Origin of the sequence: Hymenobacter convexus, from assembly GCF_030580955.1 — a bacterium.
In the GTDB taxonomy this organism is placed as follows: domain Bacteria; phylum Bacteroidota; class Bacteroidia; order Cytophagales; family Hymenobacteraceae; genus Hymenobacter.
Genome location: NZ_JAUQON010000003.1, coordinates 456234 through 513904, shown reverse-complemented (window position 1 = coordinate 513904; position 57671 = coordinate 456234). Strand labels below are relative to the sequence as shown.

Sequence of the window (57671 nt, the reverse complement as noted above, 5' to 3'; positions counted from 1 at the left end):
GGTGGCACGGGTTTGGGTGCCGTAGCCCACCACCACCACTTCTTCCAGCGCGGCATTGTCGTCTTCGAGGGCCACTTCCAGCGTGGTGCGGCCATTCACCGCCACTTCCTGGCTCTTAAAGCCAATAAAGCTGAAAATCAGCGTTTCATTGCCGGTGGGCAGGTTGAAGTGAAAGGAACCGTCCGGGCCCGAACTGGTGCCCGTCTTGGTGCCCTTGATGAGCACCGTCACGCCCGGCAGCGGGTTGCCTTTGGCGTCCTTCACAATGCCCGTGAAGCCCACCTTAACGCCTTTCGATGACTTGGGCGCCTTGGGGTTGACGGGCGGGCCGGCCACGGCGGCCAGGGCCGGATTAGCGGCTAGCAGCGTGCCGCCCATCAGGAGCGCGCAGGCTAGCCGCGGGGCCACTGCCGAGAGCGGCAATGATTTGGGTAATGAGTGGGCCATAACAGTTTGGTGGGTTAAACTGAGAAAAAGGGTGTATTGAATATTATTGATTGCCAGCTGCTTTGCGGGCCGCGATGCGGGCCTGCCAGTCTTTGCCGGCCTGGTTCATGTCGATGCCGGCGGCCGAGAGGTAGTTGTTGATGCGGCCCTTGTACTTGCCAAACCAGGCGTGCTTCTGCTCCGAGGTGCCGCCGTCCATGGCGTGCTCGCGGGCCTCCGTGAGCCAGGCCAGCATCTGGGTGCGCTGCTCGGGCGTGAGGTTGGGCAGCATGTCGTTGTAGGCCGTCATCGTGATGGGCAGCACGCCGTAGGTCATGCCGTCCTTCACCTGGTCGATTTGGGCGGGCGTGAGGCGGCGGCTCAGCTTGCGCAGGTACTGCGGGTGCAGCTTGTCGAGGGCGGCGGTGGTTTCGGTTTCCAGTTTAGCCAGCTCGGCCTTGGTGGCGTCGGTCTGGGGCTGGGCTTTGAGGGCGGCCTTGCGCGTTTTCTGCTGCTCGTAGATGTCGTTGAGGGCGCGGTATTGGTCGGCAATGAGGTCGCGCACCTGCACCGAGTCCTTCGCCTTCAATCCGTCAATCTTGCCCACAATTTTGGCGGCCCGCTCCGTAATGGTCCGCGTGTAGGCGGCTTCTTTGGTTTCGGCTGGCGCGGCCGCCTGGGCCGAGGCCTGAGAGAGGGCAGTTGTGGAGAGAAGACCTAGCAAAAACAGGCCTCGCAATGATTTATTCATGTTTCACGGATAGTGCTAGAATAGTAGCAAGTTATCCGTGTTTTTGAGGCCAGTACTGTAACTTTTAACTAACTTATTGTACGATATTATCATGAGTATGAAGTTTTGATTAAGCCCATTGAATTACGGGCTATAAAACCCGCTCAGCTTATTGCAAATGCGGTTTATGAGGCCCGACCCCGATACATAGCCAGTACCTTAAAAGTGCCCAAATGGCCGGAAAATGCCACGCAATCGTTCCCGGCCTTTTAGTGCGATATTGTATAATCGAAGTCCAAAGCGGCTTAAGCTTCCGGCAAATGCGCTACACTATATAGCATTTCGGGCGCTTCAGCCGGCGCTATCACTGGCCGCTTGCGCCAGTAGTTGGCCAGAATGGAGCCCGAAATATTCATCCACGGGCTGAACACGGCGGCGGGCAGCCCCACGGTGCCCAGCTTGCCCATGCTGCCGGCCAGGCCCGAGGCCATGCCGCCGTTCTGCAGCCCTACTTCGAAGGCCACCGTGCGGGCCGAGTTTACATCGAGCCCAAACAGCCGGCTGAGCCAATAACCGAAAAAATACCCCGCCGCATTGTGCAGCACCGACGCCAGAAACAGCAGGAAGCCCACCCGTAGCAGGTTGTCGTGGCCCGCCGCCGTGGTCACGGCCGTGAAATAGATGATGCCGCCCATCGATAAGTAAGGCATCACTCCATCGATTTTGGGCAAGTTTTTAGCCAATTGATGATAAAGCACGCCCACAACCACGGCCGCTACCAGGAAACTGAAAATTTCCAGCGTCTGCCCGGCTTCGGGGCTCGGCAGGCGTTGCGCCAAGGCCGCCCACAGCCCCAGCGGCAGCGCCGCCAGCCACAGCACGCCCGCGCCGGCCACCAGGCCCACCGTGCGCCGGCCCCGCGCCGGGGCGGTTTTGAGGTAGTCATGCAGCAGGGCGGCCATGATAGGCACCAGCACAATTTTGATGATTTCCATCATCATGCTCACAAATTTTACTTCAATGAGCGTGCCGGCCAGCAGCTTCAGTAATAAGGGAGTGAGAAAGGGGGCCGCCAGCGTAGCCATGGCCGTGATGACCACCGATAGCACCATGTTGGCGCGCGCCAGGTACACCATCACGTTCGAGGCCAGCCCGCTGGAGCAGGAGCCGATGAGGACGATGCCGGCCGCAATTTCGGGCTCGAAGTGAAACACTTTGGTGAGCAGCAGGCCCATGAGCGGCATCACCGAAAAGTGGCACAGCAGGCCAATAACCACGCCCTTGCCAGTGCTGGCCAGCCCGGAGAAGTCCCGGATGCTCATCTGAATGCCCATGCCGAACATCACCAGCTGCACTACCACCAGTATCAGCCACTTGTGGCGCAGGTCCACGCCGCCCCACTGCTTGAAAGCATCCGGATAGACCATGCCGGCCACCACGGCCACCACAATCCAGGCCGTATATTGGTAGCTGCGCAAGGCCGGCACCGCTTTCAGGCCCAGGGCCACGGCCACGGCGGCGGCTACTGCCGCCGGCTGCCACAGTGCCGCTTGGTGTTGGCTGATGCCAATTACCAACGCAACAACCGCCAGGCCGGCCAGCACCAGACAAAGCTGAAAAAGTCGATTCATCGCGGGGATATGACGAAAGTGAGGAGTGGCGAAAGCGGTAGTGAGCTATACCAGTTCGGTGGCTAAATGCTGAATGGCAATGCCGGGGCTGGCCAGAATAGGCACCACGCGGTCGGCCGGCGCCAGCGCATCAACTACCCGCGCCATGGAGGCCTGGGCCAGCACCACGACATCCACTTTGGCAACCAGTTCCTTGAGGGCGGCGGCCACAATGGCATCGTGCCTGGCGCCGTTGCCGTTCATCAGGGCCTCAAAGGCGCCCTCGCAAAGCACGGAGGTTAGCTCAATGGCTTTGCCGGCGCGGGCGGCGCGGCGCTGCACCAGGTCGGCGGTGGGGCCGAGGGTGGTGGGCAGCGTGGCGATGACGCCGATGCGCCGGCCGATTTGTACGGCCTGGTCAGCCATGGGCTGGTCGACGCGCAGTACGGGCACGCTGCTCAGGCCCGCCGCCTGCTCCACCGCCGCGCCGATGGACGAGCAGGTGACCAGCACATAGTCGGCCCCGCCGGCTTCGGCCGAATTCACGTAGCCGACCACGCGCCGGGCCACGGCGGGCGTCAGCTCGCCCTCGCGGGTTATGGTTTTTACCAAGCTGTCATCGACAATGTTGAATACCTGCACGCCGGGCAGGTGCTCAGCGCACAGCTGCTGGAACACAGGCACCATAATGGCGGAAGTGTGAATAAGGGCGAGGGTTTTGGGTAGCATGATGAGTTGGGTGGGGTATAGAATTGATGAAACGGTCATGTTGAGCTTGTCAAAGCGTCTCTACCGCTTCGTTGAAATCGGATGAAGTACTGCTGCACCGAGATGCTTCGACGGCGCTCAGCAGGACGTTCAATTATCGTTCAGGTCGGCATCCGCCCTTCAAGCAGCACGCCGAAATACTCCGGCGCGCCTACCTGGCCGCCTTTGAAATTGACCTCAACCCCGTGTAGCGGCGAGCCCGGCGCGGCGGCGCGGCACAGCGGTGCGCCGGGGTAAAAAGGCGCTATCATTTCCACCGCTTCGATGCCCATGGCGCGGGCGGCGTAGCTGGAGGTGTCGCCGCCGGCCACCACCACGCGGCGGATGCCGGTTTGCCCCACGGCTTCGCGGGCAAGCAGGCCCAGGGCGGTACCCAGGGTTTCGGCGGGTAAGCTTTGGGTAGGGGCCTGGCCTGCACCGTTGGTGTGCACGATGACGCTGCGGCCTGCGCGCAGGAAACCAACGACATGCTGCTGATGGGAGGCTACCGCTTCTGGCGTGTTGGTGCCCGCTGCCAGCGCTTCGGCATTCAGTACTACCTCTGCAAACCCGTTGGCTTGCGCCCAGGCAATTTGCCCGGCCGTGACGGGCGAGCAGCTGCCCGACACCACCAGCAACGGGGCTGCGCGACCGGGGCCAAGCCACGCCACCGTCGGGGTTAGAACACCGTTTTGCTGCCAAAACTGGCCCAGCGCCATTTCGATGCCCGAAGAGCCCACCGAAAATAGCGGCGCTGTTGCCGTGGCAAAGTCATCGATAGCCGCCCCGATGCCCAGCAGCTGGTCCGGATAAAGTGCATCGAATAACATGATTTCGGCACCGCTGCTTGCCTGCCCGGCCAGCGCCGCCCGTATTTCAGCCAGCGGGCGGGTGATTTGCAGGATGTCGAGCAGGCCGGTTTGGAGGCTGGTCTGGCGGGCCAGATGCCGGCGCAGGTCGCTTTCGTCGGCCGGAGTAGTGGGATGCTGGCTCATCGACGGGTGCCGGTCGAGGCGGAAAATGCCGCCGTCGCTGCCGATGCCCAGCCGCGCGAATAAGTTGCCGAAGGCGCAGTAGCGGCCCAGCGGCGGCGCGGCTACCAGCAGCGGCACAAAGGCGCCTGGAAATACCCGACGCCCGGTTTCAATGGCCCGCCCAATGCTGCCGATGGTGGGCGAAGAATCGAACGTGGAGCACACTTTATAATGAACATGACGCGGCCCCAGCGCCCGCAGGGCGGCGAAGGCGGGTTCCAAAACCGCTTGCATGGCATCCGGCGGCATGGCGCGGGTGAGGCCGGCCACGCCAATGGCATCCAGGCCGGGGTAGGCGGCGAGCTGGGCGGCCGTGGGCGGCGCGATGAACAAGGCTGTGCGCGCCCCGGCCCGGCTCAGGAACTCCAGCGCATCGGTGCTCCCGGTGAAGTCGTCGCCGTAATAGGCAAGGAGTAATGGCCTGCTCATTGGCCCCCGAACTTTTGAACGGCCGCCGCGAATTCCGGATGCAGCGCAGCCGTTTCGGCCAGGCTGCGGCCGTCCACGGCGCCCTGCCAGGCTTGCTGCAGTGCCTGCACGCCGGCCGCCGGCCCCATGGGGTGCGCCAGGATGCCGCCGCCGGCCATGTAAAGCAAATCGGTGGTGCGGGTGCGGCGGTAGGTTTCGAACGCCTGCCCGCCCCACTGGCCCGATGACACCACTGGCAGTACCGAGTAGCCGCCCAGCAGCGGCGCCTGGCACGCTTCGATGGATGCCACCACGCTGTCGTCGGACTCCCAGAACTTGTTCTGAATGCCGTTGACGTGCAGTTGGTCGACGCCCGCCAGGCGCCACAGCTTCTGGTAGGCTCGGAAATCGATTCCTAATAAAGGATGGCGGGTGAGCATGCCCCAGCCGTTGCGGTGGCCGTGGATAGCCAGCGCCCGCTGGTCGCAGATTTTGCGGGTGCCCGCCAGGCCCACACTGTTGATGCTCACCATGGCGCAGGTGCCCCCGGCGCGCACCACGTACTCGTAGCGGCGCAGCATCTCGTCCATTTCCCCGCTGAGGTTGAAGGCGTACATCACCTTTTTGCCCGTGCGGTCGGCGTGGCGGTTGATGACGGCCATCACGGCATCGACGCGGGCCTCGAAGGGCGAATTGGCGGCGGCCATTTGCAGCTCGTCGTCCTTCACGAAGTCGATGCCGGCTTCGGCCAGCGTGCCCACCAGGCTCGCGGTTTGCTCCGGCGTGAGGCCGATGCTGGGCTTGATGATGGTGCCAATAAGCGGCCGGCCTTGCACGCCGGCCAGCGCGCGGCAGCCCGCCACGCCAAACGCCGGCCCGGCGAAGTGCTGGGCATACGAAGCCGGTACGTTAATGTCCATCAGCTTCAGCCCCGTAAACTGCCGGATTTCGTACAGATTTCCTTGCAGCGTAGACACCAGCAGCGGCAGGTTGTACCCAAAATTCTCTACCGACCACGACACCCGCACCCGCGCCCGATGGTACAGCCCGCTGCTGCTCGTGGCGCCCGGAATGGCCGGCTCCCGCACCGGCTCCAGCGCCTCCACCGATTCTACGCGGGCGGCAAAGCGCTGCTTGAGTTCAGCCGTTTCGCCCGGCACGGCCACAAAGGTGCCCGACGACTGCTCGCCCGCCAGCACGGCCGCCGCGTCTTCGGGACGAAAGGGGGTTTCGATATAGTAGGTAGCGGTGATGCGTTCCATCAGGTGTAGCGCGGACTTTTAGTCCGCGAGTAGTTGGCTAAAAGTGAATTCGCGGACTGAAAGTCCGCGCTACATCAGCTCTGAAAAACCGACTTCAGATAGGCCGTGTTGGCCCCGAAATTCTTCTTCACGTTGCGCGGGTCGGCGGCGTCGCGCGAGCGTTCGATGACCAGCCAGCCTTCCCAGCCCATGTCGGCCAGGGTCTGCTTCACCTTGTTCATGTCGAGGCGGGTATTGTTTTGCAGCCACACGCCGTCCTCGTCGGTGGCGTGCATCTGGCAGATGCGCTTGCGGCCCAGAATGCGCAGCTCCTCGTTCAGGTCGCGGCCTTCCTTGAGCGGGTTCGAGAAGTTGAAGTAAATCTGGATGTTTTTCGAGCCGATTTCATTCAGCAGCGCCACTTCGCCCTTGGCATCCAGGGCGGTTTCGATGCCGACGACCACGCCCGCTTTCTTCGCCATTTCGCCCACCACTTTCAGCCGCTCTACAATGGCGGGGCGTAGTTCGGGGTTCTTTTTCAAATCGCCCTGTGTGCCCAGTGGCAGGAAAGCCACTTTCACGTTCAGCGCCTTCATCGTGTCGAGGCAGTCCTGAATCATGCGCTGGTAGGTGGGGCGCGTGGCGAAGGACTGGGCGTAAAAACCCGTCATTGCCAGCGAGCAGATTTCGAGATTCAACTCCTTGGCCTTATCGATGAACTGCTGGCGGATTTCGGGCTTGGCGAGCTGGTTGTCGAAGGTTTCGCGCTGGCCCAGGCCGCCCATATCGATTTCCACGCCGTCGGCCCCGATGTCTTTGGTGAGCTGCAGGGCGCCCAGCTTCTGGCGCTTTAGAATCATCAAATCCACCACCGCGACTTTGTATCTCAGCTTCTTTTTGGTGGGCGCAAAGGCGTTGGCCCAATTCGGCAGGAGCAGGCCGCCGGCGAGGAACGAGCCGGCTTTCAGGAAATCTCGGCGAGAAAGGGCAGCAGCTTTCATTTTGATGCGGAAGAGTCAGGCTTATCAGTCCGAAAGGGGCGGGCCGGCAGTCCGGCCTCCGAAAACAAGTTGGGTTGCGCCACCTCGTCCCAGCCGAAGCGCACGGCGGTGGGGTGCGCCACGCCCGGGGCCGATACCAGCACCTGCCGGCCCTCAATGCGCGCCTGCGCGGGCACAAACACGCCATCGGGCCCAGCAATGGTAAAGTCGGTCAGTGCTTTGCCATCTTTGCTAACCAGCGGCGCGGCCGAAGCAATAGAAATGGCCGCCACCGCGCCCTTCACTTTCATGCTACGAAACACCGGCCCCTCGGCCACCACGCCGGGCGTATGGTAAGTATTTGCCAGCGCCAGCAGGGCCAGCCGTCGCCCAATTTCCCACTTGAAGCCGGGGTGAATGCCGCCCTCAGTGTTAGCCAAGTCGGTGGTTTCAATCATGGCCGTGTGCGGCACCTGCAGCGCCGCCGCCTGCGCCTCGCGGAACAGCGGCAGGGTCTCCCGCGTCAGGACCACCTTGTCGTGGGTATCGGAGTACTTGAACGGGGCCAGCGACACGTAATAGAACGGCAGGTTGGCTTCGCCCCAGGCCGCGCGCCAACTGCCGATGAGCGTGCGCATTTTCTGGGTGTACGTCGTCGTTTCGGCCAGAAAGCAGTTGCTCTCGCCCTGGTACCAGAGGAAGCCGCGCACCGCCAGCGGCACCAGCGGCTTCACCATTGGCTCCCAAAACTTGCCCGGTTCGCCGTCCACTTTTTTATTGGCAAAAACAGAGTCTTTGGCAAAAGCCTCCGTTGAAATCCAGGGTTCGATGCGGCTGCCGGGCACCGATGTGGCTACCATCCCCACCGGCACGTTGAGGCGCTTGTTCAGCTCTTTGGCGAAGAAATACGCGGCGGCCGAGAACGAGCGCAGGGCCGAATCCTGGGCCACGGCCCAGTCGCGGTGCAGCGAGTCGGGCCGGGCCAGCGTCTTGCGGTTGACCAGGAAAATGCGGATGGCGGGGTTGTGGGCCACGTTCAGCTCGTCCACCGGGTTGGGGCCGGGCATGTCGGGGCGGGTCACCTTGCTGTTTTTACGCATGGTGTATTCCATGTTCGACTGGCCCGAGCACACCCAAACTTCCCCCACTAGAATATTGCGCAGCCGAATGGTGTTGCTGCCGGAGATTACCAGCTCCGCCGGTGTGGCCGAGGCCGTGAGTGGCTTGAGCGTCACCTGCCACTTGCCCGACGCATCGGCTTTCGTGCCGGGGTGCTGCCCGGCAAACTGCACGGTCACGGCCTCGCCCGGCGCGGCCGTGCCCCAGATGGGCAGCGGCTTCTCGCGCTGCAGCACCATGTTGTGGCCCAGAATGCGCGGTAGTGTGATGGTAGCGTGGGCGGGGATAGACAGGAAAAGCGCCAGCACGATGTAGAGACGCGACCCTTCGCGTCTTGATATTAGCGCCGTTCGAATAGCATCGTTCAGCGCCGAGACGCGAAGGGTCGCGTTTCTACATGGTTCTATGTGCTTCTTCATTTCTTCGCCAGCCATATGACTTCCGTGCCCGGCGCCGTGCTATTCAACGTGACGGATTTTCCGCCCTTCACCGTCTCTTTCGAATCAGTCAGCGCGCCGGTTTTTGGATTGATGTGGCGCACGGCAAACGTGCCGCTCATGCCCGATAAATCCACCTGCACCGGCGACTTGCCATCCCGGTACAGCAGCAGGCCGGTTTTGCCGTCGCTCATGGCCCACTGGTCGGTGGGCTTGCCGGGCAGTTCCACCGGCTTCATGTCCGAAATGGCCGAGGCAAACCCTGCATCGGCCACGCGGGGCAGGCTGGCCATGGAGCCGCCCGCCAGCAGCACTGCCCAGCCGAAAGCATCGTAGCCATCAGCCGAATAGAGCACGGCTTTGTCGGGGAATTGCTGGCGGTACTCGCGCACGGCCCGGTACACCTGCTCGAACGAGCTGCGCTTGGGCGGCGTGAGGCGGGCGTGCTGGCGCGGGGCCAGGTTCTGGCCGCCGGCCGGGGCATAGGTTTTGCCGTCGAACTGGTAGTGCCAGTAGTTGATGTCGATGACGTCGACCACCTTGGCCCGCGCCGCGTCGGCCAGAATGGCGTCCTGCACGTCTTTGGTGGTGCTCAGGGCGATGGTGGGGTGCTGGCCGGTTTCGGTTTCCCACTCCTTGATGGTGTCGAGCCAGAACTGCACGAAAGTGAGCGGCCCGGTGAATTCGGCGCCAATGAGGTGAATGACGCCGGTCTGGCCCTTGAAATTGGCGAGGCACTGGCGGATGTAGGCGCGGTGCAGTGGCCGGCGCACCGCATCGGTCACGTCGTAAAACTGCTCGGCCATGAAGATGCGCTTGTCGCCGGCGTAGGGCGCGGGCTCCGGGAAGCCGGTGTTGTTCACGTTGTTGACCGGGCGCCAGGGGAAGTCGGCGTAGTGCGCGCCGGCCTCGATGATGTTGTGCTGGAAATAATGCTGGTTGAGCAGCACGAGGCCTTTTTGGTCGGCCAGGTCGGCGAACTGGTTCAGGCGGCTCCAGTACCAGGCGTTGTACTTGGTGAGGTCGTAGCGGCTGAGGCCGTCCCAGGCCAAATCCTTGCCGCTACGGGCAAAGGGCAACTCGTAGAACGGCGCCCACACCTCGCCATCCATGCGGCGGATGCGCTCGTGGTCGTCGCGCCGGCGCTCGTACCACAAGCCGTAGTTGTGGTGCAGGGCCACCACGTTTTGGGCCCGCATCGAGTCCGTCATTTCCTGCAAGTCATCGGTCAGCCCGCGGCCAATCTGGCCCGGCACGAAGCGCGTGATGTGCGGTTTCGGGTTGAGCAAGCCGTAGGGGCGGGCGCTGCCGTTCCACCACGGCACCTCCTGGCGGCGCCCCTGCACGAGGGCGTTGCCGCGCATCAGTACGCCCTGCTTCACCTCCAGCGGGGCTGCGTAGGTGGGTGCCGGGGCCGTTTTCACCTTCAGTTTATCAATGGAAGGCGCTGTATTTTGAATCGAAATCGGCTGGCGCGTCGGCGCGGCTTTCACCAACTCAAGCACGGTAGGAGCGGGGTTAACCGAAAGCCGCGTCAGTTCCTGCGCCACGGCCACTTTGGGGCTGCTGCTGGCCTCGGTGGGCACGGGCAGGATGATGGCGCGGGCCTTCGCCGCGTCGCCCAGCCGCTCCTGCAACTGCGCGTAGTAGAGGCTGCGCGGGTTGATGTTCTCGTTGGACTGGTCCCAGTAGCCATTGCCAGCAAACTGCGCCCAGGTGCCGAAGGCCCAGTTCTGGGCTGTGGGCGGCTGGTAGCAGTCGACGCGGGCGGCCGTGCACTGCCAGAACACACTGTTGGCCACGGCCCAGCCGGCGCCTTGCCCGTCCTGCTCGCGGTTGCCGAAGCGCAGGGCCTGGCCGTATTCCTTGATGATGTCGAACAGCACGCCCGAGGCCCAGCTATCGACGCCGCCGCTGAAACTCAGGGCCTGCTCCGCGTCGCACTGCACGAAGGCATTGGGGCCGGCGGCGCAGTAGCCCAGGGCGAAATCGTGGTAGCCATTCTCGGCGTACAGCCGCTGAAACAGCGTTTGCGAGCCCAGGGTGTAAAACGTGTTACGCCTTTCGTTGCCGATTTCCGACACTGGCTCGGTCGAAATACAGTCCTCTACTGTCAGACGCCGCGCCGTGGCCTGAGCTAAAACTGCCGAACCGGCGAAGTGCCGAAACGTCACCTGCCGCACCCAGGCATCCTGCACGTTTTCAAGCTCCACGGCCACCCAGCGGTGGTTTTCGTCTTTCGGATTGGCCGCGTCGAAGCTGGATTCCAGTCGCAGATTTTCCACCCCAGCCTGCGCAATCAGGCCCGGCCAAGTGTAGCGGACCACGGTGCCGCCGCCGTAGGCTTGGTCGAGGGCAGTGGTAAGAGGCGCGTCCAGCGTGATGCCGTTGGCATCTACTGCTACCACCTGGCGGTCCCAGGCGAGGTCGCGCTGGCCGGGTTTCCAGCCCAGCGCGGAGAGGCCGCCGCCGAAGGTTTCCATACCCAGCCGGTGCACCCAGGCGGCCGTGCTGGGACGCCGCACCTGCACCCGGTCGCCCACTTTGAAAGCGCTGGCGTTGGCCAACTTGAGCGTGCGAGAATTTACCGGCACGTACTTGTCGGTGACGGCCACGGCGGTTTCAAACTTGCGGTCGTTGCGCCCGCCGATGGTCAGCAGGTGGTCGCGGGTCACGCCCGTGCCGATGACGACGGTGCCGCCGTCGCCCATGCCACTGCCGCGCAGCACCACGCCCGAAGCGCGAATAAACAGCCGGCCGGCCACCTCGTAAATCCCCTTTTCCAGCAGTACTGCTCCACGCAGCCCGTCCTTGCCCATCGGCAAACCGGCCACATAATCCAGCGCCGACTGGATGCGCGCCGTGGCATCGCCGGCCTTTACCGGCACCGTCACTTTGATGGTGGCGGTGGGAATGGCTGCCTCGCCCGCCCGGTAACCAGCATACGAAAAATCCGGCACCCGATTGCCCAGCGAATCCGGCGTATAGCTCAGCTTGCCGTCCTTGTACTCGATGGGCGAGGGCGGCGGCAGCGGCTTGGCGGGCTTCTGCGCGGCCGCTGGCAGCGTGGCAAGTAAGGCGAGAAAAAGGGTGGGTTTGCGCACAGCTGGAAAGTAGCAAGAGAAAATGCAGCGCGGACCTTGCAATCCGCGCTACTGAATTACATCCGCGACAGGGCGGTGCCCATTTCCACGCCGCCGGTGGGCTTCACGTCTTTCACGTCGACTAGGCCGTTGAGGTAGTTCTCGATGTTGGCGTAGCCGTTTTTGGCGATGGCGCCGCCATCAGCCGCATTTTTGGGGTCGAGGCCGTTCTTCTTTTCGTAGTCGTCGGGCATGCCGTCTTTGTCGGCGTCGGCGTAGGGCTTGCCGGCGTAGGTGGGGTAGCCGCCCACCTGCGACGGGTCGGTGATGATGCCCTGCTTGTAGGAATCGATGGGCAGGCGGCGGTGCTTAAACTGCGTTTCGGGCAGCTTCACGCCCTCTTTGTAGTCGATTTTGCCGGTGCGCACCTGAGTGGTCACGCGCACATCCACCGGGTCGCGCTTGGGCAGCGTGGCGCCGGCGTGGTCGAGCACATAGGCGTAAGCTTTGTCGGCGGGCAAGATGGAGAGCTGGGGCATGGGCAGCGGCGTCGTCACCTTCATATCGGCCGTGTAGGGGCCGGCGTTGGGCAGCTCTTCCACTTGCACGCCGCCGTCCCAGTTGTCCTTGGTCACGTTGGGGAAGCCCTCCACGATGTTGCCGGCCACGTAGGCGCGGCCGTACACCTGGTATTTTAGCTTGCTGCGGCCCGACTCGGGCTTCAGAATGCGGTGGCCGATGGGGGTGTCCTTGGGCGTGGAGGGGCCGGGCTTGTAGTAGTTGTTCACGATGTTGTAGAGGGCGCGGTAATCGCCGCCGTCGGTGGAGCGGTGCACCCAGTTGAACATCACGTTGTTCACGAAGTTGAACACCCCGTTCCAGCCAATCGACGGGTTGCGGCCCGCGTTGTCGGCCCACAGGTTGCGCATAAACGAGCAGTTTTCGCCGCCCAGCGTGCTACCGAAGGCGTGGTTCCAGGTGTCGAGCGCCTCCGAGAAAATGGAGTTCTGAATGGTGATGTTCACCGTGCCCAGCTTCTGCTCGGCAATGCCGGTGCTGTCGTTGTACATGTGGCGGTACATCGACATGTTCTCGTCCAGGCCCCACGAGGCCGACACGTGGTCAATCATGATGTTGCCCACCGGGTTGCCGCCGATGGCATCGTCGCGCCGGCCCACGTTGGTTTCGCCCCGGCGGAAGCGCATGAAGCGAATCAGCACGTCGTGCGTGTTCAGCCACACCGATTCGCCGGCCACGCACACGCCGTCGCCGGGCGCGCTCTGGCCCTCGATGGTGATGTAGGGCGCCCGGATGATGAGCGGGCTTTTGATGCGGATAATGCCGGCCACGTTGAAAACCACAATGCGGGCCCCGCCCTGCTCGCAGGCCTCGCGCAGGGTGCCGGGGCCCCGGTCTTCGAGGCTCGTCACCACAATCACCCGGCCGCCGCGCCCGCCAAAGGTGTGCGCCCCGCCGCCCTCGGCCCCCGGAAACGCCAGCAGCGGCGACTGCGGCAAGTCAATCGGCCGGGCGGCCCACGGAATGTAGGGCTTGCCCTGAGCAGCCTCCTTTTTGATGATAGGGTAAGCCTTGTTCCAGGCAATGTCGGACTGCCGCCGCTCGGTGGCCATCAACTCGTCGCTGGCTTTCTGCACATCCGGGGGGATGGAGGGGTACTGGGCGTGGGCCGCGTGGTGCGAGGCGAACAAGAGGCCGAAGGCATAAAGGGAAGCAACCGATTTTTTCATGGGCGGGGAAGGGGAGTTTGGATGAAGCGAAATAACAGGACAAAAACCCCGGCCACCTATATCATTTTCTCGACCCTGTGTAGGATGTTATCATTCCCCTCAAGCTGCTTTCTTGTCAAGTCAGTTTAGCTGAGTAAATGCTCACCTTGCCGGCATTTATGGGCCTCCTGTCTTCCTGCTGCCGAAGAAGTACCTATGCAAGTAGCTACCAGTTGAATGCCGGGAAAGAAGCCTCAGATGGCAACTAGCGACGCCTGCCGCAGCACGCAGCAATGAAGCTACGGCTGCGCTAACTGCGGTTGGTAACGCCTCACCAGTCGATGGAATGCCTCTGCTGGAATGCGCCCCGGCAGCTACTTTATCGATTGTGAAAAGACGGGTTTTGCGATGGCAACATGCTACAACACGCGGAGAAGATGATACACAGAACAGAGTCATCCCGTCAATAATTTTGACCTGATGCCATCTGTCAATTTCTTCTCCCTATTAAGCGGAATACCAACGCGCCGGACCGGTTGGAATCAGCTGTTCTGCGCCGGCTGGTTGCTGGTGGGTTTACTGCTGAGTGCTGCTGAAACCACGAATGCTGCACCCGTTTCCAAGTGTCTGGCCGCGTTGGATTCGCATCCATCTGAACGGCGTAGAGACGCGTCCCAACGGCACGTAGCCGCAACAAGGTCCCGCACCATTCTGCTGCCCAAAAACGCCCATTCCCGCCTGCAATACGGTGCCGGCCGGCTGGCCACTGCGCTTCGTAATGCTGGCTACCAGGTGCAGGTTCAGCAGGCCGATAAGCTGCCGAAAGTCCAGGGCCTGATTGTAGTAGGACAGGCCGTCGATGTGCTGGTGCAGCAAGCCGCCAGTGCTTTCCACGCCACTTCCGACAAGGCGCCGGGCAAGGAGGGCTTCGCCATTACTTCGGCTAAAGACGACGCGCTACTCATCAGCGGAGCAGACAATTCCGGCGCCCTCTACGGCTGCCTGGAACTGGCCGAGCAAGTCAAAACCCAAGGCAAGCTCAGCGACAACCTGCACCTCACCGACCAGCCCGAAATGGTACTGCGCGGCACCTGCATCGGCGTGCAAAAGCCGACTTACCTGCCGGGCCGCAATGTGTACGAATACCCTTACACGCCCGAAACATTCCCGTGGTTTTACGATAAGGCGCTGTGGGTGAAGTACCTCGACATGATGGTCGACAACCGGTACAACTCACTCTACCTCTGGAATGGCCACCCGTTTGCCTCGCTGGTGCGGCTAAAGGAATACCCGTTTGCGGTGGAAGTGGACGATGCCACGTTCCGGAAAAACGAGGAGATGTACCGCTTCCTGACCGAGGAGGCCGACAAGCGCGGGATTTGGGTGATTCAGATGTTCTACAACATCATTGTATCCAAGCCCTTTGCTGAGCATTACAACATCAAGACCCAGGACCGCGCCCGGCCCATCGTGCCGCTCATTGCCGACTACACGCGCAAATCCATCGCCGCCTTCGTGGAGAAATACCCCAACGTGGGCCTGATGGTGGCGCTGGGCGAAGCCATGGAAGGCGCCGGCCAGGACGACGTGGACTGGTTCACGAAAACCATCATTCCCGGCGTGCTCGATGGCCTGAAAGCCACCGGCACCACCGAGCTGCCGCCCATCGTCCTCCGCGCCCACGACACCGACGCGCCCCGCGTCATCACCGCCGCGCTGCCGCTCTACAAAAACCTCTACACCGAAGCCAAGTTCAACGGCGAAGCACTGACAACCTACACGCCGCGCGGCTCCTGGGCGGCGCTGCACCGCCAGCTGAGCGGTATGAATTCGGTGCACATCGAAAACGTGCACATCCTCGCCAACTTGGAGCCGTTCCGCTATGGCTCGGCCGATTTTATTCAGAAATCAGTGCTGGCCATGCACAATACCTATGGCGCCAACGGCTTGCACCTCTACCCGGAGTCTTCGTACTGGGATTGGCCCTACACGGCAGATAACGTGGCCGGCCGCCAGCTGCAAGTCGACCGCGACTGGCTGTGGTATGCCGAGTGGGCCCGCTACGCCTGGCGCGCCAACCGCCCCCGCCCGGCGGAAGTCACGCACTGGAGCCAGAAACTGGCTGCGCAATTTGGCTGCGATGCGCAGGCCGGCCAGCAGATTCTGGAAGCCTATGAGCAGGCCGGCGAAATCGAGCCCAAGTTGCTGCGCCGCTACGGCATCACCGACGGCAACCGCCAGACGCTGACGCTGGGCATGCTGATGAACCAATTAATTGACCCCAAGCGCTACGGCTTGTTTACGCTGTTGTATGAATCGGAATCGCCGGAGGGCGAGATGATTATCGAGTATGCCGAGAAGGAAGCGAAAGGGGAGAAGCACATCGGCGAAACGCCGCCACAGGTGGCTAATGAGGTGGTGGAGCACGGCAAAAAAGCCGTGGCGGCCATCGAGCGCGCCGCGCCGGCTATCCGGCAAAATCAGGCTGAGTTTGCCCGCGTCAAAAATGACATGTACTGCCAGGCTGCGCTGGCGAATTTCTACGCCGAAAAGGCACGGGCGGCCTTGCAGGTGCTGCGCTACAAATACTCGCACAACGTGCAGGACCTTACGGCTGCCGTGCCCTTGCTGCAAAGCAGCGTGGCATACTGGCAAAAACTCGTCGACCTCACTAAAGACAGCTACCTCTACGCCAACAGCATGCAAACCGCCCAGCGCAAAATCCCGATGCGCGGCGTGGACGGCACCTACAAAACCTGGGCGGAAATGCTGCCGGTGTACCAAAAGGAGCTGGCCGATTTTCAACACAACATCGACTCGCTGAAAACGGCCAAAACCGGTGTTGCCACCAAGAAAATTGACGTGCTGCGCAACGCTCCGGTGACGGTGCGCAACAAAAAAGTCAAGCCGCTTTGGGTGGCATTGGGCGAGCCGGTTTTTACCGATACAGCTGCCGCAATCACCGCTTTCGCGCCCGAGTTGGCTGGGTTGGAAGGTATCCAATTCAGCAAGGCGCAGCAGGTGGCGCAGGGCACTGAAATCCGGTTTTCTACCCCAAAGCCGGTGCAAGTGCTGGTCGGGTTTTTCAACCAGAAAAGCCCGCGCTACCTGCCCATTCCCACCCTGGAAATCGACGCCAGCGCCAACGACTACGGCCAGGCCGAAAGCAAGATTTTGAACGCGCTGGCCATTCCCGGAATGCCGCCCGTGAATGTGCATGCCTACTCCTTTAAACCCGGCACGCACACGCTGAACCTGGCCCGCGGCGCCTGCCTGATTCTGGGATTTGTGGATGCCAGCCAGCCGGTGCCGACTTACAACGCCGGGCTGGGTAGCGCAGTGGCGCCGGGCCGGGAAATCGATTGGCTGTTTGAATAGATATGTAGCGCGGACTTTGTAATCCGCGTCGCTAACAACCTGACTTAACGCGGACTACAAAGTCCGTGTTACTTTGCCTGCTATGAAACCCACCCACCTGCTCCTTTCCCTCGGCCTGCTCAGCGCCGCTTCGGCCGCCGCCCAGCAGCCCGTTCTCACGCCGGAGCACCTGCGCGCCAGCGTGGCGCGCTTCAACGCGCTGGACAAGGAGGATGTCATCAACCTTGTGCCCAACGCCCAGGCGGCCGACTGGCTGGCCCGCGAGGTGCCGCTATTCGAATGCCCGGATTCGGCCATTCAGGAAACGTATTACTACCGCTGGTGGACCTTTCGCAAGCACCTCAAGCAGACGCCTGATGGCTATGTGTTCACGGAGTTCATCACGCCGATGAAGCACGCCGGGCCCTACAACACCATCAGCAGCGCGCTGGGCCACCACCTCAACGAAGGCCGCTGGCTGCACGACCCGCAGTACATCGACCAATACACGCGCTTCTGGCTGACGGCTAAGCAGCCCCAGGTGAACGCCAAGCTCCACAGCTTTAGTAGCTGGCTGCCCGATGCGGTGTACAGCCTGTATGAGGTAAATAACAACCAGGCTTTCGTGCAGGAGCTGCTTCCCGCGCTCAATACCGACTACCGGCAGTGGGAAAAGGAACGGATGCTGCCCAGCGGCCTATTCTGGCAGTACGACGTGAAGGATGCGATGGAGGAATCCATCAGCGGCGGACGCAAGGAAAAGAACGTACGGCCCACCATCAACAGCTACATGTATGGCAACGCCAAAGCGCTGGCCGCCATGGCCAAGCTGACCAAAAACGACAGCCTGCAACGCAAGTACGCCGCCAAAGCCAAGCAGCTCCGCGCCGACGTGCAAAAGACGCTCTGGGACCCGAAGGCCAGCTTCTTCAAAGTGCAGTACGAGAAGGGTGGCCTCTGTGAAGCGCGGGAGGAACTGGGCTACATTCCCTGGTATTTCAACCTGCCCGCCGACAAACCGGAGTACGCCAAACAGTGGGCGCAACTCACCGACGAAGGTGGTTTCCGGGCGCCCTGGGGCCTCACCACGGCCGAAAGACGGGCGCCGGGCTTCCGCACCCACGGCTCGGGCCACGGCTGCGAGTGGGACGGCGCAGTGTGGCCCTACGCCACCACCCAAACGCTGAAGGGCCTCGCCAACCTGCTCACCGACTACAGGCACCACGACGGCATGAGTGCCCAGATTTATTACGACGAGCTGCGCAAATACGCCCTCTCGCATCAGAAAAACGGTGTGCCCTACCTCGGTGAATACCAGGACGAAAAGACCGGCGAATGGCTGAAAGGCGACAACCCCCGCAGCAGCTACTACAACCACTCCGGCTTCGCCGATTTGGTGATAACCGGCTTGGTCGGCCTGAAGCCGCGCCCGGATAACGTGGTGGATGTTTTCCCGCTGGTGCCCGCCGGGCAATGGGACTGGTTTGCCCTCGACCAGGTGCGCTACCACGGCCGGACGATTTCGGTCATTTGGGACAAAACCGGCCGGAAATACGGCCGGGGCCAGGGCCTGCGCATTTTCGCGGACGGCAAGGAAATCGGCCACGCCAGCGAGTTGAAGCGGGTGACGGCCAAGCTGCCCGGATAATTGGTAGAAAAAAGGTCGTCATGCTGAGCGCAGCCGAAGCATCTCTACCGCGAGAGCAAATAAGTTACTTACTCGGTAGAGATGCTTCGGCTGCGCTCAGCATGACAGCCCTGCACATTACATATGAAACATTTCCTCCCTGCCTTTTTCCTGCTCCTGACCGTTTCGGTCGCCCGCGCCCAGGACGCTTACAACGTGCTGAAATACGGCGCCAAAAACGATAGCACGAAGCTCTCCACCGCCGCCATTGCCAAGGCCATTGACGCGGCCAGCAAGGCGGGCGGCGGCACGGTGTACTTTCCGGCGGGCCGCTACCGTACGGGCCCCATCCGTCTCAAAAGCAACATTACCATCGAGATAGGCGCCGGGGCCATCCTCTACTTCAGCGACAATTTTGACGACTACCTGCCTATGGTGCCCTCGCGCTACGAAGGCATCGACGTAACCAGCTTTTCGCCGCTGTTCTACGCTTATAAGGCGGAGAATATCACCATCAAGGGCCGGGGCATCATTGATGGGCAGGGCAAAAAATGGTGGGACTACGCCGAGGGGCAGTCGCGCAAAAGCCAGGACTCGAAGTGGCAGCAGGAATTCAAGCGACTCAACGCCAACATCCTAAAGCCCGACGAGCAGGGCGGCGTAATTGACCGGGCATTTCTGCGGCCGCCGTTCATTCAGCCCATGTTTTGCAAGAATGTGCTGATTGAAGGCATCACCATTCGCAACTCGCCCTTCTGGACGGTGAACCCGGAATTTTGTGAGAACGTGACCGTGACAGGCGTCACCATCAATAACCCCAAGTCGCCGAACACCGACGGTATCAACCCCGAATCGTGCCGCTACGTGCACATCTCGAACTGCCACATCAGCGTGGGCGACGACTGCATCACCATCAAATCGGGCAAGGATGCGGCCGGGCGCAAAATGAACGTGCCGGCCGAAAACTACACCATCACCAACTGCACCATGCTCAGCGGGCACGGCGGCGTGGTGATTGGGAGCGAGATGTCGGGCGGGGTGAAGAAAATCACGATTTCGAACTGCATTTTCGACGGCACCGACCGGGGCATTCGCATCAAAACCGCCCGGGGCCGGGGCGGCGTGGTGGAGGATATTCGCGTCGATAACCTCGTGATGAAGAACATCCGTGAGCAGATGATTGTGCTCGATATGCAGTACGCCAAGTCCACGCCCGAGCCGGTTTCAGAGCGCACGCCGCGCTTTCGCAACATCCATTTCAGCAACATCACCGCCGAGGGCAACCAGGCCGGCCTGCTGAACGGCCTGAGCGAGATGCCCATCGAAAACGTGACGTTCAGCAACTGCAACTTCGACGCGAAACAGGGCTTTACGGTGCGGGAGGCGCGCAACATCGCCTTCCACAACGTGCAGGTGAACACCACCATCGGCCCGAGCGTGCGCGCCGAAAGCGTGCAGCTGCTCCGGCTCGACGGCATCGGCAGCGCCACGCCGCTGGCCGGCACGCCGCAGCTGGAATTGACCAACGTGGAAGATGCCTTCGTGTACAACGCCTTCCCGGCGGCTGGCACCGAAACCTACCTCAAGCTGAAAGGCGCCAAAACGCGCAGCATCGTGCTGCAGAACAATAATTTCAAGTACGTGAAAGCGCCCGTGTCGCAGGATGAAGCGGTGACGGAGCGCGTGGTTGGGCCTTGATGCTGTAGCGTGGACTCTACGAGTCCGCGCTTGCCCGGGCTTCGCCGCGTTTTCCGTTCCGCACCTGCGCGGACTCGCAGAGTCCACGCTACAATTTTACCTATGCCCCGCTTCCTTCTGTTTCTTTTCGCCTGGCTACTCATCGCCCCGGCCGCTGCGCAGCAGCCGCTGAAGCTTTGGTACGCCCAGCCCGCCGCGAAGTGGACCGACGCGCTGCCCATCGGCAACGGCCGGCTGGGCGGCATGGTGTACGGCGGGGTGGGGCAGGAGCACATTCAGTTCAACGAAGCCACGCTCTGGACCGGCCAGCCGCGGCCCTACGCCCGGCCCGGCGCCGCCCAGTACCTGCCCGAGATTCGCCGGCTGCTGGCCGAGGGCAAGCAGGCCGAAGCCGAGCAGCTGGCCGAGCAGCACTTCATGGGCCTCAAGGACCACGAGGAAACTTACACGGCCGACAAAGCCGCCTGGCTACAAAAGCTGCGCGCTCTGAGCGTGGCGCAGGCCCTAGCCCAGCCGGGCTGGAAACCTTTGGCCATCCCGACGCCCAATGGCTGGGAAAGCGCCGGCCTGGAAGGGCTGGATGGCGCGGTCTGGTTTAAAACCAGCTTCAACTTGCCCGCCGCCTGGGCCGGCCAAGACCTCACCCTGAGCTTGGGCCGCATCCGCGACGTGGACGTGACCTACGTGAACGGCCAGCAAATAGGGACCGACGAGGGCATCAGCAAAAAGCGGCGTTACCGGGTGCCGGCCGCCGCGCTTCGGCCGGGCCGCAACGAAGTAGTGGTGCAGGTTATCAACTACTTCGACAAAGGCGGGCTGATTGGGGTGAAGGAAAAGCAGCCGGTGTTCGTGGCCTACCCCGAGGGGGCAACCCCCGAAACCGGCGTGGCGCTGAACCCCAACTGGCAATACTGGGTGCAGGACGCCAACCCGCCGCTGGCCCCGAGCTACCAGGCATCGTACCAGCCGTTTGGGGATTTGCTGCTGGATTTTCCGCAGGCGGAACCGGCCACCTATTACCGTCGGGAGCTTGATATCCGTCAGGCCGTGGCCAGGATGGAGTACCGACAGGGCGACGACGGGTTCGGGCGCGACTACTTTATCAGCGCCCCGCATCAGGCCCTGGTAGGTCGTTTGGTAAGTGTAAAACCCGGCATGGTGAATTTTGTAGCCCATTTTGGCAGCGCCCACGCCAACCGAAAAACCTACCGGGTGGACGACCACACGCTGGCGTTGGTGGTGCAGGTGCGCGACGGCGTGCTGCGCGGCGTGAGCTACCTGCGGGTGGCCGCCAAAAAAGGTCGCGTGACCGTGACCGATGAGGAAATTCGGGTGGAAGGGGCCAATGAAGTGACGCTGTATATGACGGCGGCTACCAATTTTAGGAACTATCAGGACGTATCGGGGCACCCCGAGCAGCTGGCGAAACAACAGCTTGACCAGGTTTCAAAAAGTAGCTACAAGGACCTTGAGGCCGAACACATGCGCGACTATCAGCGACTGTTCAATGCCTTCGACATAGACCTAGGCTACACTGCCAATTCGCAGTGGCCCACCGACCAGCGCATCCAGCAGTTCAGCCCCGTCGCCGACCCGGCGCTGCTGGCGCTGTACCTGCAGTTTGGGCGGTATCTGCTGATTTCCTCGTCGCGCGCCGGCGGGCCGCCGGCCAATTTGCAGGGCCTCTGGAACGAGTCGCTGACGCCCTCCTGGGGCAGCAAGTTCACCACCAACATCAACCTGGAAATGAACTACTGGCCCGCCGAAATCCTGAACCTGTCGGCCTGCACCGCGCCGCTGTTCAGCTTCGTCGACCAGCTGGCCCAAATGGGACAGGCCACCGCCAAAACGAACTACAACGCCCCCGGCTGGGTGCTGCACCACAACACCGATATCTGGGCCGGCACCGCGCCCATCAACGCCGCCAACCATGGCATCTGGGTGACGGGCGCGGCCTGGCTGTGCCAGCCCATCTGGGAGCACTACCAATTCACCCAGGACCGGAAATTCCTGAGCCAGCAGTATCCGGTGATGAAAGCGGCGGCTCAGTTCTACTCCAATTTCCTGACCCAGGACCCGCGCACCGGCTGGCTCATCAGCACGCCGTCGAACTCGCCGGAGCACGGCGGGCTGGTGGCCGGCCCCAGCATGGACCACCAGATTATTCGGGAGCTGTTTCGCACCACCAGCGCTGCTGCTAAGGTGCTGGGCATTGATGCCGATTTGCAGCGGGAGCTAACCGAGAAAGCCCGCCAGCTGGCCCCAAATCAAGTTGGTAAGCACGGCCAACTGCAGGAGTGGCTCGAAGACAAAGACGACCCCGCCGATACCCACCGCCACGTTTCGCACCTGTGGGCCGTGTTTCCGGGCTCCGAAATCAGCCCCGCGGAACCTAAATTTCTGCAAGCTGCCCGAACCTCGCTCACCCAGCGCGGCGACGAAGGCACCGGCTGGAGCCTGGCCTGGAAAGTCAACCTCTGGGCCCGTTTCCGCGACGGCGACCACGCCCTGCGCATTCTCGAAAAGCTGCTCTCGCCCGCCGAAAACGGCACCGCCGCCGAGCAGGGCGGCGTCTACCACAACCTCTTCGACGCCCACCCGCCCTTCCAGATTGACGGCAACTTCGGCGGCGCGGCCGGCATGGGCGAAATGCTGCTGCAAAGCCAAACCGGCACCCTGGATTTATTGCCCGCACTGCCCACGGCCTGGCCCACCGGCAGCGTGCGCGGCCTGCGCGCCCGCGGCGGCTTCGTGGTGGACATGAAGTGGACGAAGGGCAAACTGCAGGAGGTCGAAATCAAGTCGGAAGCCGGGCAGGAGTGCGCGGTGAAGTACGCAGGAAAAGAGGTGCGGCTGGCGACGAAGCAGGGAGAGATTTATAGGTTGAATGGGGAGTTGGCCATCACCAAAAAATAAAAAGAACGTCCTGCTGAGCGCAGTCGAAGCATGACGTTCTCATTGCTACTGAAAATACCTTATGTTCAAACGGATTTTCCTCTTCTTTCTGCTCCTTGGTGAATCCCTGAGTTCCGTCCGCGGCCAGTCTGGCCCGCGCACCATCATCCCCCTCCTCGACAACTGGCGCACCACTGCCGACGACCACAGCCAGCAGGCCTACCCCAACTTTGAGCAGCTCGATTTCAATGACCAAACCTGGCAAACCGTAGCCGTGCCCCACAACTGGGACGCCTACGAGGGCTACCGCCGCCAGCGCCACGGCAACCGCCACGGCTACGCCTGGTACCGCAAAACCTTCACGGCGCCCGCTGCCGCAAAAGACGCCCGCTACTTCTTGTTTTTCGAAGGCGTGGGCTCGTATGCAACGGTCTGGCTGAACGGCCAAAAAGTGGGCTACCACGGCGGTGGCCGCACTACCTTCACCCTTGACATCACCGCTGTCATCAAGCCTGCCGGGCAGGCCAATGTGCTGGCAGTGCGCGCCGACCACCCGGCCAACATCCAGGATTTGCCCTGGGTGTGCGGCGGCTGCTCCGAGGAGCGCGGCTTCTCGGAAGGCTCGCAGCCGATGGGGATTTTCCGGCCGGTGGCGCTGGTCGTCACCAGCCCGGTGCGGGTGGAGCCCTTTGGTGTCCACATCTGGGCCGATTCCACGGTGTCTAATCAAGCTGCGCGGCTGAACGTCGAAACCGAAGTAAAAAACTACGGCGACAAGGCACAGGCGCTCACCATCAGCAGCCAATTGCTGGACCGGCAGGGGAGGAGCGTGGCCGAAGTCAGCGCGAAGCATAAGCTGGCAGCAGGCGCGGTAACTCAGTTGCGGCAGCAGCTACCGGTGCTGAAGCAGCCGCACCTGTGGTCGTTGGCTGACCCGTATTTGTATCGGCTGGTTACGAAAATCAGCGCCAAAGGCAAGCTGCTGGATGAGCAGGAAACGCACTACGGCATCCGTTGGGTGAGCTGGCCGATTGGCCGGGCCGCCGTGGCCGGGCAAAAGCAGTTTCTGCTGAATGGCCAGCCGGTTTTCATCAACGGCATTGCCGAATACGAGCACCTGCTGGGCCAAAGCCATGCCTTTGGCGATGCGCAAATCCGCACGCGGGTGCAGATGGTGAAGGCCGCCGGCTTCAATGCTTTTCGCGATGCCCACCAGCCGCACAATCTGCGCTACCAAGCCAGTTGGGATTCGCTGGGCCTGCTGTGGTGGCCGCAGCTGGCCGCGCACGTCTGGTACGACACGCCGGCTTTCCGCCAGAACTTCAAGACCTTGCTCACCGACTGGGTGAAGGAGCGCCGCAACAGTCCGTCGGTGGTGCTCTGGGGCCTCGAAAACGAAAGCACGCTGCCCGCCGACTTCGCCCGCGAGTGCAGCGCCCTCATCCGCCAGCTCGACCCCACGGCTTCACGCGAACGCAAAATCACGACCTGCAACGGCGGCCAGGGCACCGACTGGGACGTGCCCCAGAACTGGACCGGCACCTACGGCGGCGACCCCAACCAGTACGGCGCCGACGTGGCCCGCCAGGTCCTAATCGGCGAGTACGGCGCCTGGCGCACCCTCGACCTGCATCAGGAAGGCCCGCCCGCCTTCAACAGCGGCCCGTTCAGCGAGGACCGTTTTGCCCAACTGATGGAGCTAAAAGTGCGCCTCGCCGAAGCGGCCAAGGACCAGACGGCCGGCCACTTCTTCTGGCTGCTGACCTCGCACGATAACCCCGGCCGGGTGCAGGGCGGCGAAGGCCAGCGCGAGCTCGACCGCATCGGCCCCGTCAACTACAAGGGCCTGCTCACGCCCTGGGAAGAGCCCACCGACGCGTTCTACATGTTCCGGGCCAACTACGCGCCCAAAACAACCGAGCCGATGGTCTACCTCGCCTCCCACACCTGGCCCGACCGCTGGCTCACGCCCGGCCGCCGGGATAGCATTACCGTTTATTCTAACTGCGATGAAGTGGAGCTGTTCAACGATGTGAACGCCGCCTCACTGGGCCGCAAAAGCCGAACTGGTGGCATCGGCACGCATTTTCAGTGGGATGGAGTCGATATAAAATACAACGTGCTCTACGCCGTAGGCTACGTCGCGGGCAAGGTCGTGGCGACAGATTACATCGTGCTGCACCACTTGCCCAAAGCGCCCAATTTTAACAAGTTCCTGGCCGATGCGCAACCCATCACCCAGCCGCAGCCGGGCCTCAACTACCTCTACCGCGTGAACTGCGGCGGCCCAGCTTATATGGACCAGCAGGGCAGCACCTGGCAGGCCGACCAGCCCCGCACCGACCCCAAAACCTGGGGCTCGGAGTCGTGGACGCAGGACTTCCCCGGCCTCGCGCCCTTCTTCGCCAGCCAGCGCCGCACCCACGACCCCATCCGAGGCACCCGTGATTGGCCGTTGTTCCAGACCTTCCGCTACGGCCGCGAGAAGCTGCGTTACGTCTTCCCCGTGCCCAATGGTGAGTACACGGTGGAACTGTATTTCGTGGAGCCCTGGCTCGGCACCGGCGGCGGGCTGGATTGCACCGGCTGGCGCTTGTTCAATGTCGCCATCAACCAGCAAACCGTCCTCCAAAACCTGGATGTATGGAAAGAAGCCGGCCACGACCAAGCTCTGAAAAAGACTGTGCAGGCCCGCGTCAGCAACGGCCAGCTCGTCATCTCCTTCCCCCGCGTTGCTTCCGGCCAAGCCCTTATTTCTGCCATTGCCATTGCCACCGCCAATGCCAAGGCACTGCCCGCACCCGCGCAACAGTCTGTTATCAGTGGGTTGAAAATCAATGGTAAAACGCAGGCCGCGCAGTGGTCGGCCCAAACCTGGCTGGATACGGGTGTTCAGAGCTTCAGCGACTCGCCCGCCACTTTTAGCGCCCTGCCCTCTGCCCTGTATGGGGCCGAATGGCTGCGTGGGCCGGGCAAGTCCGGCGCTGCCGGTGGCACATTCGGCGTCACCACCTTGGCCGACGTGTACGTGGCCCTCGACACGCGCCAGGCAACCCGCCCCGCCTGGCTCAAAGATTACGAGGACACCAAAACGACCCTCGAAACCGACGGCATTACCACCCCCGCTTTCCGCCTGTACCGCAAGCGCTTCTCTGCCAATACCACGGTCGCCTTCGGCCCCAATCCTTCCTCTTACATCGTGGCCGTGAACCGTGCCAGTACCATCGAGCCTGCCTACGACCTCAAGCCTACCACCGGCTACAAGCCGGCCACCGCCCGCCTTATCGGCCCCGGCCTGGCGAAGGAAACGATAAACACCAAGGAAAGCATCACCTTCAAAGAGCCCGCTGGCAATGCCGTCGAGTGGACCATTCAGACAGGGGTGGCCGATACCTACTCGCTCACCTTTCGCTACGCCAACCAAGGTTCCCAGCCGCTCTCCGCTCTGTTCACCCTGGCCCTGGCCGATGGCACCGTCCTCAAGACCGAAACCGTGGACCTGGTGCCCTCCAAGCCCGGCAAATGGAACTACCTCACCACCTCCACCGGCGGCATGATAAACGCGGGCAGCTACCGCGTGAAGCTTGCTGGCACCGCAGCCGCTGGGCTGAGCGTGTCGGGGCTTGATGTGCAGTAGGGAAAATTATAAGAGCAAGAATGGATGTCAAGGCTCGGCAAAATGGCTGCCACGCTCATTGGGTAGGTGCCATTAAGCAGAAAGTAGCAGTAACGTTGCAGGTCTGCTTCTGCATCCCCGTTCAGGTAGTTGATGTACGCTTGCGCTTGGCCGTCATTCATTTGCACAAGCTCTTCATCCCTCAACGCTGCGATGATTTGCTCCCTGGTGCTCCACCATTCTTTACACGCCTCATATGTCCAATAGTCGTTGCCATTCGACGAATAGCTGTCGAATACTTCAACTGCTGCCGCATCAAGCATCTGAAGCAACTCTGTAAAATCCTTTGGCTGACGAAAGACATACTCGTAACAGTGGGAATCGTTCATCACATTATAGGGTGCCTCGCCGATGCCTGTGCCACAGGTATCTGAATATCCTGCGTAAAACGGGCCGGGGAAATTAAACGGGTGTTTTTCCTGCCAGTGGTTCTTATCCAGAAATTCAATGAATTTATTGTCAGGCTCTCTGAAAGGCAGCACCTCCTTCCGTAAGAAGCTGTCAAAGTCTGCTCTGTAGAGGAATGCGTTAAAATCGCCGTAATGACCGGCGAACGTTTTGCTTTCTGCTGATACCGCTTTGTATTGTTTTATCAAATACGCTTCGTTCCAAGTGGAGCGTGCGGCTTCATTATCAGCGGAGAAGGTCGTGGGAGCGGGACCAGGATGTTCCTCAGGCCGCTTGGCAGCAAAGAAACCTCGAATCTTCTGCAATAGGCTCATAGTGAAGGGGTAGTAATGTTGATGAATGCCATGCGTTAGCGAATCCGTATTCAGAATAAGCGAGTCCTCGATTCCTAAAGAGGGTTTCGGACACCACCATTATTCCCTCGCTAAGATGGTACAACAGTAGGGGAAAATCATACAGGCTCACCGCCCGGCCCCTCGGTAAATTTGCTATCAGTACTACCAGTCCCATTTTCCGCTCCATGTCGCGGCAATTTGGTAATATGGCCTCATGAGCAATTTGCGAGTTCTTGACCTTGTTATCATCGCGCTGTATTTGGCGGCCATGATTGCCGTGGGCGCCTGGTTTGCCCGGAAAAACGACAGCGCCGAACAGTATTCCAGCGCCTCGGGCCTGATTCCCGGCTGGGCCATCGGCATGTCGATTTATGCTACTTTCTTGAGTAGTAACACCTTTCTGGGTGTGCCCGGCAAGGCTTTCGGCACCAACTGGAATGCCTTCGTCTTCAGCATCTCCATGCCGCTGGCGGCCTGGGTGGCCACGCGCTACTTCGTGCCGTTCTACCGCAGCACCGGCGAAATATCGGCCTACACGCACCTGGAGCACCGTTTCGGCAGCTGGGCGCGCACCTATGCGGTGGCTTGTTTTCTACTCACGCAGTTGGCCCGCATTGGCTCCATTTTCTTCGGCATTGCCCTCACGCTGCAGGCCCTCACCGGCTTCTCCATGGAGTGGATTATGCTTATCACTGGCAGCTGCATCATCGTCTACACGGTGCTGGGCGGTATCGAGGCCGTTATCTGGACGGAGGTAGTGCAGGGCGTGGTCAAGACCTTCGGCGCGCTGCTGATTTTGTACTTGATTGTGACCAACATGCCGGGCGGCTTTTCGCACATCATGGCCATCGGGCAGGAGCAGCACAAGTTCAGCCTCGGTGGCTTCTCGCCCGATTTCACGCAGTCCACTTTCTGGGTGGTGCTGCTCTACGGCTTCTTCATCAACCTCAACAATTTTGGGGTCGACCAGAACTACGTGCAGCGCTACCACACCGCCACCTCGGCCAAGCAGGCGGCCAAGTCCATCTGGCTCTGCGTGTTGATTTATGTACCGGCCTCGCTGCTGTTCTTCGTCATCGGCTCGGCGCTGTTTGCCTACTACCAGGTGCACCCCGAGCTGATTGAAGCCGTTAAGCTGAAAGTGGCCGCCGAAAAGCTGCCCCTCACCGCAACCGCCGGCCAGATTGCCCAGGCCGCCGCTGCCCTGCAGCCCGCCGACTACGGCGACAAGGTGATGCCGCACTTCATGGTGACGAAAATCCCGCCCGGCTTCGTCGGCCTCATCGTGTCGGCCATCCTTTCGGCGGCAATGAGCACCATCAGCTCGGGCATGAATGCCTCGGCCACCGTTTTCACCGTCGACATCTACCAGCGCTACTTCAAGCCCAACCTCAGCGTGAAGCAAACCATGCGCAGCCTGCACATCGGCACCGTGCTGGTGGGTCTGGCGGGCATGAGCGTGGGCATCGCCATGATTGGCGTTAAAAGCGTGCTCGACGTGTGGTGGCAGCTGTCGGGCATCTTCGCGGCCGGCATGCTGGGCTTGTTCCTGCTCGGCATCATCAGCCGCCAGACCCGCAACGCCGAAGCCCTCACCGCCACCATCATCGGCGTGCTGGTCATTGTCTGGCTCACGCTTTCGCCCAAGCTGCCCGAGGGCCTGGCCGGGTTGCGCAACCCCTTGCACCAGAGCATGGTGATTGTGGTGGGCACGCTCACCATTTTCCTGCTGGGCCTGCTACTGACGCGCCTCCGCCAGCGCCGCGCTACGGCCATCGTCTCCGAAGAAATTTTAACCCAATCCGTGCATTAGCCGGCCTCTTCTTATCCTCTGCGGCCCAACTGCCCCAGCCTTTATCAGTATGAAAAACGCATCCAAGGGATTTATCCCCGTTATGCTCACGCCCTTCCAGAACGATGGGCGTATCGATTATCCGGCGCTTACCCGCCTCACGGAGATGTACTTAACGGCCGGGGCCGCCGGCCTCTTCGCCAACTGCCTCTCCAGCGAGATGTTTGAGCTAAGCGCCGAGGAGCGCCTGCAAAGCATCCGCCACATCGTGGACGTGGCGGGCGGCGCCGTGCCCGTGGTGGCCACTGGCACCTTCGCCGGCGCCCTCAACGAGCAGGCCGATTTCGTGAAACAGGTGTATGAAGCCGGCACCGAAGCCGTCATCGTCATCACTAGCCTGCTGGCTGCGCAGGACGAGTCCGACGCCGTGTTCAACGAGCGTTTCCACCGCCTGCTGGAGTGGACCAGCGGCGTGCCCCTGGGCTTCTACGAGTGCCCCGAGCCCTACAAGCGCGTGCTCACGGCCGAGCAGCTGGGCCAGTTCGTCGCCACCGGCCGCGTCACCTACCATAAAGACACCTGCCTCGACATCGACCAGATTCGGGCCAAGCTGGCCGCCACCGAAGGCCACAAATTCGGCCTCTACGACGCCTACATGGGCCACGCCGTGGAGTCGTTGAAAGCGGGTGCCGCCGGCCTATCGTGCATCCAGGGTAACTTCTTCCCGGAGCTTATCGTGTGGCTCTGCAAGAACTATGACAACGCCAGCCTGCAGCACGAAGTAGCTGAAGTGCAGGAGTTTTTTATCAAAAACATGGGCGTGATGCACGACGTGTATCCCACCGTGGCCAAATACTCGCTCAAGCAGCGCGGGGTGGATATTTCCACCTTCACGCGCCGCAAAGTGGGCAATTTTACCGGCACCGTGCGGGCTGGCGTGGAAGCGCTGTATGGCGACTACAGCACCTTGAGCCGCCAGCTGGAACTAGTGGCATAGGAACCTACCAAGTAGGTTGAAAACAAGAACGTCATGCTGAGCGCAGCCGAAGCATCTCTACCGCGAGAGTAATCAGATTTACTATTGCGGTAGAGATGCTTCGGCTGCGCTCAGCATGACGTGCTTTTTTGTGTCCGGTCCGGCCATGCGCGGACTCGCAGAGTCCACGCTACAGACAGCCTTACGCCGCCATGGCCAATTCTTTGTGGCTGTGCAGGTACTTTTTCTTGTATTCCAGCGGCGTCATCTTCGTGATTTTCTTGAAGTGGCGGTAGAAATTCGACACGTTATTGAACCCGCATTCGAAGCAGATAACCTCCGTCGGTAGCTTGTCCTCAATCAGCTGCCGGCAAGCCTGGCTGATGCGAATTTCGATGAGGAAATCGTAGTACGTCTTCTTCGTAATCAGCTTGAAGTAGCGGCAGAACGAGGTGACACTCAGATTGCTGATGGAGGCAATTTCATCAAGCGTGATTTCCTTTTTGTAGTTCGAAAGCGTGTAGTTGCACACCTTGTTGATGCGCTGCACGTCCGACTCATTGCTCTGTTTGAAGGCGTGGTGCTCCGAGGCGATGGTTTTGGTTTCGGCCGTTTCGGAGAGAATTTTCAGGATGGAGAGGAAGATGATGATGCGGTCCAGGTCGGTGGCGTGCACGGCCTGGCGCATGAGCGGGGCCAGCTTGGCCTTGGCCTTGCCGGTGATGAGCAGGCCGCTTTTGGCTTTCTCGAACAGCTTGGGGATGAGGTAGGCCTCAGGCAGGCCGAAGAGGTAGCGGCCCAGGCACTCGGGCAGAAACTGAATAACGATGGCCTCCACCTGCTTCTCCGGGTTGCCCTGGAAATACTCCTCGTTGCAGCGCCAGGTGTGGGGCAGGTTGGCGCCCAGCAGCACAATTTCGCCCGACGAGAAATTGCTGATGTTGTCGCCCATCAACCGCACCCCCTCGCCCTTGATGACATAGTGCAGCTCCAGCTCGGGGTGATAGTGCCACACGGTGCCGAAGTTCGGCTTCTGGTCGTGGCGGACGCTGAACGAGCTTTGCGGGGCAACCGGGACTTTGTGGAAATGGGCTTTCATGGGAGTGGGAGTTTGGTGGGAATTTGGGCGTTAAATGGCAGGGCAGGAGGTCGGTGCGCTGCTCAATTACGAAATCGATTGTGTAGAAAAGCGAAAAAGCAAACCGGCAAAAAGGAGTTCAACACGGCAAAAAGCAGAAGGAGTGGGCTTCTCTAGGATATTATCCTAGGCCCGCAGAAGACCCAAACGGACTGAAAAAGGATAAAATCAGTCAGTAAGTAGTCACTAAACTACATCCCTCAAAAAGCTGAACTCTCCTGTACTTGCCTGCTCAGGGCCACTAGTGGGCTAAATGAGGTGAAAATCCGCTGCTTTTGTTTGACGGAATAAACTATTTACTGCTTTGGGCTCTGAAAAAGGTGTTGGCTGACTGGCCTGAAACGGATGGTAACATCCTACACTAAGTAGGCAAAAAAGCGGAGGGGCCGGGGCTGGTAGGATGGCAAATTTGTAGAGCCAGTCATCCAAAAACTTTTCTGCCGAATTCAGCGCGTTGGCCGGGGTATCACCCGGGGCCGTGCGGGGTTCGCACTCACTATTTCACTGTAGCAAGCCGTGGTTTCATTCCCTGCCAACGAAGTCCTCCTCCTCGCCAGCGGCGACTTGCGCCTAGCCGCCAACCAAAACTGTTGGGCCGCCCAGGCCGCCATGGAAGCGCAGCTCACCGCTGCCCTCGAAAAGCAGGGCTGGAACGTGAAGCGCGCTCACGCCTACGACGCCGCAAAGCAGCACGGCTTCCTCGATTCGCAGCGCATGGGCATGGAGGTGTTTCGCCACATTCACCCCAAGCAGCCGCTCATCGTGGCCGAAAGCGTGTGGCAATACTCGCACCACGTGCTGGCCGGCCTCACCACCCACCAGGGCCCAATACTGACCGTGGCCAACTGGAGCGGGCAGTGGCCCGGCCTGGTGGGCATGCTCAACCTCAACGGCTGCCTCACCAAAGCCGGCGTGGACTACAGCACGCTCTGGAGCGAAGATTTTACGGATTCCTTCTTTGAAAATGGCCTGAAGCAGTGGCTGAAACAAGGCCGCATCACCCAGGACGAGCGCCACGTGAAAAGCTTCGCCAGCGCCAAGCTGCCGGCCACCGAGGAGCACGCCGGCCGCACGTTCGGCCGGAAGTTCAAGCAGCACAAGGCCATCATGGGCGTGTTTGACGAGGGCTGCATGGGCATGTACAATGCCATTGTGCCCGACGAGCTGCTGCACGCCACCGGCGTCTTTAAGGAGCGCCTGAGCCAGGCCAGCCTCTACGCGGCCATGTGCACCGTGACCGAGGCCGAAGCCCAAGCCGTGCTCGACTGGCTGCTGGCCCGCGGCATGAAGTTCAACTGGGGCACCGACGAGGCCACCCAGCTCACCAAAAACCAGACGCTGGAGCAGTGCAAAATGTACATCGCCGCCGTGCGCATCGCCGATGAGTTTGGCTGCGACACCATCGGCATCCAGTACCAGCAGGGCCTGAAGGACCTGACCGTGGCCAGCGACCTGGCCGAAGGACTCCTCAACAATGCCGACCGCCCGCCGGTGTTTTCCTCCACCGGCCGGGAACTGTACGCCGGCCAGGCCCTGCCGCACTTCAACGAAGTGGACGAGTGCGCCGGCCTCGATGCCCTGCTCACCTACCGCCTCTGGAACGAGCTGGGTTTGAGTGGCGAAACCACGCTGCACGACCTGCGCTGGGGCCAAAGCTTCGACACCGGCGACGGCGAGGAATTTGTGTGGGTGTTCCTGATTTCGGGCGCCGCGCCGCCGGCCCACTTCATTGATGGCTACGCGGGCACCAGCAGCGAGCGGCAGCCGGCCATGTATTTCCGCCTCGGCGGGGGCAGCGTACGCGGGGTGAGTCGCCCCGGTTCCATCGTCTGGAGCCGCGTGTACGTGATGGACGGCAAGTTGCACTGCGACCTCGGCGTGGGCGAAGCCGTGGCCCTGCCCGCCGCCGAAACCCAGCGCCGCTGGCAGGAAACGACTCCTGAATGGCCCATCATGCACGCCGTGCTCTGCGGCGTGACGCGCGACCAGATGATGGCCCGCCACAAGGCCAACCACATCCAGGTGGTGTACGCGCCCTACGCGGCCAAGGCCCATCAGCTCTGTCGCATCAAGGCCGCTGCTTTGGCCGAAATCGGCGTGGAGGTGCATTTCTGCGGCGATGTGAAGGGGCTGACGGTTGAAGTTGAGCCCGTGGCCATGCAGGTTGCGCAGCCGGCCTGATATTGAACGTCATGCAGAGCGCAGCGAAGCATCTCGCGTGCCACCACTAATTCTTTTCGACGATTGAATTACTACCACATGCGAGATGCTTCGCTGCGCTCTGCATGACGTTCTGCCTCTACCGCCCGCATGCCCCAGCTCTCACCCTAAATCCCACCCTATGAAACACTTACTTTTCATTTTAGCGGCGGTTTTATTTCTCATTAATACCGCACAAGCCCAGACGCGCACCATCACCGGCCGGGTGGTCAGCGCCGATAAGGCCGAGGCGTTGCCCGGCGTAACCATCGTGGTGAAGGGCACCACCAACGGGATTTCGACCGACCCCGACGGTGGATTCACCCTGCAGGTGCCCGACAAGCAGGACGTGACGCTGGTGGTTTCTTACTTGAGCTTCAAGGCCCAGGAGTTGATGGTGAAGCCCGACCAAACCCGTGTGGAAGTGAAGCTGGCGCCCGAAGCGGCCGCGCTCGATGATGTCGTTGTTATCGGCTACGGCACGGTAAAGAAGCGCGATTTGACCGGCGCCGTGACGTCGGTGAAAGGGGAGGAGGTAACCAAATTGCCGACTACGACGGTGGTAGAAGCCCTGCAGGGCAAGATTCCCGGGGCCGACATCACGCGGGCCAATGGCTACGCGGGCCAGGGCGCGTCCGTCCGCATTCGCGGCAACCGCTCCATTGCCAACCCCAGCAGCTCCAACAACGTGCTCTACATCGTGGACGGCGTGCAGGGTGTGGATGCTTCGGTGATTGACCCGAACGACGTGGAATCCATCGAGGTGCTGAAAGATGCCTCGTCTACGTCCATCTATGGCTCGCGCGGGGCCAACGGCGTCATTATTATTACGACGAAGCGCGGCACCAACGGCAAGGCCCGGCTTTCGCTGAATGCCTACAACGGCGTCACGCAAGTGGCCGGCTACGGCAAGTTTATGGACGGCCCGCAGTACGTGGCCTTCCGGCGCGAGGCCTTTCGGGCGGTGGGCACCTGGAACAGCCCGGCCGACGACAGCAAGGTGTTTACGCCGGCGCAGCTCGACGCCATCAACAACGGCCAGTACGTGAACTGGTCGGATTTGCTGCTCAATAATGGCAAGCAGCAGAACTACCAGATTGGTATTTCGGGCGGCTCCGACAACACCAAAATCTATTTCTCGGGCAACTACTTCGACGAGCAGGGCCTGGAAAAGCTGGACCGCTACAAGCGCTACACCGGCCGCCTCAATATCGACCAAACCGTGTACAAGTGGCTGAAAGCCGGCGCCCAAACCCAGCTCTCGTACACCAACAACGACATCCGCCGCGACCCGCTGAACCAGGCTTCGCAGGTGGCGCCGCTGGGCACTCCCTACGACGCCGACGGTAACCTCGTCACGTTCCCGCTGGGCGGCACGCTCATCAACCCGTTGGCCGACGAGCAGCCCGGCGCCTACCAGCGCAACACCAAAACGAACCGCATTTCGGCCGCCGCCTACCTCGAAATCGACCCGCTCGACGGCCTGAGTTTCCGCTCCACGTTCGGGGCCAACTTCTCCACCTCGGAAGCCGGCAGCTTCTACTCCCGCAACACCATCGACGGCAAAGGGGCCAACTCGCAGGCCTCCATCACCAACAACCAGAACCGCAACCTGAGCTGGGAAAACGTGCTGACTTACCGCAAGGAAATCGGCGACCATTCGCTCACGCTCACCGGCGTGGGCAGCATCCTCACGTTCACCAACACCAACAGCTTCCTCGGCGGGGCCAACCAGGTGCTGCCCTCGCAGTCGTTCTACAACCTGGCCGGCGCCAACCAGAACATTTTTGATGGCAGCGGCTTTGCCGAAAACAAGCTCATTTCCTTCACCGAGCGCATCAATTACAGCTACAAAGGCAAGTACCTGCTCACGCTCACGGGCCGTTCCGACGGCTCCTCGAAGCTGGCGCCGGGCAACAAATGGGCGTTTTTCCCGTCGGCCGGTCTGGGCTGGCGCGTGATTGACGAGAACTTCATGAAGAACCAGAAAGTGGTGTCGGAGCTGAAGCTGCGCGGCAGCTACGGCATCTCGGGCAACGACGTCATCAACGCCTACGCCACCCAGAACTCGCTCACCCTGACGCAGTTTTCCTACAACGAAACCACCGCCGCGCCGGCCTACACCATCTCGCCCACCATCGGCAACCAGAGCCTGAAATGGGAGCTGACCAATACGGCCGACTTCGGCGTTGATTTCGGCCTGTTCGACAACCGCCTGACCGGCACCGTGGACTACTACGACGCCCGCACCAGCGACCTGATTTTCCCCTACACGCTGCCGCTGCTCACGGGCGTCACCACCGTGAACCGCAACATCGGCAAAACCCGCAACCGGGGCATCGAAGTGTCGCTGACTTCGCAGAATTTCCGCGGCGGCGCCTTCACCTGGTCCACCACGGCCACCTTCGCGGCCAACCGCGAAACCATCGTATCGCTGCCCAACGGCAACGTCATCGCCGACGACTACCGCAACTCGCTCATCGAAGGCCAGCCTTCCCAGATTTACTACGATTACGTGAAGGAAGGCATCTGGCAACTGGGCGAGGAAACCCAGGCCGCCACGTTCGGGGCCATTCCCGGCGACATCAAAATCAAGGATATTTCGGGGCCCGACGGTGTGCCGGACGGCAAAATCACGGCCGCCGACCGCACCATCATCGGCTCGCGCGTGCCGAAGTGGACCGGCGGCCTGAGCAACGATTTTCGCTACAAGGGCTTCGACCTCAACATCCTGTTCGTCGCCCGCGTGGGCCAGTGGATAAGCTCCGACTACTACGCCAAATACACCCGCAGCGGCAGCAGCAACGGCGCCGTGGTGGACTACTGGACCCCCGAAAACCCCACCAACGAGTACCCCCGCCCCAACGCCACGCGCAGCCTGAGCTACATCACCACACTCACCGAGCGGCAGGCGTCCTTTGCCAAAGTGCGCAACGTGACGCTGGGCTACAACCTGCCGAAATCCCTCACCAGCCGCCTGCGCATGGACAACCTGCGCGTGTATGTGTCGGGCAAAAACCTCTACACGCTGAGCAACCTCAAGGACTTCGACCCCGAGGGCGAAGGCGTGATTGACCGGCCGCTGAACCGCGTGTACGTGGTGGGTTTGAACGTGGGCTTCTAATCGAATTGACGTCATGAAAACGACCTTCAAAAAGACCCTGACCCTGGCATTGCTGGCCCTGGCCGCCACCGCCTGCAAAGACCAGCTGGCCGAATACAACCCCAGCGGCTCGACCGCTGAGGCCGTGTTCACCACCCCCGACGGCTTCGAAACCGCCGTGAATGCCATGTACACCTACAACCGCGCCCTCTACGGCAAGGAGGCCGGCTACGCCCTGCTCGAAATGGGCACCGACATCTGGACCAACGCCGCCAACAACGGCGGCACCGTGGTGAGCGGCGCCACACCCCAGCCGCCCCTTACCACCTACCAAAGCCTGATTTCGGACAATATCTGGGTGAAAACCCAGCTCTGGCAGCAGTGCTACGCCGCCATCAACCTGGCCAACCAGGCCCTGAAATACGTAAACACCGCTGGCTTGCTGCCCGCCCGCCGGCCGGTGCTGGAGGCCGAAATTCGCTTCATGCGCGCCTGGTACTACTACCACCTGGTCGAATCCTTCGGCGACGTGCCCCTGCGCCTGGAACCCACCGAAGGCGTGGTGACCACCGCCACCCGCGCCTCCGTGGCCGACGTGTACAACCAGATTTTCCAGGACCTCGACTTCGCCACCGCCAACCTGCCGGTGACCACCACCGACTACGGCCGCATCACCAAGCCGGCCGCCGAGGCATTTGCTTCCAAAATCTACCTCACGCGCGGCCAGTACCAGCGCGCCGCCAACCTGGCCAAGCGCGTGGTGACGGGCTACACCGGCCAGGGCATCCGCTTGGTAACCAGCTACGCCAGCCTCTGGGACTTCACCAACCAGCGCAACAGCGAAGTGCTGTGGGCCGTGAACTACTCCACCAACCTCACCTTCAACGCGGGCAGTAACCTGGGCCACACCTTTTTCCTGATGGATTACGCCTCGCTGCCCGGTATGCAGCGCGACGTGCTCAACGGTTTCCCCAACGTGCGCTACATGCCCACCCGCTTCCTGCTGGGCCTCTACAACGAGCAGAACGACAGCCGTTACAGCGGCAGCTTCAAGCAAGCCTGGCTGGCTAATAACTCCGGTACCATCCCGAAGTGGACCGCCGCGGAAGTGGCCCAGAACCCCACCGGCCTGGCCGGCCTGACTGGTCAGAACAAGTTTGCTGTGGGCGACACGGCCGTGCTGACCACCAAGCAGTCCATCCCCGATGCGCTGCAGCTCTACAGCCGCCGCTACCGCTATAAGGTGTACGACATCGACGACATGTACAACGCCAACGGCACGCCCAAGGACCGGTTCCACTACCCCTCGCTGCGCAAGTTCGACGACCCCACCCGCGCCACGGCCACCGTCACCGAAAGCGCCCGTGATGCCAACCTGCTCCGCCTCGGCGACATCTACCTCATTGCCGCCGAAGCCCAGTTCCGCAATGGTAAGCTGGATTCGGCGGCCTACTACATCAACCAGATTCGCACCCGCGCCGCTCTGCCCGGCCGCACCGCCGCCATGCAAATCACCGCCAGTCAGGTCACGCTCGACTTCATCCTCGATGAGCGCGCCCGCGAGCTGGCCGGCGAGCAAGTGCGCTGGTTCGACCTAAAGCGCACCGGCAAGCTCCTCGACCGCGTGCGCGCCAACAACCCCGACGCCGCCCCCAATATCCAGGACTACCACGTCCTGCGGCCCATTCCGCAAAGCGACCTCGACGCGGTGACGAATAAAAGCGACTTCCGACAGAATCCGGGGTATTAGAATAGAGCCAGAAAGACTACCGAACGTCATGTCGAGCGCAGCCGAGACATCTCGCGTGCCCAAGTAATCAATTGCCAGTTCAACGATGCGAGCGAGATGTCTCGGCTGCGCTCGACATGACGATAACCAACCACTCCCATCCCAATCCATGACCCACCGCAGTCGCGCCCTTCTCGCCGTCCTCTTCGCCTCCGCCGTTGCCGCACCCGCCGCCCGTGCCCAGTACCCCAAGATTCCGCCGGAAGTGCAGGCCAAAGCCGACGCCGCCCTGGCCGAAGAAGAGAAACGCTCGGAAGCCGCCTGGCAAAAGGCCCAGCCCATCATTCAGGCCGAAGCAAAAGCCGGCAAGCCCTATATTCCCTGGGCCGCTAAACCTTCGGATTTGCCCCAATCCAGCCGCCTGGCCTTCCCCGGTGCGGAAGGCGGCGGGGCGCACGTTTTCGGCGGGCAGGGTGGCAAAGTGTACGTGGTGAAGAGCCTAGCCGACAGCGGCCCCGGCACGTTGCGCGAGGCCCTGGAGCAGGGCGGCGCCCGCATCATCGTGTTCAACGTGGCCGGCATCATCAAGCTGCAAAGCCCCATTATCATTCGGGCCCCTTACGTCACCATCGCGGGCCAGACGGCGCCGGGCGACGGCATCTGCGTGGCCGGCGAGTCGGTTTGGATTAACACGCACGACGTGGTGGTGCGCTACCTGCGCTTCCGCCGCGGCGCCACCGACGTGGCCCGGCGTGACGACGGCCTGGGCGGCAACCCGGTCGGCAACATCATCATCGACCACGTCTCGGCCTCGTGGGGCTTGGATGAGAACATGTCCATCTACCGCCACGTCTACCACAACCCCGAAACGGGCAAGGCCGACAAGCTGCCGACGGTGAACGTGACCATTCAGAACTCCATTTTCTCGGAGGGACTGGACACCTACAACCACGCTTTTGGTAGCACCATCGGCGGGCTGAACAGCCTGTTTACCCGCAACCTGTGGGCGAATAACATTGCCCGCAACCCCTCGGTAGGCATGTACGGCGACTTCAACTTCGCCAACAACGTGGTGTTCAACTGGTGGAATCGCTCGGCCGACGGCGGCGACAATCACTCGGAATACAACTTCGTGAACAACTACTACAAGCCCGGCCCCATCACCCCGGCCGGCGAACCCATCAGCTACCGCATCCTCAAGCCCGAATCGGGCCGCGACAAGGACCAGAAAAACCTGTTCGGTAAAGCCTACGTGGCCGGCAACGTGGTGGACGGCAACCCCAAAGTGACGCAGGACAACTGGGCCGGTGGCGTGCAGGTAGAAGACCAGCCCGACGCCGCAAAAATCGTGGCCGAAATCCGAACCGATAAGCCCTTCACCCTGCCCGGCATGACCACCGTGCTGCCCGCCCAGGAGGCCTACCAGTACGTGCTGGCCAATGCCGGCTGCACCCTGCCCCGGCGCGACGCCGTGGATGCGCGCATCGTGCAGGACGTCCGCACCGGCAAAATCACCTACGCCAAAGACGCCCAACCGGCGCCCGCCAGCCCCTACATCAAGCGCCGCCTGCCCGAAGACTCTTACAAAAACGGCATCATTACCGACCCCGCGCAAGTGGGTGGCTACCCCAATTACCAAGGCAAGCCCTACGCCGACGCCGACAACGACGGCATGCCCGACCAATGGGAAACCGCCCACGGCCTCAACCCCAAAAGCGCCGCCGACGCCACCCAGGACCGCGACAAAGACGGCTACGCCAATATCGAAGAGTACCTAAACAGCGTGGTGCCGCTGCAAAACGTGCGCCCCAATGCCGGCAAGGTAAAGTCTTAAGAAAACGAACGGTCATGCTGAGCGCAGTCGAAGCATCTCTACCGTGGGAGTAATCAATTTTAGTACTACGGTAGAGATGCTTCGACTGCGCTCAGCATGACCGTTCTGTTATTTGATACCGATTAGATGACCCTGAAAACCCGTTTCTCTACGCTGCTTCTGCTGCTCTTAGTGGCCTTCGCTCCGGCCGAGCCCACCGGCCCGCTCAAAGTATCGCCCAACGGCCGCTACCTGATGACGGGCAGCGGCAAACCCTTTTTCTGGCTGGGCGATACCGGCTGGCTGCTCTTCAGCAAGCTCAAGCGCGAGGAAGCCGAAACCTACCTCGAAGACCGCCGCAAAAAAGGCTTCAACGTGATTCAGGTGATGGTGCTGCACCAGGTGCCCATCGCCAACGTCTACGGCGACTCGGCCCTGACGCACGCCAACGTGGCGCGGCCCCTCACCACGCCCGGCAACTCGCCCACCGATGCCGCGCAGTACGACTACTGGGACCACGTCGACTACATCGTGGACCTGGCCGCCAAAAAGGGGCTTTACATGGGCATGGTGCCCGTGTGGGGCACCAATGTGAAGGGCGGTAAGGTGAATCAGCAACAGGCTAAAGCCTACGCTACCTTCCTGGCCGAGCGATATAAAAACCGCCCGAATATCATCTGGCTGAATGGCGGCGACATTGCCGGCTCCGATTCGCTGAAGGTGTGGAACACCATCGGCGCCACCCTGAAAGCGGTGGACCCGAACCACCTCGAAACTTTCCACCCGCGCGGCCGCACGCAGTCGTCGGACTGGTTTCACAATGCCAGCTGGCTGGACTTCAACATGTACCAGTCGGGCCACCAGCGCTACGAGCAGGACACGGCGCGCAAGGAAAAGAACCACTACGGCCCCGACAACTGGAAATACCAGCAAGCCGATTACGCCCTGAAACCCGCCAAGCCGAGCCTCGATGGCGAACCTTCCTACGAAGGCATTCCGCACGGCCTGCACGACATCACCCAGCCCCGCTGGACCGACGCCGACGTGCGCCGCTACGGCTACTGGTCGGTGTTCGCGGGCGCGTTTGGCTACACCTACGGCCAGAATTCGGTGATGCAGATGCACAGCAGCTTCGACAAAGGCAGCGCCTACGGCTCATCGGAGCTGTGGTCGTCGGCTATTAATGCGCCGGGCTCGGCCCAGATGCAGTATTTGAAGCAGCTGATGCTCTCGCGGCCTTTCTTCGAGCGCGTGCCTGACCAGTCGCTTATTGCCGGCGAAGTGGGGGAGAAGTATAACCGCCAGTTTGCCACGCGGGGCAAGAATTACGCCTTTGTTTACACCTACAACGGGCGCAATCTGAAAGTGAACCTGGGCAAAATTGCTGGCGCCAGAATTAAAGCCTCCTGGTATAGCCCGCGCGATGGCAAAACCACCGCCATTGGTACCTTCCCGAACAAAGGCACCCAGGAATTCAACCCGCCCGGCGAGCAGAAGGACGGCAACGACTGGGTGCTTATTCTGGATTCGGTGTAACGCATTGAGCCCGAAAAGGCCGTCATGCTCATCTGGCGTCCGCGCAGCCGAAGCATCTCTACCGCTTCGTTGCTTCAATTGAGTTACTTGCGCGGTAGAGATGCTTCGGCTGCGCGGACGCCAGATGAGCATGACGTTCTAAAATTCACTATGCCCAACCAACGCAAACCCTTTCGCCTCTTAACCCCGCTGCTCGCAACCGCGCTGCTCACTTCCTGCGCGAAGGAAGCCTATATGTTCACCTCCTTCCGCGAGCCCGCTACCGACGGCCTGCGCCTGCTCTACAGCTACGATGGCTACAAGTGGCAGGACCTGGGCAAGTCGTTTCTGACCCCGCAGGTGGGCCCGAGCAAGCTCATGCGCGACCCTAGTATCGCACAGGGCCCGGACGGCACCTACCACCTCGTCTGGACCTGCGGCTGGAAGGGCGACAAGGGCTTCGGCTACGCCAGCTCGAAGGACTTGGTGCATTGGTCGGAACAGCGCTTCATCGACGTAATGAGCCACGAGCCCAGCACGGTGAACGTGTGGGCCCCCGAAATCTTCTACGACCCGCCCACCCAGCAATTTCTCATCGTGTGGGCCAGCACCATCCCACTGCGCTTTCCGAAAGGACAGGAGGACGAGGACAACAACCACCGCCTCTACTACACCACGACCAAGGATTTTCAGACGTTTTCAGCCACTAAGCTCTACTTCGACCCCGGTTTCAGCGCCATTGACTCGGAGGTTTTGCGACGCGGCGTCGATGATTACGTGCTGGTAGTAAAGGATAACACCCGCCCCGAGCGTGACATCAAAGTGGCTTTCGGGCCCACAGCAACCGGGCCTTTCCTGAAAGTATCAGAGCCCTTCACCGCCAATTTCACCGAAGGCCCCAGCGTGGCCAGGCTGCCGCATAATCAATGGCTGATTTACTATGATGCCTACCGCGAGAAGAAGTACGGCGCGGCCAAAACCACCGATTTCAAGACCTTCACCGACGTCTCGGCCAAAGTGAGCGTGCCCGTCGGCCACAAGCACGGCACCATCTTCATGGTGCCCCGCAAGACGCTTAAGAATCTGTTGCAAACCGCACCGGCCGGTGCGGCGGGTGCAGCCTCAGCTACTGGAAAATGATGACTAATACCCAACGGCTGCCAGGATGTAGCGTGGACGCTGCGAGTCCGCGCATCGGTGAACGTCCTGGCAAGGCGCGGACTCACAGCGTCCGCGCTACGATGCTGGCGGCCTTACTGCCAATCCTCGCCCACGCCCAAACTGCGCCCGAAACCATTCGCTACACCGGCACCACGCTCAGCAACGTGGACTACCACCACGGCCAGCTGCGCCCCGCCATCGGCACGCACTGCCTGCAAGTGCTGCGCGCCAACCGCGAGCACCCCACTGCCGCCAACGGCGAGGGCTGGACCTACAACCACGCCCCCATGCTGGCCTACTGGAACGGGCAGTTCTACTACCAGTACCTCAGCAACCCGGTGGGTGAGCACGTGCCGCCCGGCCGCACCCTGCTGATGACTTCAAAAGACGGCAAGACGTGGACCAACCCCACGGTCATCTTCCCGCCCTACAAAATCCCCGACGGCACCACCAAAGAAGGCCACCCCGGCAAAGTTGCCAAGGACCTTTATGCCGTGATGCACCAGCGCATCGGCTTCTACACCTCGAAGAAAGGCCGCCTGCTGACCCTTGGATACTACGGCATTGTCATCGAACCGCACGACGACCCGAACGACGGGCACGGCATTGGCCGGGTAGTGCGGGAGGTGCTGCCGGGTGGCAAGTTTGGCCCAATTTATTTTCTGCGGAACAACGCCTCCTGGGACAAGTCGAAATCGACCTATCCCTTCTACACCACCAGCAAGGACAAAGGCTTCGTGGCCGCCTGCGAGGAAATCCTGGCCAATCCGCTGATGATGCAGCAGATGGTGGAGGAGCAGGACCGCCAGGACCCGTTGATTCCCATTAAGAAGGATTACAAAGCCTTCAGCTACTACCACTTGCCCGATGGGCAGCGCGTGGTAGGCCTCTGGAAGCACGCCCTCACCACCATCAGCCCCGACGGTGGCAAAACCTGGCCCAATCCGGTCATCCGCGCCCCGCATTTCGTGAACAGCAACGCCAAAATCTGGGGCCAGCGCACCACCGATGGCCGCTACGCCACGGTGTACAACCCGTCGGAATTCCGCTGGCCGCTGGCCATTTCGACCAGCGAGAACGGCCTCGACTACACCAACCTCTGGCTGGTACACGGCGAAATCACGCCCATGCGCTACGGCGGCGCCTACAAAAGCTACGGCCCGCAGTACGTGCGCGGCATCCAGGAAGGCGACGGCGTGCCGCCCGATAAAAACCTCTGGGTGACCTACAGCGTGAACAAGGAGGACCTCTGGATTGCCTCGGTGCCCGTGCCCGTGCGCGCCACCGCCACCGCGCCTGCCAACGACGACTTTGCCCAGCTGCCAGCCGGCCAGGAACTGGCCAACTGGAACACCTACAGCCTGGTACAAGCCCCCGTCGAAATCGGCAAGCTGCCCGATGGCACGAAGGGCCTCGTCTTCAAAGACTCGGATAAATTTGACTATGCCAAGGCCGAGCGCATCATTCCCAATGCCAAAAAAGTGACGGCCGAGTTCTCGGTAATCCCCGCTCAAAACGACAAGGGCGTGCTGCAAATTGAATTTCAGGACGCCAAAGGTTTGCCGGCCGTGCAACTGACTTTTGATGCCGAAGGAAACTTCCGCAACAAGGCCGGTTCGCGTTTCAAGAACATGACGAAGTACATCGCCGGCCAGCAGTACGATGTGAAGGTGGCGCTGGATGCCGATACCCGTTCCTACACCGTGGCCATCAACGGCAAGCCTTCCGGGACTTACATTTTTTACGCCCCGGTGGCGTCGTTCGAGCGCATCATGTTTCGCACCGGTGAGGCCCGCCATTTTCCCACCCCCGACACGCCCGCCGACCAGGATTACGACCTGCCGAACGCCGGCGACTCAGAACCGGAAGCCGTGTTCTATCTGAAGTCCTTGAAAACATCCACGCCTGACGCGGCTGCGAAAGGACTGGGCGCTAACTGAGTCAGTAAAACGATGTAGAGACGCGACACTTCGCGTCTCCTCGGTGAACGGCCCAAGTGCCGCAGTCCAAACCACATCAGCAACGATTGAGACGCGAAGTGTCGCGTTTCTACATATCATACCGCATGCCCTCACGATTATCCAGGATTTCCACACTCGTCGCACTGGTGCTTTTGTTGCTGCCGTTTACGCACGCTCACGCCCAGCGCACCGAAACCCAACTGCTGTCCGGCACGGGCAACGGTAAAACCGTGAAATGGCAGTTCTACTGCACGGCGGGCCGTAATTCAGGTAAGTGGACTACCATTCCGGTGCCAGCAAACTGGGAGCTGCAGGGTTTTGGCAAGTACAACTACGGGCACAACAAAGACACCGCGCGCGGCAAGGAAAGCGGCCTTTACAAGTACCAGTTCAAGGTTCCGGCCAGCTGGCAGGGCAAAGTCGTGAACATCGTGTTCGACGGCGCGATGACGGATACTGAGGTGAAAATCAACGGCCAGTCCGCCGGTGCGACGCATCAGGGCTCGTACTACCGCTTCAAATACGACATCTCAAAGCTGCTGAAATACGGCAAAACCAACCTGCTCGAAGCCAAGGTGAGCAAGCATTCGGCCAACGAATCGGTGAACGACGCCGAGCGGCGCGGCGACTTCTGGATTTTCGGCGGCATCTTCCGGCCGGTATTTCTGGAGGCGCTGCCGGCCGCGCACATCAGCCGCGTGGCGCTGGATGCGCGAGCCGACGGCAGTTTCAAAGCCGACGTGTACGCGGGCGGCGCGGCGGCCGATGAAGTCGTGGGTCAGCTCTACACGCTGGCCGGGCAGAAAGTAGGAAGGGAGTTTAAAGCTGCAGTAGCGGCTGGCGGTGCGCCCACTCGCCTACAAACCACCGTTTCCAATCCCCAACTCTGGACCCCTGAAACGCCCAACCGCTACCGCCTCGCGCTCGCCCTACGCAAAGGCGGCCAGACCGTACACACCCTCAATCAGCGCTTCGGCTTCCGCACCGTGGAGCTGCGCGAGCGCGAGGGTTATTACGTCAACGGCGTGAAAGTCAAGTTTAAGGGCGTAAACCGACACTCGTTCTGGCCCAGCTCGGGCCGCGCCACCAGCAAGGCGCTCAGCATCATGGACGTGAACCTGATGAAAGACATGAACATGAACGCCGTGCGCATGTCGCATTACCCGCCCGACGACCATTTTTTGGAAGCCTGCGACTCGCTCGGCCTCTTCGTGTTTGATGAGCTGGCCGGCTGGCACGCCGCCTACAACACGCCCACCGGCACCAAACTCAGCGAGGAAATGGTGACCAAGGACGAAACTCACCCTAGCATCATCGGCTGGATAAACGGCAACGAGGGCGGCCACAACTTCGACCTCGACCCCGTGCTCGACCGCCTCGACCTGCAAAAACGCCCCGTGGTGCACGCCTGGCAGGTTTTCCGCGGCACCGATACCCAGCACTACATCAACTACGACTACGGCAACGGCACCCACCTGCACGGCCACAACGTGGTGTTCCCCACCGAATTCCTGCACGGCCTCTACGACGGCGGCCACGGCGCGGGCCTCGAAGACTACTGGGAGCAGATGTGGCGCGAGCCCCTCTCGGCCGGCGGCTTCCTCTGGGACTTTTCCGACGCTGCCGTGGTCCGGACCGACAAAGGCGGCATCCTCGACACTGACGGCGACCACGGCCCCGACGGCATCGTGGGCCCGTACCGTGAGAAGGAAGGCAGCTTCTTCACTATCAAAGAAGTATGGAGCCCCGTGTTCTTCGAGCGCCGCGAAATCACGCCCACTTTCGACGGCACCTTCCGCATCCAGAACCGCTTCACCTACACCAACCTGAGCGCCTGCAAATTCACCTGGAAACTGGCGCAATTACCCACGCCCGGCAGTAGCGCCGCGCCCACCACGCGCACCGGTACCATTGTCGCTCCCAGCATCGCGCCCACCGAGTTTGGCCCGCTCAAGCTGAGCTTGCCCGCCGACTGGCAGCAGTCCGACGTGCTCTACGTCACCGCCACCGACCCCACCGGCCGCGAAATCTACACCTGGAGCTGGCCCATTGCCCGCCCCGCGCAGGTAGCCCAGCGCCTGGCCGTTACCACCGGCTCGGGCTCCGCCACCCTCACCGAAACCGACTCGCTCTACACCGCCAGCGCCCACGGCGTCACGCTCACCTTCAGCCGCAAAACCGGCCTGCTGCGCCAAGTGCGCAACGCCAAAGGCCTCATCCCGCTCACCAACGGCCCCGTGCTGGCCGAGGGCGAAGCTGCCTTCGAAGGCCTCACCCAGCACCAGGACGGCGCTAATGTGGTGATTGACGCGAAGTTCGCCAAAGCCAGCCGCTACCAGTCGCTGCAATGGACGGTGTACCCCTCCGGCTGGGTACGTATGACGGCCAAGTACTTCCCCAAAGACTACGATTTCGCCCTCGCCGGCCTCAGTTTCAACTACCCCGAGCAGGAAGTAAAAGGCATCCAGTGGCGCGGCGACGGCCCCTACCGCGTCTGGAAAGACCGGATGAAAGGCACCAATCTCGGCGTCTGGACCAAGGCCTACAACAACACCAGCACCGGCGAGCCCGACGGCACTAAGAGCCCGCTCTACCCCGAATTCAAGGGCTACTACTCCAACTTCTACTGGCTTACGCTCCAAACCACCGGCCAGCCCCTCACCATCCTCTGCGACCAGGAAGACGTGTACCTACGCCTCTTCACGCCACGCTTCGCCGCCAAGCCCTACAACACGGCCCCGGCCTTCCCCAGCGGCAACCTCTCGTTCATGCACGGCATCACGCCCATCGGCACCAAGTCGCAAAAAGCCGAAAACATGGGCCCCATGGGCAAAACCAACATGTACTACGACTACAGCAAAGACCCGTCTTACGCCAAGGAAATCACACTGTACTTCGACTTTTCGGGGGATAATGCACCCGCGCCAAAGAAAGTAGGGAAGCAGTAGGAGAGGACCAGCTTTAGAAGCTTGAGTGTCACAAGCAGCGGGCAGCGAACCAATCTGGTTTGTTGCCCGCTATTATCTTTATCAAGGTTTATCAGCTCAGTCGCAAGAGCTGAGCGTTACTACTACAGTCATGGCAAAGCTGACGCGATACACAAGCTTCGAAGAACTGAAGTCAGATATTCAGCCCAATACCCTCACGGAAGCAGAGCGGGATAGAGTGTATACAGAACTTGAAGAATTCATAAAGCTTTTACAGCAGGATTTAGCTGCCAAGAAGAAAGCGAAACGTTCTAATGGACAATAATAAGCTAATCAGCGCCCTGCTAACGGTTTGTAGCGTCCTTAACAAACATGGTGTTGATTATCTTGTCGTTGGTGGAATTGCGGTTGCGTTGCATGGATATTTCCGGCGGTCAGTTGCTTTAAATGGCGTGATTGCGGATAAGGTCGATTTAGATATCTGGTATAATCCGACCTACGACAACTACTTCAAGATTCTGAAAGCACTGGAGGAACTTGGGCAAAATGTCACGAAGCATAAGGAAGCGCAAACGCCAAATCCTAAAAAGTCCTTTTTCAGGTATGTTTTCGAAGACCTTACGCTTGACCTGCTGCCAGAGCTGAAAGCGCCGTTAAGATTTAACGTATCCTTCGCAAGCCGGGAAAACGCTGCTTTAGGCGAAGTCGATATTCCATTTATCAGCTTTGATGACTTACTGCTTGATAAAGCAGCGAATGGCAGGCCGAAGGATATCATTGACATAGAGCAATTGAAAGCCCGTCGGACTTCTGATGAGGATTAGCGCAGCACGCGAAACGCTTCGCGGCGCTCTGCCTGACTAGCTGTATTTTGCGGCACAAACCCACTCTACCCGCATGCCGCCCGCCCCGCTCCCCACCAAACCCCATTACCCCATCCTCGATGGCCTGCGGGGCGTGGCGGCCCTGATGGTCGTGGCCTTCCACCTGTGCGAGGCCCACGCCACTAGCCACCTCGACCAGGTGATTAACCACGGCTATCTGGCGGTGGATTTCTTCTTTTTGCTGTCGGGGTTCGTGATTGGCTACGCCTACGACGACCGGTGGGGCCGCCTCACGGTGGGCGGTTTCTTTAAGCGGCGGCTGGTGCGGCTGCAACCCATGGTGGTGCTGGGGATGCTGATTGGGGCGGGGTTTTACTACTTCCAGGCGGGTAGCCTGTGGCCCGCTATCGCCACCACGCCCGCCTGGAAAATGCTGCTCGTGCTGCTGCTGGGCTGCCTGATGGTGCCGGTGCCGCCCGCCCTCGACATTCGGGGCTGGCACGAAACCTACCCGCTCAACGGGCCGGGCTGGTCGCTGTTCTTCGAGTACGTAGCCAACGTTTTGTACGCCACGGTCGTGCGCCGCTTCTCCAATGGGGTGCTGGTCCGGCTGGTGGTGCTGGCGGCGGGGGTGCTGCTGCACCTGGCCGTTACCAGCCCCCAGGGCGATGTCATTGGCGGCTGGTCGCTGGAGCCGGAGCAGCTGCACATCGGCTTCGCCCGCATGATGTACCCGTTTTTTGCGGGGCTGCTGCTGTTTCGGCTGGCCCGGCTGCGGAGCATTCCCAATGCCTTTGGGTGGAGCAGCCTGCTGGTGGTGGGGGTGCTGGCCATGCCCCGCATCGGCAGCCCCGCGCACCCGTGGCAAAATGGGCTCTACGATGCGCTCAGCATCCTGCTCGTTTTCCCCGGCATCATCTTCCTGGGGGCCAGCGGGGCGGTGCGCTCGGCCCCGGCCCAACGGCTGTGCCGCTTCCTGGGCGATATTTCGTATCCGATTTACATCACGCACTATCCGCTCATCTACACCTACACGGCCTGGGTCGCGGCGCACAAAGTGTCCTTGCGCGACGGCTGGCCCGTGGCGGCGCTGGTCTTTCTGGCCGCCGTAGCCATTGCCTACGCTTGCTTGAAATGGTACGACGAGCCGGTGCGGGAGTGGTTGAAGAAGAAAGTGTTGGTGGATGGGGGAGAAGCGCAGGCAGCAGAAGTCTCTGCTATAGTAAAGTAGCCCCATTGAAGCGGCAAGAAGCTGCAAACATGAGCTATATAGGGCTGATGCGGCTATGGAAAAGCTTTAGCACCAACATTTAAATTTATGAGGACGTTATAAGTAGTAGATGTACTATATTGCGGATGCAGGATGAATATCTGTGGCTGGTACTTTAGCCGGATAATGACGCAAGCAGTGTTAGAAAAATTTAATGTGTGATAAATTTATAAATCAATTAGAATCGTCGTGATAAACTTGAATATAATGAAATTATTTAAGAGAGATGGACAGAAAGGCAGCTTGCCTGTTCATGATTCAGCGTATTCGGCCCATGGGATAATATTAAACTATCTAAGAAAATTATGGAGAGGCGATGCAATAGATTCATTCTTTGAGTCAAAATCATTAAATAATGATTTGAATTTTAATTCACTGAATTTAGCTGAATTAATTTTTGCCGTTATTAAGGAACGAAACTTGTCAAAAGAAAGAGTTCAAGATTTTTTAAGAATTGGAATTACGGGTGGTGGGGACTCCGATTTAGCAAATTTGATTGAGCGGATTGATATTCTTTCATTAGGAGGATTTGAAGAACCTGAGAGAATAATGCTTCTGAATAGTGGCACTGTAGGTGGACGTCTAGAAATAAAACCCATAAATAATAAATTCGATACTGTGGGCTTTGTGATAAAAATGGTGCGAGCACTTGAATCTACAAAAGAATTGGAAGGTCATGACGCAGTTGATGTTGAATTCGATATTGTAGATGGTGTACAAATAAAACTTGCGAAAAAAAATTGGGGAATTGTTGACGATTCAATAAAAGAAACCCATTTGGCAATACTGTTAAATGGTGTCGATAAATGGAATGAATGGCGAGAAAATAACCCTACTACGTTAGTGGATTTACGCGGTATATCGCTGTTCGAAAGAGGTATTTCTTTTGCAGGAGTAAATTTAAAGTATGCTAATTTAGAAGGAGCGTTATTAGCAAAAGTCGATTTTAGAGGAGCCGACTTTTCTGCTTGCTACCTTAAAGATGTAAATCTAGAAGGTGCTGATTTGAGAGGTGCTAATTTTAGTGGAGCTTATGGGTCGCAAGCTAAATTATCAATTGCAGATATGCGAAAATGTGACTTAAGGCTAAGCAAATTTGACTCTGCGTCATTTTTTTACACGGATTTGGGAGGAAGCAATTTAAGTAAAGCAAAATTTTCATTTTCATTTTTAAATGAAGCGCATCTGAATAATGTAAACGCAAAGCTCTCATCCTTTGATGAATGCAATCTTAAAAATGCGGATTTTTCAGGAGCTATCTTGAACCAAAGTGATTTTAGCGGTGCAATTTTGGTTAATACAAACTTTTCATTGTCGGATATAAGTAATTGCAATGTTTTTGGTGCTTCTGTTTGGAGAGTTAATTTAGATGGTACTATCCAAAATGATTTAATTATAACAGGTGAAGAATCTATGAAACTTACTGTTGATAATTTGAACTTGGCTCAATTTATTTATCTTATGCTTGATAATTCTGAATTAAGAACAATAATTGATTCAATTACTTCTAAAATTATTCTTATTTTGGGGCGATTTACTGAAGAACGCAAAATAATATTAAGTCAAATTAAAAAGGAATTATCAATCAAAAATTATTTGCCAATTATTTTTGATTTTGAATCACCAAACAATAGAGATTTGCTAGAAACTGTTGCAACGATAGCGCATTTGTCTCAATTTATTATTGCAGATTTAACAGACCCCCGTTCTATTCCTCAAGAACTAATGTCAATTGTTCCTGGCTTACCTTCTGTTCCTGTTCAGCCAATAATATTGAAAGGTCAAAAGCCATGGGCATTATTTTCATCGTTGAGACGCTATCCATGGGTGCTTGATGTCTTTGAGTATAATGATGTCAATGACCTCGTTAATTCGATTGATATGAAGGTCATATTGCCTGTGCATAAATATTTGAACACTAAATAGTTGTAATTATTTTATAAATGTATAAAATTTGGTATGGATTCAATTGTCATGTAAGATGACCTTACTACTCTTGAAATATCCTAAATCTCATATCCCATTCCACCATCCTCCCGCCACCTTGCGCAAATCGTGAAGATTCGTGCTAACATCCTAGAATAAAGGGAAGCAAAAAAGTCGGACTTTGGGGTGCCAAATGCGCCCCGCGCAAGCCCTACGGCCCAGGCCTGCCAAGCGGCAGGTTTTCTCGCGCAGCCGGCGCGAGAGCCGGAGGGGGAAGGCCCTGACTATGAACCGAAAACACTTGCTTTTTTTTCTGCTGCTACTGCTGGTGGGGCCGTCATGGGCCCAGGCAGCGGCACCGGCCGCCGTGCAACTGGCGCACCTGCGCTGCGAATTGCTGACCAATCCGGAGGGCATCGACGCCACCGCCCCGCGCCTGAGTTGGGAGCTGAGCAGCGCTGGGCGCGGCCTGGAGCAAACCGCCTACCAGCTGCTAGTGGCCTCGACGCCCGAGAAGCTGGCCGCCGACGAGGGCGACTTGTGGAATTCGGGCAAAGTCGGCGGCGGGCAGTCGGGGCTGGTGGCCTACGGGGGCGCGCCGCTGCGCAGCCGCACCCGCTGCTACTGGAAGGTACGAACGTGGACCAACCAGGGCGAATCGGGGTGGAGCGCGCCGGCCCGCTGGAGCATGGGCCTGCTGAACTACCTCGACTGGAAAGGCCGCTGGATTGGCCTCGACCACGCCTTTGCCTGGGACAAGGAGGAGTCGCACGCGCGGCTGTCGGCGCGGTATTTCCGCAAGGAATTTACCGCCGCCAAGGTGGTGACGCAGGCCACGGCCTCCATCATCGGGCTGGGGCTGTACGAGCTGTACCTGAACGGGCAGCGCGTGGGCGACCAGGTGCTCGCGCCCGGCCCTACCGACTACACCCAGGGCGTGAAGTACAACACCTTCGACGTGACGGCGCTGCTGCGGCCGGGGGCCAACGCCGTGGGCGCGGTGCTCGGCAACGGCCGCTTCTACGCCATGCGGCAAAACTACAAGCCGTACAAAATCAAGACCTTCGGCTACCCCAAGCTGCTGATGCAGCTGGACGTGACCTACGCCGACGGCAGCCACGAGGTCGTCAAAACCGACGAAACCTGGCAGGCCACCGCCGACGGCCCCATCCGCACCAACAACGAGTACGACGGCGAAGAATACGACGCCACCAAGGAAATGTCCGGCTGGGCCACGGCCGGCTTCGATGCCAAAAACTGGCTGAAAACCGAGCTGGTGCAGGAGCCCGGCGGCGCCTACGAGGCCCAGATGAACGAGAACATGAAGGTGATGGAAACCCTGAAGCCGGTGGCCCTCAAGCCCCTGGCCGGCGGCAAGTTCATCCTCGACATGGGCCAGAACCTGGCGGGCTGGTTGCGGCTGCGCGCCACCGGCCGGCGGGGCGACAAAATCACGCTGCGCTTTGCCGAAACCCTGCAAGCCAGCGGCGAGCTGTACGTGGCCAACCTACGCGATGCCCGCGTGACCGACATGTACACGTTGCGCGGCGGCGGGCGCGAAACCTGGGAGCCGACCTTCGTTTTCCACGGCTTCCGGTACGTCGAAATCAGCGGCTACCCCGGCACGCCCACGCTGGCCGATTTCGACGGGCGCGTGGTGTACGACGACATGGCCACGACCGGCGAGTTCGTGACTTCCAACGCCACCATCAACCAGATTTACCGCAACGCCTACTGGGGCATTCGGAGCAACTACAAGGGCATGCCCATCGACTGCCCGCAGCGCAACGAGCGGCAGCCCTGGCTCGGCGACCGCACCACCGGGGCCTACGGCGAGAGCTTCGTGTTTGACAATTCGCGCCTGTACGCCAAGTGGTTAGACGACATCGCGCAGGCCCAAAAAGCCGACGGCAGCATCCCCGACGTGGCCCCCGCCTTCTGGCGCTACTACGGCGACAACGTGACCTGGCCCGGCACCTACCTCACCATCGCCGACATGCTCTACCAGCAGTACGGCGACGCCCAGCCCATCGCCCGGCACTACGACTCGATGCGCCGCTGGCTGGCCTACATGCGCGCCAACTACATGACGGACAACAACATCGTGACCAAGGACAAGTACGGCGACTGGTGCGTGCCGCCCGAATCGGCCAAGCTGATTCACTCGCAAGACCCCGCCCGCAACACCAGCGGCGAGGTCATTGCCACCAGCACCTACTACCACATGCTGATGCTGATGCAGCGCTTCGCCACCGTGCTCGGCAAGCCCGCTGATGCGCAGGAATACGCCGCCCTGGGGGCCAAAATCAAGGACGCGTTCAACCAGAAATTCCTGAACGCCCAGACCGCGCAGTATAGCAACAACACCGTGACGGCCAACCTGCTGCCCCTGGCCTACGGCCTGACGCCGGACGCCGAGCGGGGCAAGGTGTTCCAGAACATCACGCAGAAAATCCTGGTCGAAAACACGGGCCACATCAGCACCGGCGTCATCGGTACCCAGTGGCTCATGCGCGGCCTCACCGCCGAGGGCCGCCCCGACATTGCCTATAAGCTGGCCACCAACCGCGACTACCCGAGCTGGGGCTACATGGCCGCCAACGGCGCCACCACCATCTGGGAGCTCTGGAACGGCAACACCGCCGACCCTGCCATGAACTCCCAAAACCACGTGATGCTGCTCGGCGACCTGCTGATTTGGTACTACGAGGATTTGGCCGGCATCAAGGCCGCCGCGCCAGGCTTTTCGCAGCTAGAAATGAAGCCGGCAATGATTGACGGGCTGACGTCGGTGAAGGCGTCTTACAAATCGGTGCGCGGCGAAATCCGCAGCAGCTGGCAGCGCGAGGCCAAGCGCTTCACCTGGAACATCACGGTGCCGGGCAATGTGAAGGCGCTGGTGTATCTGCCCGCGAAGGATGCCAAGGACGTGACGGAAGGCGGGAAAAAGGCTTCTGACGTGGCTGGAGTTAAGTTTTTGCGGATGGATGGGGATAGGGCAGTATTTGAGGTGGGGTCGGGGGAGTATGCGTTTGTGGCGAAGCAGTAAGAACTGAAAAAGAACGTCATGCAGAGCATTCTGCGCATCAAGCAGAGACGAAGTATCTCGCGTGCTGCACTAACCAATGACGTTGCAACGATTGAATTACTACCCCACGCGAGATGCTTCGTCTCTGCTTGATGCGCAGAATGCTCTGCATGACGATTAAGAATTTTTGTTAATGAATAAAATCTTATTTGTAAAGAAGCTGAAAGCAGCAATCGGGGTGGGCCTGCTACTAGCTGGCCCGCTTACTGCCAACGCTCAAACTCCAACGCCCACCGCCACGCAAATCCCCGCCACCGCCAAGTGGTCGGAGCGCATGGCGCTGTCGGTGCTGAAGCGGAGCCCGTGGCTGCAAGACCCTAACCTAGGTGACTCCTGGGGCTACACCCAGGGACTGCTGATGCATTCGCTGGAAGCTCTTGAGCACCAGAACCACGACCCGCGCCTGCGCACCGCCTTGCAGCAGTACGGCGACAAGATGGTGGACGCTCAGGGCGAGATTCACAACAAAGACTACAAGCCGCTGGACAACAGCCTCGACAATATCAACTCGGGCAAGCTCTTGTTTCAGCTCTACACCGATACCAAGCAGGAGAAGTATAAAATAGCTCTCCAGAAGCTGCACACGGAGCTTCAGCAACAGCCCCAAACCACCGACGGCGGCTACTGGCACAAGAAGAAGTACCCCAGCCAGATGTGGCTCGATGGCGCCTACATGGCCAGCCCATTCGTGGCGCAGTACGCGGCGTTTTTCAAGGAGCCGGCTGGTTTTGATGAGGCGGCCAAGCAGCTGTTGCTGCTCGAAAAGCACCTGCGCGACCCCAAAACCGGCCTGCTCTACCACGGCTGGGACGAGAAGCACGTGCAAGCTTGGGCCAACACCCAAACCGGACAGTCGCCCAACTTTTGGGGCCGCGCCATCGGCTGGTACGGCATGGCCCTGGTCGATGTGCTCGACTACCTGCCCGCCAAGCACCCCGACCGCCCCAAGCTGGTGCAAGTGCTCGACCAATTGGCCGTGGCCATCCAGAAATACCAGGACCCCGCCAGCGGCCTTTGGTACCAGGTGGTGGACAAGGGCGGCCAGCCCGGCAACTACCTGGAAGCGTCGGCCTCATGCATGTTCGTGTACACACTAGCCAAGGGCGTGAACAAGGGCTACCTCAACAAGAAGTACCGCCCGGTGGCTCAAAAAGGCTTCGATGGCATCACGTCCAAGCTTATCAAAACCCAGCCCGACGGCGAGCTCAACCTGCTGCAAGTGTGCGAAGTTGCCGGCCTAGGTCCCGGCACCGAGCGCAACGGCTCCTACGAATACTACGTGGGCGAGCGCATCAAAATCAACGACCTGAAAGGGGTGGGGCCGTTCATCCTGGCCAGCCTCGAACTTAACAAATAGCGGCTCCGGCCATCCAAGTATCGCCATGAGAAACCCCATTTTGCTACTGGCCTTCGGGCTGCTCGCGTACGGCGCATCGGCCCAAACGCAGCCGTGGAAACAGGGCATCGTCACCGACGAATTCATCTTCGAAAAAGCACCCTTCCCCGAGAGCCACGCCGCCACCATCGCCGAGACGCCGAAGGGCCTCGTAGCCGCGTGGTTTGGCGGTACCAAAGAGCGCAACCCGGACGTGGGCATTTGGGTGAGCCGGCAGGAAAACGGCAAGTGGACCGCCCCCGTGGAGGTGGCCAACGGCGTGCAGAGCGAAACCCTGCGTTACCCCACCTGGAACCCAGTGCTGTACCAGGTGCCGGGCGGCGAGTTGCAGCTGTATTATAAAATCGGCCCAAAACCCTCGGAATGGAATGGCTGGGTGCGCACCTCCAAGGACAACGGACTGACATGGTCGGCGGCCCAGGCGCTGCCGGAGGGTTACATCGGGCCGGTGAAAAACAAGCCAGTGCTGCTGAAAAACGGCACGCTGCTGTCGCCCACCAGCACCGAGGGCACGGGAGGATGGCTGGTGCATTTCGAGGCCTCGCCGGATTTTGGCAAGACCTGGACGAAGACCGAGCCCGTGCCCAACGGCACGACCCAAGGCGCGATTCAGCCCAGCATCCTCTTTCACAAGGATGGCCGCCTGCAAGCCCTCTGCCGCAGCCGCGACCGCGCCATTCTGGAAACATGGTCCACGGACCAGGGCAAAACCTGGTCACCGCTGGCGAAAACCACCCTGCCCAACAACAACTCCGGCACCGACGCCGTGACGCTGAAAGACGGCCGCCAACTGCTGGTGTACAACCACGTGTTGCCACCCGGCACCCTCGCCAAAGGCCCCCGCACCCCGCTCAACGTGGCCGTGTCGAAGGATGGCAAAGAGTGGTACGCGGTGGCCATTCTGGAGGACTCGCCCATCAGCCAGTACTCATACCCGTCGGTGATTCAGACTAAGGACGGGCTGGTGCATTTCGTGTACACCTGGCGCCGTCAGCGCATCAAGCATGCCGTGCTCGACCCCAAAAAGATGAAGCTGGTGAAGATTGAAAACGGCGTGTGGCCGGCTATGAAAGGCTACAAAGCGCCGGTGGGTGAGGCGGAGATTACAAAGGATTAACTGCACGATAAACCAGAACGTCAACCAAAAAAGTCCGTCATGCTGAGCGCAGTCGAAGCATCTCTACCTCAATACTAACTCCTGAAGCTAGCAACGAAGCGGTAGAGATGCTTCGACTGCGCTGCGCTCCGCTCAGCATGACCTTTTTTCTGCTTGAACTCACATTCCCACCCATGTCCCGAATCTTCCGCCTGCTCA

35 protein-coding genes (2 of these 35 cut by a window edge) are annotated in these 57671 nt (G+C 60.3%); 23 read left to right on the top strand and 12 right to left on the bottom strand.

The window, feature by feature from the left end; genetic code table 11:
• The 10 genes from Q4S41_RS08750 to Q4S41_RS08705 all read right to left on the bottom strand — a co-directional run.
• Positions 1-447, bottom strand: partial view of a SusC/RagA family TonB-linked outer membrane protein gene (locus Q4S41_RS08750; RefSeq protein WP_305030732.1) — the start only. Its footprint begins 2808 nt before the window's first position; the window shows 447 of its 3255 coding nt (coding positions 1-447); its start codon is at positions 445-447; its stop codon lies off the left edge, out of view.
• 43 nt (positions 448-490) lie between these two features.
• Positions 491-1177, bottom strand: coding sequence for a DUF3826 domain-containing protein (locus Q4S41_RS08745; protein WP_305030731.1), 687 nt, complete (start codon positions 1175-1177; stop codon positions 491-493).
• A gap of 284 nt (positions 1178-1461) precedes the next feature.
• Positions 1462-2787, bottom strand: a complete 1326-nt coding sequence (locus Q4S41_RS08740) for a bile acid:sodium symporter family protein (RefSeq protein WP_305030730.1) — start codon at positions 2785-2787, stop codon at positions 1462-1464.
• Between the two features lie 45 nt (positions 2788-2832).
• Positions 2833-3495 carry an aspartate/glutamate racemase family protein gene (locus tag Q4S41_RS08735; RefSeq protein ID WP_305030729.1) on the bottom strand — a complete coding sequence of 221 codons (663 nt, stop codon included), beginning with the start codon at positions 3493-3495 and terminating at the stop codon, positions 2833-2835.
• A gap of 140 nt (positions 3496-3635) precedes the next feature.
• On the bottom strand, positions 3636-4976 hold the full coding sequence (locus Q4S41_RS08730) for a four-carbon acid sugar kinase family protein (protein ID WP_305030728.1): 1341 nt from the start codon (positions 4974-4976) through the stop codon (positions 3636-3638).
• Positions 4973-6217, bottom strand: a complete 1245-nt coding sequence (locus Q4S41_RS08725; protein ID WP_305030727.1) for a ribulose-bisphosphate carboxylase large subunit family protein — start codon at positions 6215-6217, stop codon at positions 4973-4975. The genes Q4S41_RS08730 and Q4S41_RS08725 overlap by 4 nt, the downstream gene beginning before the upstream one ends.
• A gap of 74 nt (positions 6218-6291) precedes the next feature.
• Positions 6292-7197, bottom strand: a complete 906-nt coding sequence (locus Q4S41_RS08720) for a sugar phosphate isomerase/epimerase family protein (protein WP_305030726.1) — start codon at positions 7195-7197, stop codon at positions 6292-6294.
• A complete protein-coding gene (locus tag Q4S41_RS08715) occupies positions 7194-8603 on the bottom strand; it encodes a sialate O-acetylesterase (RefSeq protein ID WP_305030725.1) in 1410 nt (469 codons plus the stop codon). Before Q4S41_RS08715 ends, Q4S41_RS08720 begins: the two co-directional genes overlap by 4 nt.
• A gap of 107 nt (positions 8604-8710) precedes the next feature.
• Entirely contained in the window at positions 8711-11836 is a 3126-nt protein-coding gene (locus tag Q4S41_RS08710; RefSeq protein ID WP_305030724.1) for a DUF6298 domain-containing protein, read from the bottom strand.
• A gap of 56 nt (positions 11837-11892) precedes the next feature.
• Positions 11893-13563 (bottom strand): pectate lyase family protein, encoded by a 1671-nt coding sequence (locus tag Q4S41_RS08705; RefSeq protein WP_305030723.1) that lies wholly within the window; start codon positions 13561-13563, stop codon positions 11893-11895.
• A gap of 459 nt (positions 13564-14022) precedes the next feature.
• On the opposite strand from Q4S41_RS08705, the gene Q4S41_RS08700 reads away from it, so the two are divergent.
• The 5 genes from Q4S41_RS08700 to Q4S41_RS08680 all read left to right on the top strand — a co-directional run bounded on the left by Q4S41_RS08700 (position 14023) and on the right by Q4S41_RS08680 (position 26756).
• Positions 14023-16920 (top strand): alpha-d-galacturonidase, encoded by a 2898-nt coding sequence (locus tag Q4S41_RS08700; protein WP_449271960.1) that lies wholly within the window; start codon positions 14023-14025, stop codon positions 16918-16920.
• An 82-nt stretch (positions 16921-17002) separates the two neighbouring features.
• The gene (locus Q4S41_RS08695; RefSeq protein ID WP_305030721.1) at positions 17003-18547 is read left to right on the top strand and encodes an MGH1-like glycoside hydrolase domain-containing protein; all 1545 of its coding nucleotides are present in this window, start codon (positions 17003-17005) and stop codon (positions 18545-18547) included.
• Positions 18548-18670: 123 nt separating this feature from the next.
• Entirely contained in the window at positions 18671-20224 is a 1554-nt protein-coding gene (locus tag Q4S41_RS08690; protein ID WP_305030720.1) for a glycoside hydrolase family 28 protein, read from the top strand.
• 102 nt (positions 20225-20326) lie between these two features.
• Positions 20327-23140: a glycoside hydrolase family 95 protein gene (locus Q4S41_RS08685; protein WP_305030719.1), complete on the top strand. Its 2814-nt coding sequence runs from the start codon at positions 20327-20329 to the stop codon at positions 23138-23140.
• Positions 23141-23201: 61 nt separating this feature from the next.
• A complete protein-coding gene (locus tag Q4S41_RS08680; RefSeq protein ID WP_305030718.1) occupies positions 23202-26756 on the top strand; it encodes a malectin domain-containing carbohydrate-binding protein in 3555 nt (1184 codons plus the stop codon).
• Here the strand turns inward: Q4S41_RS08680 and Q4S41_RS08675 are convergent.
• Positions 26690-27517: a hypothetical protein gene (locus Q4S41_RS08675; protein WP_305030717.1), complete on the bottom strand. Its 828-nt coding sequence runs from the start codon at positions 27515-27517 to the stop codon at positions 26690-26692. The two genes, Q4S41_RS08680 and Q4S41_RS08675, sit on opposite strands and share 67 nt — an antisense overlap.
• A 235-nt stretch (positions 27518-27752) precedes the next feature.
• On the opposite strand from Q4S41_RS08675, the gene Q4S41_RS08670 reads away from it, so the two are divergent.
• Together Q4S41_RS08670 and Q4S41_RS08665 are read left to right on the top strand one after the other, a co-directional pair.
• A complete protein-coding gene (locus tag Q4S41_RS08670; RefSeq protein ID WP_305030716.1) occupies positions 27753-29351 on the top strand; it encodes a sodium:solute symporter in 1599 nt (532 codons plus the stop codon).
• Between the two features lie 49 nt (positions 29352-29400).
• Positions 29401-30327, top strand: a complete 927-nt coding sequence (locus tag Q4S41_RS08665) for a dihydrodipicolinate synthase family protein (RefSeq protein WP_305030715.1) — start codon at positions 29401-29403, stop codon at positions 30325-30327.
• A gap of 181 nt (positions 30328-30508) precedes the next feature.
• Here Q4S41_RS08665 and Q4S41_RS08660 read toward each other — a convergent pair whose 3' ends face one another.
• A complete protein-coding gene (locus tag Q4S41_RS08660) occupies positions 30509-31405 on the bottom strand; it encodes an AraC family transcriptional regulator (protein WP_305030714.1) in 897 nt (298 codons plus the stop codon).
• Positions 31406-31960: 555 nt separating this feature from the next.
• Here Q4S41_RS08660 and Q4S41_RS08655 point away from each other — a divergent pair.
• The 16 genes from Q4S41_RS08655 to Q4S41_RS08580 form a co-directional block, all read left to right on the top strand.
• Positions 31961-33625 (top strand): fucose isomerase, encoded by a 1665-nt coding sequence (locus Q4S41_RS08655; RefSeq protein WP_305030713.1) that lies wholly within the window; start codon positions 31961-31963, stop codon positions 33623-33625.
• A gap of 160 nt (positions 33626-33785) precedes the next feature.
• On the top strand, positions 33786-36767 hold the full coding sequence (locus tag Q4S41_RS08650) for a SusC/RagA family TonB-linked outer membrane protein (protein ID WP_305030712.1): 2982 nt from the start codon (positions 33786-33788) through the stop codon (positions 36765-36767).
• Positions 36768-36780: 13 nt separating this feature from the next.
• The gene (locus tag Q4S41_RS08645; RefSeq protein WP_305030711.1) at positions 36781-38496 is read left to right on the top strand and encodes a RagB/SusD family nutrient uptake outer membrane protein; all 1716 of its coding nucleotides are present in this window, start codon (positions 36781-36783) and stop codon (positions 38494-38496) included.
• 148 nt (positions 38497-38644) lie between these two features.
• Positions 38645-40309, top strand: coding sequence for a pectate lyase family protein (locus Q4S41_RS08640; protein WP_305030710.1), 1665 nt, complete (start codon positions 38645-38647; stop codon positions 40307-40309).
• A 126-nt stretch (positions 40310-40435) separates the two neighbouring features.
• Complete coding sequence (locus Q4S41_RS08635) at positions 40436-41824, top strand: glycoside hydrolase family 140 protein (RefSeq protein WP_305030709.1); 1389 nt, start codon at positions 40436-40438, stop codon at positions 41822-41824.
• Between the two features lie 150 nt (positions 41825-41974).
• Complete coding sequence (locus Q4S41_RS08630; RefSeq protein WP_305030708.1) at positions 41975-42943, top strand: glycoside hydrolase family 43 protein; 969 nt, start codon at positions 41975-41977, stop codon at positions 42941-42943.
• Positions 42944-43044: 101 nt separating this feature from the next.
• Positions 43045-44904: a six-hairpin glycosidase gene (locus Q4S41_RS08625; RefSeq protein ID WP_305030707.1), complete on the top strand. Its 1860-nt coding sequence runs from the start codon at positions 43045-43047 to the stop codon at positions 44902-44904.
• A 125-nt stretch (positions 44905-45029) separates the two neighbouring features.
• On the top strand, positions 45030-47873 hold the full coding sequence (locus Q4S41_RS08620) for a glycoside hydrolase family 2 protein (protein ID WP_305030706.1): 2844 nt from the start codon (positions 45030-45032) through the stop codon (positions 47871-47873).
• Positions 47874-47898: 25 nt separating this feature from the next.
• Positions 47899-48177, top strand: coding sequence for a hypothetical protein (locus Q4S41_RS08615; protein ID WP_305030705.1), 279 nt, complete (start codon positions 47899-47901; stop codon positions 48175-48177).
• The gene (locus Q4S41_RS08610) at positions 48167-48676 is read left to right on the top strand and encodes a hypothetical protein (RefSeq protein ID WP_305030704.1); all 510 of its coding nucleotides are present in this window, start codon (positions 48167-48169) and stop codon (positions 48674-48676) included. The genes Q4S41_RS08615 and Q4S41_RS08610 overlap by 11 nt, the downstream gene beginning before the upstream one ends.
• A 73-nt stretch (positions 48677-48749) precedes the next feature.
• Positions 48750-49907, top strand: coding sequence for an acyltransferase family protein (locus Q4S41_RS08605; protein WP_305030703.1), 1158 nt, complete (start codon positions 48750-48752; stop codon positions 49905-49907).
• Positions 49908-50153: 246 nt separating this feature from the next.
• Complete coding sequence (locus Q4S41_RS08600) at positions 50154-51872, top strand: pentapeptide repeat-containing protein (protein ID WP_305030702.1); 1719 nt, start codon at positions 50154-50156, stop codon at positions 51870-51872.
• A gap of 286 nt (positions 51873-52158) precedes the next feature.
• Positions 52159-54921, top strand: a complete 2763-nt coding sequence (locus tag Q4S41_RS08595; protein ID WP_305030701.1) for an alpha-L-rhamnosidase — start codon at positions 52159-52161, stop codon at positions 54919-54921.
• A 172-nt stretch (positions 54922-55093) separates the two neighbouring features.
• The gene (locus Q4S41_RS08590; RefSeq protein WP_305030700.1) at positions 55094-56317 is read left to right on the top strand and encodes a glycoside hydrolase family 88/105 protein; all 1224 of its coding nucleotides are present in this window, start codon (positions 55094-55096) and stop codon (positions 56315-56317) included.
• Between the two features lie 25 nt (positions 56318-56342).
• Complete coding sequence (locus Q4S41_RS08585; RefSeq protein WP_305030699.1) at positions 56343-57473, top strand: sialidase family protein; 1131 nt, start codon at positions 56343-56345, stop codon at positions 57471-57473.
• A gap of 173 nt (positions 57474-57646) precedes the next feature.
• On the top strand, positions 57647-57671 hold the 5' end (the start) of the coding sequence (locus Q4S41_RS08580) for an alpha/beta hydrolase family protein (protein ID WP_305030698.1). 1373 nt of this gene lie beyond the right edge of the window; 25 of the gene's 1398 nt are visible here — the first part of the coding sequence; its start codon is at positions 57647-57649; the stop codon falls past the right edge of the window.

Bases quoted from the DNA above. Each gene is read 5' to 3' on its own strand.
- Q4S41_RS08665 (WP_305030715.1), top strand. From the start codon at position 29,401: ATGAAAAACGCATCCAAGGGATTTATCCCCGTTATGCTCACGCCCTTC.
- Q4S41_RS08730 (WP_305030728.1), bottom strand. From the start codon at position 4,976: ATGAGCAGGCCATTACTCCTTGCCTATTACGGCGACGACTTCACCGGG.
- Q4S41_RS08620 (WP_305030706.1), top strand. From the start codon at position 45,030: ATGCCCTCACGATTATCCAGGATTTCCACACTCGTCGCACTGGTGCTT.
- Q4S41_RS08690 (WP_305030720.1), top strand. From the start codon at position 18,671: ATGAAACATTTCCTCCCTGCCTTTTTCCTGCTCCTGACCGTTTCGGTC.
- Q4S41_RS08720 (WP_305030726.1), bottom strand. From the start codon at position 7,197: ATGAAAGCTGCTGCCCTTTCTCGCCGAGATTTCCTGAAAGCCGGCTCG.
- Q4S41_RS08725 (WP_305030727.1), bottom strand. From the start codon at position 6,217: ATGGAACGCATCACCGCTACCTACTATATCGAAACCCCCTTTCGTCCC.
- Q4S41_RS08705 (WP_305030723.1), bottom strand. From the start codon at position 13,563: ATGAAAAAATCGGTTGCTTCCCTTTATGCCTTCGGCCTCTTGTTCGCC.
- Q4S41_RS08585 (WP_305030699.1), top strand. From the start codon at position 56,343: ATGAGAAACCCCATTTTGCTACTGGCCTTCGGGCTGCTCGCGTACGGC.
- Q4S41_RS08635 (WP_305030709.1), top strand. From the start codon at position 40,436: ATGACCCTGAAAACCCGTTTCTCTACGCTGCTTCTGCTGCTCTTAGTG.
- Q4S41_RS08670 (WP_305030716.1), top strand. From the start codon at position 27,753: ATGAGCAATTTGCGAGTTCTTGACCTTGTTATCATCGCGCTGTATTTG.
- Q4S41_RS08685 (WP_305030719.1), top strand. From the start codon at position 20,327: ATGCCCCGCTTCCTTCTGTTTCTTTTCGCCTGGCTACTCATCGCCCCG.
- Q4S41_RS08650 (WP_305030712.1), top strand. From the start codon at position 33,786: ATGAAACACTTACTTTTCATTTTAGCGGCGGTTTTATTTCTCATTAAT.
- Q4S41_RS08600 (WP_305030702.1), top strand. From the start codon at position 50,154: ATGAAATTATTTAAGAGAGATGGACAGAAAGGCAGCTTGCCTGTTCAT.
- Q4S41_RS08630 (WP_305030708.1), top strand. From the start codon at position 41,975: ATGCCCAACCAACGCAAACCCTTTCGCCTCTTAACCCCGCTGCTCGCA.
- Q4S41_RS08590 (WP_305030700.1), top strand. From the start codon at position 55,094: ATGAATAAAATCTTATTTGTAAAGAAGCTGAAAGCAGCAATCGGGGTG.
- Q4S41_RS08745 (WP_305030731.1), bottom strand. From the start codon at position 1,177: ATGAATAAATCATTGCGAGGCCTGTTTTTGCTAGGTCTTCTCTCCACA.
- Q4S41_RS08605 (WP_305030703.1), top strand. From the start codon at position 48,750: ATGCCGCCCGCCCCGCTCCCCACCAAACCCCATTACCCCATCCTCGAT.
- Q4S41_RS08740 (WP_305030730.1), bottom strand. From the start codon at position 2,787: ATGAATCGACTTTTTCAGCTTTGTCTGGTGCTGGCCGGCCTGGCGGTT.
- Q4S41_RS08675 (WP_305030717.1), bottom strand. From the start codon at position 27,517: ATGAGCCTATTGCAGAAGATTCGAGGTTTCTTTGCTGCCAAGCGGCCT.
- Q4S41_RS08680 (WP_305030718.1), top strand. From the start codon at position 23,202: ATGTTCAAACGGATTTTCCTCTTCTTTCTGCTCCTTGGTGAATCCCTG.
- Q4S41_RS08595 (WP_305030701.1), top strand. From the start codon at position 52,159: ATGAACCGAAAACACTTGCTTTTTTTTCTGCTGCTACTGCTGGTGGGG.
- Q4S41_RS08610 (WP_305030704.1), top strand. From the start codon at position 48,167: ATGGACAATAATAAGCTAATCAGCGCCCTGCTAACGGTTTGTAGCGTC.
- Q4S41_RS08695 (WP_305030721.1), top strand. From the start codon at position 17,003: ATGAAACCCACCCACCTGCTCCTTTCCCTCGGCCTGCTCAGCGCCGCT.
- Q4S41_RS08625 (WP_305030707.1), top strand. From the start codon at position 43,045: ATGCTGGCGGCCTTACTGCCAATCCTCGCCCACGCCCAAACTGCGCCC.
- Q4S41_RS08660 (WP_305030714.1), bottom strand. From the start codon at position 31,405: ATGAAAGCCCATTTCCACAAAGTCCCGGTTGCCCCGCAAAGCTCGTTC.
- Q4S41_RS08735 (WP_305030729.1), bottom strand. From the start codon at position 3,495: ATGCTACCCAAAACCCTCGCCCTTATTCACACTTCCGCCATTATGGTG.
- Q4S41_RS08645 (WP_305030711.1), top strand. From the start codon at position 36,781: ATGAAAACGACCTTCAAAAAGACCCTGACCCTGGCATTGCTGGCCCTG.
- Q4S41_RS08700 (WP_449271960.1), top strand. From the start codon at position 14,023: ATGCCATCTGTCAATTTCTTCTCCCTATTAAGCGGAATACCAACGCGC.
- Q4S41_RS08640 (WP_305030710.1), top strand. From the start codon at position 38,645: ATGACCCACCGCAGTCGCGCCCTTCTCGCCGTCCTCTTCGCCTCCGCC.